We start from the raw sequence: 57,671 nt of genomic DNA on the forward strand, positions 1-57,671 counted from the left end.
ACAAGGCGAGCGCCTGGGAGAAATCCAGCCGCTGTGGGTGGCCGCCGAACACTTCAGCTGCCCACCGCAGGCGCCACTGCCGATTGCCGTGCAACTGACAGGTTGCCCTTATCGCGCTGCAGCGATTCGAGCGCTGAAGGAGCACGGCACTTACTATCGGGTGCTGCTGGAAAGCGCGAGTTCGCCCGCTGTTGAAGCGTGTATCCGCAGTGGCATGGCGGTGGGGTTGGTGGAAGAAAGCCGCATGGGTAAGGGATTGACGCGCCAGATTGCTGGAGCTGAACTGCCGCCGCTGCCGCTGCATCACCTGTACCTGCTTGGCGACAGCAGCAACCTGTTGGCACTGCATCTGTATGAGCAGGTCAAGGCCGGCTTCAGCGTCTAGGGTGGTCCGAAACGCAACAGCACCGCATCGACAAATCGCCGCAGCTTGGCGGTGCGCTGGCGATTCGCGGTGTAGAGCAAATGCATCTGCCGACTTGGCGCCTCATAGTCCGGCAGCACTCGCACCAACTCACCGCTCTTGAGCGCCGAGCGTAAGAAATCCTCAGGCCCCAGCACAACCCCGAAACCATCCCGCGCGGCCGACATCAAGGCCCGGCTTTCATTCACGTGCAGGCGGCTGGCGACCTGGGCCTTGTGCAGGACGGCGCCTTGGTAGAACGACCATTCGCGATCAGCCGGACGTGACCAGTAGGCGTATCCCAGGCACTCGTGGTGTTCAAGGTCAGCGGGCGTCAGCGGCGTGCCGCGCTCGGCCAGGTATTTGGGTGCCGCACAGACCACCAGGCGGTAGGGCTGCAGCGGCCGGGCGGTGAGGCTGCTGTTCGCCAGCGGGCCGATACGGAACGCCACTTCGTAGCCCTCCTCCACCAGGTCGACAAACCGGTCGGTCAGGTGCAGGTCGATTTCCACCTCGGGGTTGTCGCGTAAAAATTCGGTCACCAGTGGCATCAGGCTGTAGGAGCCAAAAGTCACCGGGGCGCTGATCTTGAGCTTGCCCCGTGGTGTGTCATTCATGATCTGGGCGAGGGAGTCTGCGGCCTCTGCCTCTGTCAGGATATGTTTGCAGCGCTCGTAGTACGCGCTTCCCAACTCCGTCAGGCTTTGCCGGCGTGTGGTGCGGTTGAGCAGGCGTGCGCCCAGCCGCCGCTCCAGCGCCGCCACATGCTTGGCTACCATCTGCGGCGACATTCCCAGGCGTTCGGCAGCACGGGCGTAGGACCCCAGTTCGGCAGCCATCACAAAGGCACTCATGCTTGAAAGGCGGTCCATCATTCACAACTCCGAGTAACAACACCAAGACCAGAACGGCCATTTATCCTCATCCAGTAGCCAATCATCATAACGTCTCTCTCAACTCAGGAGCACCGACATGAAAATTGGCATCATCGGAGCAGGCTTTATCGGACGCGCCGTTGCGCAGTTGGCGTTGGCGGCCGGCCATGAAGTGATGTTGAGCAACTCCCGCGGCCCGCAGTCGATGAGCAGCGTGCTGAGTGGCATTCGTGGGGTTCAAGTGGGTACTGCGCAAGACGCCGCGCAATTTGGCGAACTGGTCCTGCTGGCGATTCCGTTCGAACATTACCGCAGCGTGCCGGCGCAGTGGCTGGAAGGCAAAACCGTGATGGATGCCAACAACTACTACCCGAACCGCGACGGCCATATTCCCGTGCTCGACCGCTTTGAAACCACCACCAGCCGGTTGGTGGCCGAGCACCTGTCGCAATCAAATGTGGTGAAAGTGTTCAACGCTATCCTGGCGCCGGACCTGACCCAGGATGCTCGCAGCCGCGGCGCACCCGACCGGCGCGCGCTCCCGGTCGCGGCGGATGACCCGGCAGCCAAGGCGCAAGTCATCGCCCTGCTGGACGAGATCGGCTTCGACGCAGTAGATGCCGGTGGGCTGGATGAGAGCTGGCGGTTTGAACGCGCCAAGCCGGCGTACTGCATACCTCTGGATAAAGAGGGACTGAAGGCAGCGTTGGCAGCTGCAGAGCGGCAGGTCGAAGTACCCGCTCATTGGTGACACCTGCAAAAAAGCCCGCTGACCGTCACCGGTTCAGCGGGCTTTTTACGTTGCGCAGGCCCTGAATCAGGACCGCACCAACGTCTTACAGCGCGAGGTCAGAAGCTGGCTTGCTCGGCTCAGCCGCAGGCTTTGCAGCCTCGGTGGCTTTCGGAGCAGTCAGCTGCGGAATCGCAGGTGGAGGCGTCAGCTGCAGAATGTTGGCGGTGTAGGCCCATTCTTTAGCCACAGCTTCAGGGCTGTCGTTCAGCTTGGTGCCGTAGCTAGGCACGATCTGGTGCAGCTTTTCCTGCCAGGCCGGGGAAGCAACCTGTTCCTTGAACACTTTCTGCAGCACGGTCAGCATGATCGGAGCCGCGGTGGACGCGCCTGGCGATGCACCCAACAGGCCGGCGATGGTGTTGTCGGCGGAGCTGACCACTTCGGTACCGAGTTTCAGGACGCCGCCCTGCTCTTCGTCACGCTTGATGATCTGCACACGCTGACCGGCTTGCCACAGGCGCCAGTCTTCTTTCTTGGCGTTCGGGAAGTACTCTTGCAGCGCCTTGAAGCGGTCGTCATCCGACAGCATCAGTTGGCCGGCGAGGTACTCGACCAGTGGGTATTCGCGGATACCGACTTTGGTCATTGGCCAGATGTTGTGGGTGGTGGTGCTGGTCAGCAGGTCCAGGTACGAGCCTTCTTTCAGGAACTTGGTCGAGAAGGTAGCGAATGGGCCAAACAGAATCACGCGCTTGCCATCCAGCACGCGGGTGTCCAGGTGCGGAACCGACATCGGCGGTGCGCCAACGGAAGCTTTACCGTAGGCCTTGGCCAGGTGCTGCTCGGCAATCGTTGGGTTATCGGTGACCAGGAACGAACCGCCAACAGGGAAGCCCGCGTATTCCTTGGCTTCAGGAATGCCCGACTTCTGCAGCAGGTGCAGTGCACCGCCGCCCGCGCCGATGAACACGAACTTGGCGTCGGTTTCCGTCTTGGTGCCGTCTTTCAGGTTCTTGTAGCTGACACGCCAGGTGCCATCGGCGTTCTTGGTGATGTCCTGCACTTCGCTCGACAGTTTCAGGTCGAACTTCGGCGTAGTTTGCAGGTGAGCGACGAACTGGCGCGTGATCTCGCCGAAGTTCACGTCCGTACCGATCGGGGTCCAGGTGGCCGCGATTTTCTGGTTCGGGTCACGCCCTTCCATCATCAGCGGAACCCATTTGGCGATTTGCGCCGGGTCCTCGGAGTACTGCATGCCGGCGAACAGCGGGCTCGCCTGCAGCGCTTCGTAACGCTTCTTCAGGAACTTGATGTTGTCATCGCCCCACACGAAGCTCATGTGCGGAGTGGAGTTGATGAACGAACGCGGGTTCTTCAGGACGCCCTGCTGAACCTGCCAGGACCAGAACTGACGGGAGATCTGGAACGCTTCGTTGATCTCGACCGCTTTCGGGATCTCAACGTTGCCGTTCTTGTCTTCCGGGGTGTAGTTCAGCTCAGCCAAAGCCGAGTGACCGGTACCGGCGTTGTTCCAGCCGTTGGAGCTTTCTTCGGCCACGCCATCGAGGCGCTCGACCATCTCCATCGACCAGTCCGGTTGCAGCTCATTGAGCCACACACCCAGGGTTGCACTCATGATGCCGCCGCCGATCAGCAGCACATCGACTTTCTTTGCCTCTTCCGCGTGAACGGAAGTGATCCCCATCGACAAAGCCAGCCCCAGCAGGGCAGTGTTTACTTTTTTAAACATCAGTAGCACCTATGATAAAACGCCATCCGCCCCACTGCCCCTGATCATGGGCAACCCTCAATCACGCTGCGCCAGGCAACGCACCGCGGGGTGTGCACATTCATTCGGGGACCGCAGGGTGGGCACACAAGGCCGACGTATCGACCTCACTTTTATGTCCCTTCTGCGCTGACTTCTTATCATTATTGGCTTCAGCTACCTGGGCGACAGCTAACCACCGGGACGTATACGGGTGTACGTACTCGATAGAGGCTAGACCAAGATGGCGCGCAGAATATCACGCTCGGCGCCTTATATGGACTCAGCGGTCGGGCGGCCATCAGTTCGCCAGTTTTTAAGATCCGTCTCATGTGCCTCTAAAACACAGCATTGCACTATGGATTGGCTTACCTGACGGGTAGGCAGACAACCTTCCTTCTCTTAAAAGAGGCACTGCAATGCTGAACAAACTGAGCCAACTCACCCTCGCCTGCGGCGCTTGCTGGTTGCTGGCCGGCACCGCTCAGGCGGCGGACGGGCAGATCGAATTCACCGGTTCCGTCACCGATAACGCCTGCACCATCACCACCGGCGACGTGAACAAGTCGGTGACTCTGGACCCGGTGCGCATCGCTGACTTCGCGCCCACCGTGGGTTCGGTGCTCACCGATAAAGCCAAGCCGTTTTCCATCAGCCTGGACAACTGCAGCACCGCGACCCGTAAAAACGTCGCGATCACCTTCAGCGGCCAGCAAGACGCCAGCGACCCGACATTACTGGGCCTGACCGGTGAAAACCAGGTGCGCGGCATCGCGATCCAGATCACCGACTCCCGTAACGGCAACAAACTGCCACTGAACACGCCGACCGCCGATTACGACCTGCGTGCACAGTCCAATACCTTCGACTTTACCGCTGCCTACGTGCGCACAGTCGCCGACACCACCACCGGTGAAGGCGACGACGCGGTGACCACCTCCGGCATCAGCACCGGTCAGGTGCACGCGCTGGCCAGCTTCGACGTTACCTACAAGTAATTGCTCGTCAACACCGTGGGCCAGGCGTTCGCGCTCCGGCCCGCGGGCTTCCGGAGGTTCCCCTGTCATGCGTTTGAAAGTCTATCTTCTGCTCGCCCTGCTGCCGTTCTGGCACAGCGCCGCCAACGCCGCCGTCACCGTCGGCGCCACGCGACTGATCTACGACGGCGCTTCCAACGAAGCCAACCTGAGCGTCAGCAACCGCGACGACACCTCGCCTTACCTCGTGCAGTCCTGGGTCAGCCACTTCGGCAGTGGCAACGAGGAAAGCGTCGATAACTTTATCGTCACGCCGCCGCTGTTCCGGCTGGATGCCGACAAGGAAAACATCCTGCGCATCATTTTTACCGGTGGCCCAGAAGTGCCCCAGGACCGCGAAAGCCTGTTCCTGATGAACGTCAAGGCAATCCCGGCCATGAGCGACGATCAAAAAGGCAAGAACGTGCTGCAGATCGCGCTCAAGACCACGATCAAACTGTTCTACCGCCCGGCCGGCCTCAAAGGTTCGCTCAAGGACGCGGTGGCGCAAGTGAACTGGAAGGCCCAAGCGGGTGCATTGGCCGTCAATAACGCCTCCAAGCTGCACGTGGTGGTCAGCGAACTGAAGCTCAACGGCCTGCCGATCACCCAGGCGCCGGATGTGCTGCGCCCAGGCGAAGCGCGTGAGCTGCCGATCCAGGCAAAGGCCGGCGATGAAGTGCAACTGAGCTACATCGATGACTACGGCAGCATCGTGACCGCCCCCGTCATCCGCATTCACTGATACCCACGCGACAACCCCGGAACGCCTTTTCAGGAACGACCATGCTCCGTTCATTCCCAGTCATGCGCCGTTGCGCCGTGAAGGCTTTCGGCTGCCCGCTCGTGGCCGCCGCCGCCTTGCACCTGGCCCCCGCACACGCCGGCTACGAGTTCGATGCGTCGTTTCTCGAAATCGGCGGCGGGCAGAGTTCGGCCGCTGTGAAACAACAGGTCAGCGCCATGAGCGACGGCCAGTTACCGGGGATTTACCGGGTGGATATCCAGCTCAACCAGCGCTCGATCGAACAGCGTGATGTGCGTTTCATCCGCGCCACCGGCACCCAGGAACGCTCGAGCACCGGCCTGTTCCCCTGCCTGGATGTCGAGTTCTTCCGCGCCCAGGGCGTGGCCGACACGGCCCTGCAAAACCGCACCGACGCCGACCCCACCTGCATTGCGTTCGATCAGGGCCTGGCCGGCGTGAGCTACGACTACGACTTCAACCGCCAGATCCTGTCGATTGAAATCCCACAGGCCTACCTGGGCAGCATCCCTTTTGAAGTGCGCCGTCGGCAATGGAGTAACGGCGAACAGGTGGCCTTCACCAACTACAGCTTCACCGGCAGCACCGTGGAGTCCGATACCGGCCGCCGCCAGGACCAGTTCGGCAGCCTGAGGAGCGGCGTGAATGCCGGGGCCTGGCGCCTGCGCAATTTTTCGACCTGGCAAAAAGGCAGCACCACGCCCGGGCGCTGGGAGTCGCTGGAAACCTACGCCCAGCGCGACATGGGCAATATGATGGCGATCGCCACCCTGGGCGATTCCACCACCGAAGGCGACCTGTTTGACGCGATCCCCTATCGCGGGCTGGGCATCGCCTCTGATCTGGACATGCTGCCCGACCAGGCCCGCGAATTCGCCCCGGTGATTCGCGGCATTGCCAATGGCCGCTCGCGGGTGATCATCCGCCAGCGCGGCTATGTGATCCATGAGCAATGGGTGCCGTCGGGGCCGTTCGCCTTGACCGACCTGTACCCCACCGCCAGCAATGGCGACATCGAAGTCACCGTGGAAGGCCCGGACGGCCAGCGCCAGGTCTACACCCAGTCGTTCTCGTCGGTGCCCTACATGCTGCGCGAAGGCCAGCAAAGCTATTCGGTATTCGCCGGCCAATACCGCCCGGCGCAATCGTCCTTTGTGCAGCAAACCCCAACATTTATCCAGGCCTCCCTACGACGCGGTTTGAGCGGCAGCACCACGCTGTTTGGCAGCAGCCTGCTGAGTAATCAATACAACGCCGGCCTGCTGGGTTTTGCCCACGACTTTGCCGGCTTTGGCGCGATCTCGGTGGACGTGACCCACGCCCGCAGCGACGCCGTGGGCCGGGAGAAAACCACGTCCAGCGGCCAGTCGTTTCGCTTTCGCTATTCCAAGTCCCTGGCGGCCACCGACACCAACTTCAGCCTGATCGGCTACCGCTACTCCACCGGCGGCTACTACTCGTTCAACGAAGCGCTGAACAGCCGCAGCACCGAGCAAACCCTGGACACGTACCGCAGCGGCCACATGAAAAGCAACTTCACCGCCAACGTGTCGCAGCAATTGGGCGGCTACGGCGGGGTCTATGCCAACGTGTCGAAAACCGCCTACTGGGACAAGAGCAAGGCCGACACCTCGATCCAATTGGGATACAGCGCGAGCGTCGGGGACATTTCCTACTCCCTTGGGCTGGGCCTGAACAAAGGCGCCAACAGCGACGACCGCAGCCTGTCCCTGAGCATCAGCATGCCCCTGGGCGGCACGCGCAGCCAGCGCGTTACGGCCAACATGAACCAGAGCGCGCGGGGCTCGGCATCACGCACCGCGACCCTGAGCGGCAACGCGTTCGAGGACGATACGCTGGCCTACAGCGCGGGTGTGTCGCAGCAAGTCAGCGGCGCGCAACGCCAGACCGGCGGCACCTTCGCCGCGCAATACGACGCGCCCAACGCGATTGTGCGCGGTGCCTATAACGAGACCACCGGCAGCCGCCAACTGGACATGGGCGTCGAAGGTTCGGTGGTGGCGTATGGCAGCAACCTGATGTTCAGCCAGCCATTGGGCGAAACCAATGTGATCGTCGCCACACCGGGCGCCGCCGACGTGGGCATCAGCAACAAGCGCGGTGTGCGCACCAACAGCAATGGCTACACCGTGGTGCCGCAGGCCCTGCCCTATCGCAAAAACCGCGTGTCGCTGGACACCCAGTCGATGCCGTCTGACGTCGACATCGCCGAGCCGGTGCAGGAAGTCACGCCAAACCGCGGCGCGTTTGTACTGGCCGACTTCGACACCCGGCGCGGCCAACGCATCCTGTTTCGCATCAGCGACCCCCTTGGCGAAGCAGCGCCGTTTGCCGCCCGCGCCGAATTGTTTGCCCCGGATGGCCGCGCCCTCGGCAACACCCTGGTGGCCGACAAAGGCCGCGCGTTCCTGACCGGCGTGCCGCCCGAGGCGCGGTTGTTGGTCAGCGTCGACGGCCAGCCGTGGTGCAGCCGTGAATTGAAGCTGGACGAAACAGCGCCTGCCGACGGCGGCATCACCCAAATGAATATTCAATGTGAGCGCGCGGCCGGTGGGTCGGGTGCCAAGGATTCCTGACATGATCGTTAAAGCAACACATAAGGTGCGTGGACGGCTGATGCTTGCGCTGTTGTGCGCAGTATTGAGCTGCCTTTCACAACAGGCGCAAGCGTTGGTCGAAGGGAATCTCAACTGCACAGTGCCAGGCGTTCCGAGCGGCGGCTACACGTTTACACCGGGCCAGGCGATCAGGATCGTCTTCGAGGGCACGTGCACCGTTCGCCGCGCATTCCCCTATTCAGCCGGTTTAAATACGCGAATCAACTACATGAGCGGCCCGAATCAAGCCCCGTTGAGATGGTCCGACCCGTATAACAACATCTATTTATACGATCTGAATATCGGCCAATACAGCCGCAATTGCCTGGGCGGCTACTGCCGGCCTCTACCCCTTAATACTGTGGTGCCTTACCGCTACATTCTGGTGGGCACAGCACCCCAAACTGCAGGCACACGTTGGATAGGGGTGTTGCTGGGCGTTACCTCGGAAAACTGGCTGGGTTATGGCGAGTGGTTTCTTAACACAGGGTTTTCATACACCGTAGTCCCACCTGCCTGCAGCCTGAGTTCACCCGGCAGCGTCAACCTGCGCTTCGGCTCTATCAGCAACAGCGACCTCAATAACCAGATGCAGTCGACCACAGTGTCAATTAAATGCTCGGCGCAGATGCGAGCCAACGTCTACCTGCTTCCAAACCAGACGGTAGTCAGCCCTACTACCGGTGTGACGCGCACCTCGCTGGCAGGTTTGAACATGCAGGCGCTGTGGACCGACACCCTGAACCCGGTGAACTTCACTACCCCGCGCTTTATGCAGTTACGCGTGGGCAGCAATGACGTAAACCTGAGCTTCAAGCCACAACTGGCGGCCGGGCAATCACCGACGGGTGCGTTTCAGAGCCAATACACGCTGAACATCGACTATCAATGAGGGCCTTGCCATGAAAACTCCACTGCTCGCCCTGATGCTGCTCAGCAGCACCGCTCACGCTGCCGACGTGGTGAATATCACCGTCAGCGGCACCCTCACCCGCCCACCGTGCGTATTGAGTACCGGCACAACCCTGACCGCCGCATTTGGCGACGTGCGTACTGACCAGGTGGCGACCACCGGCACTGTGGAAGTGCCGGTGCGCTTGAAGTGCTCGTCGGGTTCTTCGCTAAATGTCAGCTTCACGTCCAATAACGGCACCTACACCTCCACCGTGGCCAAGACCACGGCGGATAACCTCGGTGTGTCGTTGCTGTGGGCGGACAACACGGCGGCAAACCTCAATGGCACCGTCAAGAAATACACCAACCTCAGCGGCGACGTGGATATCAGCCTCAAGGCGCAACTGGTCGAACGCGGCACGCTGGCGCCGGGCGCGTTCACCTCGTCGATGGTCATGACCCTCAATTACCTATGAAAGCGCTCGCCTGGATGCTGCTGGCCGTAGCCAGCACCGCCCTTGCGCAAGCGGCGGAAGAAGCGCAGATCGACGTCAGCGGCAAGCTGACCGCACCGCCGTGCACCGCAAGGTTTCCGAGTACGCAACAGGTGGACCTGGGCAAGGTCAACCTCAACCAGTTGGCCGACGGCAGCACCGTCGCCACCGATGTGCCGCTGGTCTTCGACTGTCAGGCGGGCGCTCAGGTCGAGCTGAGTTTGTCGGCGGGCATGGCCCGGGCCCTCACCGTCAGCCCGGTGCTGCTCACCAATCTCCCATCCCTGGGGTTGCAGGTGCAATTGCGTGACAAGACCGACAAGCCGGGGATCGGCCTGGGCCAAACCGGCACCTGGCCGGTAGAAGACGAACCGTTGGCGCTGACCCTGCGCGTCAAGCCCGTGTCCCTGGGCGAGCTGCCCGAGGCGGGTAGCTACAAAGCCACCCTGTTGATGCAGATGACGTACCGCTGATTACTGAAACTGCCGGGCTTCGATGCAATAGGTCAGCAGCGCCTGGTCACTGTCCACCTCCAGCTTGCGCATGGCCGAAATCTTCTGCGCGCTGACGGTCTTGTTGCTGCGGCTCAACTGCCGCGCGATATCGCTCACGCTCATGCCCGTCACGAATAAACGCAGCACTTCCATCTCCCGTGGCGACAGGCTCTGGAAGCGCGCCTGCACCTGGGTCACATTGGCCAAGACCGAAGTCGCGGCGGGCTCCGGTGCGCGGTAACTGCGCTGGGCACTGATCGCGCCGAGGGCCTTTTCGATCTCGCCGTGCAGGTGGTTCTTCTGGATCACCCCGGCCACACCCAATTCCTGCAAGCGGGTGAGAATCAGGCTGTTGGAAATCATGGTCAGCACCAGCACCTGGGTCGCGGGAAAGTGACGCAGGATGTACTCGATCAGCTTCAACCCATCGCCATAGGTGTCGTCACCCGGCATGTTGAAATCGGTGATCAGGACTTGCGGCCGGTGCTTGCGCAACTGCTCGATCAGTTGACTGGAACTGACCGCCTCGCCCACCAGGCTGTAGCGTGAATCACGCTGCACAATTTCGCGCACGCCCACCAGTACGATCGGGTGGTCATCGGCGATCACAACGTTCATTTCTCGCATTCTTTATCTTCCTTGTAATGGGCTTTCATCAAGTTTGCGACTCTGCCAGCAAGCACTGCGCAACCGCTGTAAGCCGTGCGCACACGCCTCGAATCTGCGTGGTGGCGTATGTATCCAGCGGTGCGTCGTACAGGGTGTTCTCCCATGCCTGACAAGCGCTGGACAGTTCCCCGGCACGCACACTGGCCAGCGCGCCGTTGAGGCTGTGCAAACGCTCACGTACGAGGGTGGCATCGCCGGCCGTCAGGCCTTGTTCGATCTGCTGCACATCCACCAGCAACGTGTCGGCCATCAGTTGGCGCATGGCCGGGGAAAGCTCGATCCAGCCTTCGCGGTCCCGGTCCACCTGCACCACCGGCAAGGCCGTGGCTCGCCGGCAGTGCGCCATTAACGCCTGGCGCAGCATGCTCAGGCTCAGCGGTTTGACCACCCACGCGTTCATGCCCACCGCCAGGCAACGCTCGCCCTCCTCGCGCAGGGCATTGGCGGTGACGCCGATGATCGGCACCTGGACGCCTTGTTCACGCAACGCGCGGGCCAGGTCGTAGCCGTTGAGGCGCGGCATATTGATGTCGGTGATCACCAGGTCGAACGGCTGCGAACCCCAGATTTGCAGCGCATGCTCGCCGTCACGCGCTACGGTGGGGTGGGCGCCAAGGGCCTCGAGCTGTTCTTGCAGCACGGCCTGGCTGACCGGGTTGTCTTCGGCGACCAGCACGCGCACGTTCAGGCACGGTGCGTCCAGGCACGGCGGCATCGGCGGTTGTTCCGCAGAGGGCAGGGTTTCCTGAAGCACCGGCAAGGTGATGAACAGCGAAAAACTGCTGCCCAACCCTGGCTCGCTGACCACGCGCATGCTGCCGCCCATCAACTCACTCAAGCGCGAGCAGATAGACAGGCCCAGGCCGGCGCCATTGCCGTCCTGGTCGCCCGCTACCTGATAAAACGGCTTGAACAACTGGTCCAGCGCCTTTTCCGGAATGCCCACGCCGGTGTCAGTGACCTGCCATTGCAGGGTCACTTTATCGTCAAGTAGTTGCTGCACCATCAGGCGCAAACGCACGCGCCCGGAGTCGGTGAACTTGATCGCGTTGCCCAGCAGGTTATGCAGGACCTGCCGGATGCGGCCAGCATCGCCAAGCAGTTGCGGCGGTAGCAGCGGGTCGATCTCGGCATCGATCTGCAAGCCTTTATTGCGCGCGGTCGCGCTGAACGCCAACACCGATTCCGCCACCAACTGGCCCGGGCTGAACGGCGCCGCTTCCACGGCCATTTGCCCGGATTCGATTTTCGATACATCCAGTACGTTGCTGATCAACTGGAACAGCACAGTGGACGAACCCTGGATAATTTCCAGGTAGTGGCGCTGGCGCTCGCTCATGTCGGTCAGGGCCATCAGTTCCAGATTGCCGAGCACGCCGTACAGCGGGGTGCGGATTTCATGGCTCATGGTTGCCAGGAACACGGTTTTGGCCTCGTTGGCTTCGGTGGCTTCCTGGCGCGCCTGGGTCAGCAACTGGGCTTCGTCCACGTGTCGGGTGATGTCGTTGCAGCCGCAGAGGAACACGTCCTCACCTTCGTACCGCGCCGCCACCACCACGACCTGCAAGTACCGCCCCTCCACCGCCAGGCACATCTCGCCGGGGGTGTCCGGGCCATCGTTGGCCTTGAGCACGTCGAGCAGCGGTGCGGTGCCCTGCAATTGCAGCGCGCGCTGGTTTTCCAGGAGTAACTGGTGATCGCTGCGGCGCACTACGCACAATCCCACCGGGGCGTTGTGCAGCATGATGCGGTTGAATGCCTCGCTCTCGAACAGACGCTCCTGCGCGCGTTGCGCCGGGCTGACGATGCGGGTCTTGTACCAATGGTTGATCCACCAGCCCAGCAGCACGGCCGCCAGAAACGTCAGGCCAAGGCCCAGCAGCGGCCATTTGGCGTAGCGCAGGAAATCCTGATAGCTGATGGCGTACAGGCCGGTCCAGTGCTCGCCACCCTCGCTGAGCATCTTGAAGCGCAAACCCTGGCTGTTGAAGCTCAGGCCCAGGGGCGCCATGTGTTCATCGCCGAGGCTGCCGAGCAACACGTCGCCCTGGGGCGAGATCAGGGTGAACTGGTTGTAGACCGACAGTTGCAGTACTCGCTCGATTTCGTCGACCTGCGAGGTGTCCACCACCGCCGCCAGCGTGAGCAGGCCCTGAGGCTGATTGGCCGGCAATACGGCGGCAGGCGCGTCGAGGCCGATCATCGCGACCACGCTGCGGCTGTTCTGGTACAACTGCGGCGGCGCACGCATCCAGCGCACCCGGCTGTCGGTCAGCAGGAGGCTTTGGCTCTGTTGCAGTTGCTGCAAGCGGCTCACCACGTCGCGGTACTGCTCGCGCAACAATGGCTGGTGCTGGCGCAAGCCGCCCACGCCGGGCACGGCCAGGCTGGCGACGGCATTGGGGGTGAACACGAACAGCTGCGGCGAGGCGTAAAACGAGCTGGCCCAGTAGCCGCCGTAGTAGTCAGTCAGTTGCACGCCAAACGCCAGTGCCCGGCGCGTGTCATCCGCCGAGAACGTCTCGGCGTGGGACAAGGTGAAGGGTAGCGACATCGCAAACCCCTTGGCCTGCAACACCACCTGCCCGCCTTCGTGCTGCAACTCCACCACCGAGGTCGACTGCACGGCCGGCAGCGGCGGCGCGTTGCTGCGGCTGTAGCCACCGGCCACGTTGCGCAGGAACGCCTCGTGCTCATGGATGATCTCCACCACGCGGGCGAAGTGGAACTCGACCTTTTCCTGTTCAGCGTCGAGCAACCGCGACACCGCCCAATAGCAACTGCTGGACAGCAACAAGGCGAGCCCCGTGAGCAATAACAGGGCTTTGTTCAAGCGTTGAGAGCTTTGCGCCAGCTTGTCCAGGCGCAGACTTGCATGTTTCATCGTCAGTACCGCAGAAGCCTGAATCAGGATATGGGGCCTATGCTTGATCCCGGCATTGGCCAATAACGCCCGGCTGACCGGGCGACCCTTCCTTCGGGCTTCTTGACTGTGTGACCCTGGCCACTCACATAAGTGCTGGCGCAGGGCCATCCTCGATTAACAGGGCGCTGAATTTTTCCGCCGCCACGGCATGGGAGATCAGGAAACCCTGCACCTGATCGCAGCGGATACGCCGCAACACCGCCAGCTCCGCCTGGGTCTCGGCGCCCTCGGCGATGGTGGTCAGCCCGAGTTTGCGGCCCAGCTCGACAATGCTTTGCAAGGCCGACGCCAGGCTTTCGTTCTCGGCACAGCCATGCACCAGTGACCGGTCGATCTTGACCTCGTTGAACGGCGTCGACACCAGGTTGAAGTAGGAACTGAACCCCTTGCCGAAGTCATCCTGCGCCAACCCAAAGCCCATCATGCGCAAGCGACATGCTCCAGCGTAGTAGTTACTGGGCAGCCGTGTGGTGGAGCTTTCCATCAATTCGAAGGTAATTTGCCGGGGTTCGGCGTCGCGGCTTTGCACCTGGGCAAGCAGGCGGTCGACCAGGTCGCTCTGGTCGAGCAAATGCGTGGGCAGGTTGATCGACACCGGCAGCCGGTAACCGAGTTGCGCCCACTGGGCCTGGGCGATGAGGGTTTGGCCGAGAATGCAGGTGAGCAAGCGGGTTTCCAGGTCAAGGCGCTCGATGTCGTCAAGAAACGCGCCGGGCATCAATAACCCTTCCACCGGGTGCACCCAGCGTGCCAGGGCTTCGGCGCCCACGATGCGCCCGTCATGCAGGGATTTTTTCGGCTGGAACCACGCCTGGATTTCACCATTGGCCAAGGCGCGCTCAAGGTTCTCCCGGGCATGGCTGACACCCCGGTGGCAACACGGCGTGCGCGCCTGCTCGGCGAGTTTGTCGAGGCAATCGCGCAGGGTGCGCACCTCGCGTTCGCGCACCGGCTTGGAGATTAGCCCGGCGACGGTCAGGCCGAGGTTCCCGGCCACCTGCCCGGCGCCCACCAGCATGCGCCGCGACGCCACGCTCATCAGCGCCAGCGCAGGCGGCGCGTGCATGCGGGCCAAGTGCTGGATCAGTTGCACACCGTCCATCCCCGGCATCATCAAGTCGCTGAGCAGCAGATCGTAGCGCTGTCGGGCCAGGCGTTGCAGCGCGGTGGCGCCATCCCAGACCACATCGACGTCAAACCCGCCGATGGCCTGGAAGACGTTGATCAAGTACTCATGCTGGAAAGGATGGTCTTCCACGATGAGTACGCGATAGGCGCTCAAAGCACCCTCCTCTGATAGCGATGCAGGCACTGGTAGAGGGCGCGCAGGGTGAACGGCTTGACCAGGCAATGATCCATGCCAGCGTTCAGGCAGCGCTCGGCTTCGTCGAGCATCGCGTTGGCGGTGGCCCCGATGATCGGCAGTGAGCAACCCAGGCGACGCAGTTGTTCGGTGAGTTCATAGCCGTTCATGCGTGGCATGTTGACGTCGGTGAGAATCATGTCGAACGCGGTATCACCCCACAATGACAGCGCTTCAATGCCGTCGCCGGCCAGCACCACGCTGCAGCCGAGCTCTTCCAACTGGTCGCGCAGGATCAACTGGTTGATCAGGTTGTCTTCGGCCACCAGCAGGCGCAGGTTGAGGCTGAACTCGGTGGGCTTCTCGCTGATCCTCGGCGACAACAACTCTTCGCTGCCCTGGGCGCGGCTGACCGCGCGGTTGAGCGCCTGCAGGTTGTTCAGGCCGATCTGCCAGGGATAAGCGCCATGCTCGTCGACCGCGGCCATCACCCGCGGCCCGGACCAATGCAGCAACTGGTCGGGCTCGGTCGGGCCGGGATACAGCTCGACCAATACCGCGCCGGGGTCGGCCTCGGCGGACTCCGGCGCACCGAGTTGCGCGCGCGCGCCCCAGCGACGCAACCAGCCGCCAACACTTTCCGCCAGCTCACGCACCGGCGACACCACATACACCCGCTCGCCGAGCAGCGGCTGCGCCCAGGGAGCCTGGTCGTCGTCGTTGACTTGCTCCAGCGGCAAGGTGAAGGAAAAGCTGCTGCCCAGGCCCGGTTCGCTGACCACCCGCAAGGTGCCGTTCATCAAGTGCATCAGGCGCTTGCAGATCGACAAGCCCAGGCCGCTGCCGGCGACCACATTCGCATTGCCGCTGACCTGGAAGAACGGCTCGAACAGGTACCGCTGGTCCTCCTCGGCGATGCCCTTGCCGGTGTCGACTACCTGCCACTGCAACATCGTGCGCTCGCCTTCACGGCTTTCCAGGCGCAGACGCAAGACAATCCGGCCGCTTTCGGTGAATTTCAGCGCGTTGTTCAGCAGGTTATTCAGGATCTGGCGGATGCGTGTGACATCCCCGCTCACGTGGTCGGGCAACTGCGGGTCGAGGCAGGCGAACAACTGCAGGCCCTTGCTTTGGGCGGCGCCTGCGTAGCCCTGGATCACTTCCTGCACCAACTCGATCGGTGAGAACGTGCTGAACTCTAGGGACAGTTGTCCCGCTTCGATTTTCGACACGTCCAGCACATCGCAGATCATTTGCAGCAAGTTCGCCGACGAGCCCTCGATGGCATTCAGGTAGCCACGCTGCTGGCTGTTAAGGTCGGTGCGCGCAAGCAATTCCAGGGTGCCCAGCACGCCATACAATGGCGTGCGGATTTCATGGCTCATGGTTGCCAGGAACAGGGTCTTGGCCTCATTCGCCGCGTCCGCCAGCGTGCGCGCCTGCTGCAGGGCCAACTCCACCTGCTTGCGTTCGGTGATGTCGCTGAAGGCGCAGATCAGCACCTCCTCACGCTGGTAACGGGTTGGCGCGAAACTCAGGTACAGGTGACGACCGTCGGCCATTTGCAGCTCGTCGGTGCTGCTTTGTTCCGACTCATCGAACGCGCGGCGAATCCAGCCGTGACACAGTTGCTGGCGCTCGTGGCCGTTGCCCAGCCATTGCCGGGACAGGGGGTTTTCCAGCACTACCTCGCCGTCGCTGCGGCGCAGCACGCACAAGGCCACTGGCGCGATGCGAATCACCGCACTGCTGAATGCCTCACTCTCCACCAGCGCTTCGATGCGATTGGCTGCCGGGATAATCAAACGCTGATCGATGCGCCGCACCAACCGCACCATCAACAAGCTGGCCGCTGCGCACAACAGCAGGCACAGCAGCAACGGCATGGCCAGGCTGGGCAACAGTGAACTCAGCTCCAGGCTGTAGACGATCTGCCACTGGGAGTAACCCAGGTGCTTGCGAATGGCCAAGCGATCCGGCAGCCAGCGGCTGCCTTCCCAACCAAAGCTGGCCGTGGCGTGATACTGGCGCAGCACCTGCGCAGCCGACGGTTGATGAGGCGTGCTGCTGAAAATCAGCTGCCCGGCGCCGTCAAGCAACATGAAGTCCCCGGCTTTTTCATGCTGCAGGGCGTTGATCAGGTCCGGGCCGTCCACCTCCAGCCCGAGCCAACCCGACGTGGGGCTACGGTCGTCGAGGCGGGTGAAGATGTATAGCGGTGAATCCAGGCGGCTCTGCTCAGTCAGCCACAACTCATCGCTGACCGAGACCTTGCCGGTGTCCACCGCCATCAACCGCTGCAATACCGGCTGCGGCACATTCTCCGGGGCCGCCCCAACGGTAAACAGGCGCTCCACCACCGGCTCGGCGCGCTGCGCGACGTAGATCAGGTTGACCTGGTTGACCTGCAGGTAATCAAGCAGGCGCCTAGTCAGCCAAAGGCTCCAGATATTGCCCGCCTCGCCCAAGGTGATGTGCAACTCTTCGGCCGGCACATTATTGAGGTTGCCCACGGGTGGCGTGACATGACGAACCGTCGACAGGCCGAGGCTTTTGAGCAGCGTCTGGCGGCTGACAAAAAAACTCTGCGCATCGGAAATCGCCTCATTCATATAACTGCGCCGTAGCGAAATTTCCTCATTCAACGCCGCACGCAAGTAGCTGTAGGCACCCACATACACGCCGAGCACCAATGCCAGGGCAAACAGCCGCAACAACTTGCGCGCGGCCTTGGGCGTCGAAAAAGAAGAGTCGAGTGGTTGCAGGAAATGTTTGAGCTTCATCGCCAAAAGAGTAAGCGTGGCGAGAGGGTAGTTGAATAAGACGGATCTCAAAGCCCCGCACTGCTTGCGCCGATGGAACTCTCGCGCAACACGCTGTTCTAGACACCTTCGTCGCTGCTTGCGTAGCATCGGCGGCTGTCCTTCGTGCACTTCATCAAACAGAGTTACCCATGACTATCCAGCAAACACCCGGGCACGTGCTGCCCGCGCGCAGCGCCGCCAAAATGGAAGCGGCCATGGCCGTGGGCGCCTTTGCGATCGGCACCGGCGAATTCGCCATCATGGGGCTGATGCCCGACATCGCCCACAACCTCAATCTCAGCGAACCGCAAGTGGGCCACGCCATCAGCGCCTATGCGCTGGGCGTGATGGTCGGCGCCCCGCTGCTGGCCATCCTCGGCGCCAAGTTGCTGCGTAAACACATGCTGCTATTGCTGATGGGCCTTTATGCCCTGGGCAACCTCGCCACGGCGTTTACCCCAACCTTCGGTTCGCTGGTGGCCTTCCGCTTTATCAGCGGCCTGCCCCACGGCGCCTACTTCGGCATCGCCGCCGTGGTCGCCTCCAGCATGGTGCCCAACGACAAACGCGCTGGCGCCGTCGCCCGCGTGATGATGGGCCTGACCCTGGCCATGCTGCTCGGCAACCCCATCGCGACCTTCCTCGGTCAACACTTTGGCTGGCGCTCGGCGTTCGCGCTGGTCAGTGCTATCGCCCTGTGCACCATCGCGCTGGTCTGGCAATTCGTGCCGGATCGCCACGACGAACCCCGCAGCGACCCGCGCAAAGAACTGCGCGCCTTCACCAAACCGCAGGTGTGGATGGCGCTGTCCATTGGCGCTATTGGTTTTGCCGGGATGTTTTGCGTGTTCAGCTACCTGGCGCCGACCATGCTCGAAGTGACCAAAGTCTCGCCGCAGTGGATCCCCTTCGGTCTGGCCGCGTTTGGCGTAGGCGGCATCATCGGCAACATCGCCGGCGGCAAGCTGTTTGATCGCCTGCAATTTCGCGCAGTGGGCTGGATTATGGTGTGGTCGATGGCCGTGCTGATCTTCTTCACCTTCGCCGCGAGTTCGCTGTGGAGCGTACTGCTGGGCATCGGCCTGGTCGGCACCATGATCGCCATGGCCGCGCCGCTGCAAATCCGCTTGATGGACATTGCGCATGAAGCACCGAGCCTGGCGGCGGCGTCCAACCACGCGGCGTTCAACCTGGCGAATGCGCTGGGGCCGTGGTTCGGTGGGATGGCGATTACGGCGGGGTATGGGTGGACCAGCACGGGCTACATTGGCGCGGCTACGGCGCTGGTAGGCTTGGGCATCTACCTGATCGCCCGCCGTATGAAAGGCGGTCACTAAAGCCCTCCCACGATCCAATGTGGGAGCGGGCTTGCTCGCGAAAGCGGTGGGTCAGTCACTGAGTAAATGACTGCCCCACCCGCTCAGTCAGTCATCATGCATCAACCCCGAACCATACTCCCCGTAACTGCTCCCCAGCGCGTTGCCGCCAAAATTCATCTTGGCGGCCTTGCTGGGGCTGTGGTCGCCAAAGGCTTGGCATCCCCCTGAATAACAAGGGTCGCTACTCAGGTCGCTACTCATGCCAGATGAACCCGACGAACAAGCGGCCAAGAGCAACGTGCCTGCGACCATCACGACTTTGACGAGATTGGAGATCATTTTTCAGTTCCCTTTGGACTGGAGGCGTATGGGTCCTCTCTTAAGGAGGATCCTAGACCTCAAAAGCGCAGGGAATTATGAAACTTTGCTGGATGACAGTATGCGTTCAGGTTGCCGCCTTGGGGTAAGGCGGCAGGGTTCGGCATCAGGCGGTGGCCGTGCTGCCTACAGGCGCGACTTGCTCCAGGGCTCGGTCAACGAGTAGAGCACTCAGGTCGATTAGCTGCTGGATGCCCAGGACGATGGCGCGATAGGGTTCATCGAGGTCGAAAGCCAGGGTTGCAGCCATTTGGTTGGCGGATTCCAGGTTTTCGGCTGCGTTGGCTAGAAGGGTTTCAGTATCTATGTCGGGGCTGACGCGGAATAGGCTGCTGCTCGGTTGCTCGGCGGAAACGTCGTTATCGGATGACGGCAAGTAATGATGGATAGCACGCTGAACCGCAGCTTGAAGCTTGGCATCAGTGGGGGCAGCGTTTGAAGCATGAGGCGGATTCGGTGTGACTTTGTACATGGCGAAGCTCCTTAACTATTCAGGAACTGCCAATCTCACTTCCACATGAGGGTGGCAGCTGTACGCAGGTGTGGAAGACCAGGGCTAAGGACCCGGCGCACCGAAGTGCCCCGCGCACAGCCGCCATGACACATGATACAGGCGTAAAAAAACGCCGGCTGGTGTTTATAGGCGATTGCGTCTTAGCTGGTACGGACTTCCACATCCGGCCACTGGTTTTCCAGCGGTTTGAGGAGGTTAGCGATGCGAGGTCTGAGGGACAAGCTGAGAAAAGCGTGGGATATTTCTCAAGGAAAATTGGAGAGCTCCATGGTCTGCCCCTGCATGACCACCATGAAAGACGTCGCACAGATCCTCCAGTTCGGTCCGCTGATTGCGAAAAACTGCAGCAAAACCGAGCGAGTGATCCCCCGTGACATAAATGTCGCTGCTAGCGGACAAAGAGCAGCTTGCATACTGCACCGTCTCTGAGTGCATCGATTGGTCGATCCCCTGCGCGAGCATTTTCCCACCAAGGAAGAAATTAATTCGACGGGTTTATTTGACTCTAATCATTTCCACTCAAGGTCTGAGCTATCGAATTCGAAGACCCTGCTGCCTTCTTGGTAAAAATCGGCCTCGATGTAGATTTTTTCGGACTTCCGAGCTTGGGCAACGAACGACGACGCACTGCTGATGAAAAGTAAATTGGAGCTGTGGTCATCAGGCTCGCTGGCTGACATGCGCAGAGCATTGCCCTTAGAAAATCTGACGCGTACATCGCAGTCATCGTATCCACAAACAAACTGACCTTTCTCGATAGCTACATACACCGACGTGCCCCACCGTGGATGCTTACGGATAGTGAGTGTGGCTCTTTGCACGCCGCTGTACGGAAATTTGAAATCCACGGTATTCAACGACGAAATGTACGCCCGCCGCACTGGTTTTCCGGACATGTTGTCCTCGCCATCAGAGTAGTTCCAGGTTAACCCCATGCTTCGCCGAAGAGCCTTTTCTGCTGCAGCTTTTTCTCGAGCTTCCGCTTCTCTGCTCTGCTGAGTAGCGAGCCTCGAGAATTTATCAGCATTGGCCTGGTAGGTCTGGTCGATAGCGGCTAGTTGGGCGTAGGTGCCTGCAAGACTTTTGTAATCGCCCTGCTGGATGCTCGCAATGGACGTGAGGAGAGTCGATTTCTTTTGCTGCTTTTCAACCTCAGCCTTTTGCTCCGCGACCTTCGATAGCGCTTGGTCAATCTCAAAGCTGCCAGCATCACTGTACTTAGAGCCCAAGGCGGTGGCCCCGGCGTAATCCTGCTTGTCGGTCAACACATTCATCTCCGCTAGGATTGCATCTTTGTTAGCGGAAACGTAATCGCGCTTTTCCTTCAAGGCCTGCTCCGCCTTTTGCTGGCTCACTAACGCTTGCTGAGCAGATCGCTCGGCGCGATCAGCATCCAAAGCCTTGTTGCTCGTGTAGAAGAAAAGACCAAAGCAAACCAAGGCAACGACAGCACGGCCACCTGGTGTGATGGTGATATTGGTTTTATCTTTGATCAGTCTGTTGATCTTTGGTATGAACATGCCGGCTGCGAGAAGCAGGATCAAACCAGACAGGAAGCTGGTGAACATAGCGCCCAGGGCAAAAATCAAGAAAACCGCAAACAGCAGCCACATCGCAAACGATGTGAAAAATCCGACAATCCTTGAGTCTGCCATTGCTATCGCTCCCTGATAAAATATCAAGGAACGCATGTAATAGCACTGTGCCATTCAATGCAATACCGACAATTCACCTACCGGCTAATTACTGGAACTATAAGGATCAACACCCCCCCTTCCTTACCCATTGCTGATAAACCGATCTCCCTTGGCATTCTCCATGCCAAGCACCAATACCTAAGACACAGCACCACCGCAAGACCTGTACCGCGGCTTCTCCGTGGCCCTAATGATGGATTGGAACGCCTAAGCCTGCAGGCCTCACACCATGGACACCACAACACCACGGCCACCAATCCGTACCACTTTCGTACCAGCACTACTCCCACGCACTGATGCCCTTCCCTTTTTTCGCAGGCTTAAGCAATCCCGAAAATTTCCACTGCTAAGCTTGATTTCTTTCGAAACGAGTTGCCAGCCGTGACAGGTGAGGGGTCACTGACGTGCGTAAAGACGTCCTAAACAGGCGAATAGAAACTCTGTTGCTCAATGAACCGACACCTCTCGGATCTTGTCATCAGGGAAATCGGTAACACCCTGAATCGCCTGCCGGACCTGTCGCATGGTGAGTGTATAGCCGCAATAGGATGACCTTAGGTTTAGCTCTCACGAAATCCTTGTTGAGCTAGATGCCTCCAATACCAAAATGATGGTGGTCTCAAAAAAAAAGCGTCCGGGCCCGAGTAGGATGAAGCCATTCGGTATTGAGATGCAGGATGATTTGACGCTCCATCACGTCGTTGGAGCGTGCCTTCAGCTGTGGGAATGATCAATGGGTCTAAGCATTTTAGCTGGGAGTTTAAAGCACCCCTTTCTGTTGGCCAGTAACTCAAATCCTTAACCCACTGGTCACATCATCAAGGCCACCTTACGAATGCCACCGAGTACCGCCCTTTGCCAGATCTGCGCGGGCAAGCACACGGACCCAGACTACCATCTCGTCGAGGAGACCATGGAGAACAGAAACAGGGAGCAAACCTCAGACTCCCCAGGATTGAGCCAATACCTTCAGTGCGTTGAGGATCTGGTGCGAGTAGTCGGCAACCGCGGGAAAATTCCACCCATTTAGCCAGCGGAAGACTTAATGAACGGCGTCCCTGCAGTATTAGAGTTGGCACAAGTTATTTTTTTTGTGGCAGGATGCCATTACACAGAAGGAATTTTTTATAAATAAAAGGAAGTACGTGATGACCGAGCCGTACGAGAACCCAGCAGAGCGCCTCGCAGGAATGGACCTCATAGATGGTTGGGTCGTTGGGGAGAAGCTGCCAACGGGCAGGCGGGGAGCCGGAACAGGGGGGTTTTTTTCGGTTTCCTACTCGGTAGCGAACGGAAAACAACAAGCCTTTCTGAAAGCCTTCGATATTTTTAAGCCTATTGCGAAAGCGGTAGAACAGGGCCAGCCGTTCACAACTGCACTATTAGCACAGCTACAGGCGTACGAGTTTGAAGCCCAGCTTCATACCATTTGCGCCAACTCCAACATGCGGAGAATTGTAAAAATATTAACTCACGGACAGGTTGATGTAGCCCTAGTTCCTGGTGAACAGTTTGGAACGGTTCCATACATGATCATGGAGCTCGCCGACGGCGGGGACGTAAGAAGCTACATTCATAACTCTCCAGATTTTGATACCTCACTACAACTCTATTATCTCCGCGACGTAGTCAGCGGTATAAATCAACTGCATAAAGCTCAGATAGCACACCAAGATTTAAAGCCATCCAATGTGATGATATTTTCGGAAACTGGAGCAAAAATTGGTGATCTCGGTAGAGCGAGCAAACAAAACTCACATGGTATCTTCGACACTTTAAATATTGCTGGTGACAGAGCTTACGCGCCGCCCGAGCAAATTTATAAGTTGCCACTGGAAAACTGGCTCGATAAACGACAGAGATGCGACCTATATCAATTTGGCTCGTTAGTGAGCTTCCTCTTTTTCGGAACGTCTTTTAACACAGTGCTAAGGGATAATCTCCCAACAGAACTTGTACCTATTGAGTGGGGAGGAAATAACAGCTCTTACGACCAAGCTCTTCCTTTCTTGCTAGAACTATTCAACGAAACCTTAACACAATGGAAAAAGAGCCTACCAGATTGGCTTGCTGATGACTTGATAGCCATCATAAATCAGTGTGGAAATCCTGATTACAGAGTCAGAGGAGTACAAAAAAAACCTGACACAGTACAGAATACGTTGGGATTGGACCGCCTAGTGAGCAAACTTGATAATTTAGGATTTAAGGCTACAATTGAGACTCGGAAAAACTCTGCACGCAGTACAAAACAGGATTTAAACGTGTGAGCATACTTGAAATCAATAGAGATGTTTTGCCAATTTGGGGATCATCCAAATCAGCTGCCAACTCATCTGAGTTAATGGTAGTAAATTCAAAAAATAGCAGCATTGAATTTACCGACATTACTCCAGCACTGCTATCTGAATTTAGGTATAACCAAACGGTTGGTGTTGCTGTAGAGCTACTCAATTGTTCAATAATAGAAAGGTATTCAGATGCTGCTCTTGAAGCTGCCAATTTTTTAGTTCAATACAAAAACTTGCCGACAAGCATCACCCAACTAATTCTTAAGACTCTCGGAAAACACGCTCAAGTAGCAGCGACGTCTTATGTTGAAAATAAGATTCAATTTCTTAGGCAAAAAATCCGACAACACCAGAGAGATCCGATAACGTGGGTGGAGCTGTCTAGGGAATACGCAATTGCAGGTGAAAAGAAAAAATCAACGCAAGCAATGCTGACGGCAGTGCAACTATCATATGATCATCGATGGATCACTCGGTCCGCAGCAAGGGTATTCGTCCATTTTGATGAGCCAGATACTGCTCACGATATTTTAGTGAGAAACCCAAATATACGAACAGACCCTTGGCTCATTGCAACGGAAATGGCAGTAGCTCGGAAAGCTGGAAAAAAAACTAAGCTATGGAACATCGGAAAATCGTTACTAGACTCTAAAATAAAACCCGTACATCTTTCCGAGCTGGCCAGTTCTGTTGCAACATACGAACTTATTAGCGGCGCAGAAAAAAGAGCTAAACCATTCTTTAAACAATCGTTAATAGAACCAAACCAAAACTCTTTAGCTCAAGCCAAATGGGCGGAACGGACATCGGGCTTAAAAAAACTTGTAAAGGTTCCGCTAAACTCTAATCTGATCGCTTACGAGGCGCAGTATTGGGAGGCGTATAATAGTGGAGATATGACTCTGGCATTGAGCTATGCTTTAGCTTGGTTTGATAACGAGCCCTACTCAAATGCTCCCCCTGAAGCCGTATGCTTCATCGCAGGACTTTTGGAGGACTACAAGCTAATAGCCGCTGTAAGTAGTAAGGCATTGAAGGCAAATCCTAAAAATACGACCCTGCAAATCAACCTCATGTTTTCTTGGCTTACGTGCAAAAACCTCAAGGCGTTGAATGCAAAAGAGGCAATAGTCTTTGAAAATTATAAAAGAAACTTGTTATCAACCTCACTTTCTACAAGTAAATTCGAAGCTTCCCACGCTCTCGCAAACTTAGGAATGATCAACTATCGACAAGGCTTTATAGAACAAGGAAAAATTTACTATGAGCAATCTGAAGAGATCATGCCTCACAACAAGCTTTACGTGACGATCAACCATCTTCGCGAGTCTCTTATCGCGGAAGCTTATTGGTCCGAAGAGATTCTGCGGAAAGCCTATACCCTACTGTCTGGACCAGCCTCATCAGCAACACCGGCGGCTAAGTTTTATCTGGAAAAGATAGCTTTTTTAAATAAAACAAACGGAACATGGGAGCATAAATTTTCCGATAAACATCTTTTAGATGATTTCACCAAGAGACTTTCGATTCAAGCCACTCCTCCACAAAAAAGTATTGAGTCTACTTTTTGGCTGCCTCAAGAGTTCAGCTCAATCCCATCGTTATCCACATTCACTGAGCGAAAAAAATAGCTCATAATGAATCTAATTGTGGGAAAAGCAAGACCTGACCCCAGCAAAACAAGGTCCCTTCAAGAGGCATCTCTTTTAACACGTAAACAACTAACCGTTCTTATCTAAATAGCAGCCATAACGCACAGGGCTTCTAGTTCATGATCACCGGACCTACACTAATTTCCGAAAAAAGGACTAATTATTTACATTGGGTCTCGCCTCGCAGGATGAACACCCAACCCCTTTGATCCATTCCTGATAAATTGCTCACCCTTCGCATTCTCCATCCCGATCCCAGCGCCCTCAGAAATGGCTCCGCCACAAGACCTGTATCAATGTACGAATAGTCACCTGATTCAGCCAGCTAATTCATTACCAGATTCACATCTTCGTGTAGGACATTCACGCTTTTCCTCTCATCATCGCTCGTCAATTGTTCATATCGAACAGACGAGTATGATATCTTTACGCCATCATTACATTTTTTAGCGTTTTGATCAGAGGGAATTGACAATGCAAGGCAAGGATTTATCCATTACACCCTCCAAGCCAAAATCTGTGTTTGCTCGACCATTAAATTTGAATTTTGCAGACTTAGCAAAGGCTCTTGTAAAAGGCGTAGGACATGCCTTAACGGGACGCTTTGAGGAACTCCCGGACGATGGGATTGACGCACTTAGTGCAATCGGCATCGATGAAAACGGTTCGGAGGCCTTAACGTATAAGTTGCTAGAGCGCTCTCTACAATCTGCAATATTTTCACTAATTATCGACAGCAAAGAACAGATAAGTGGAAACTTAGATATTACCCAATTTACAAAAATTCTTGAACACCATATCGAGACAATCGATGTTAACGTCGACTTTTTTGAAACACCAAATAAATTCCCAGTCATAACTGCTACCGCCATAGCATTAGCCGAATGGCTGATGCTAAACGGAATTGAAAATCACAAAGCCAAGACTATTTCTGCTCGCCTACCAGGGTATTTCCCTTTTGCACTACACAAAGAGTGGCAATCATCAGCATCAGCGTATGAAATCATTAGAACAGATCTAATGTCACCCTTTCTTAACTCAGTTAAAAGAGAAGCCGCATGGGACATATATCATGCTTCTCTTAATCAGCGTTTGGATGAAAGTTTATTCGGAGAGCCTTTTGGACTCCGCCAAATATATATACCTCTTAACTGCTACTACGACGCCAAGCTTTCAAAATCGGAAATACAAAAAAATGTGAAATATAAAAAGCGCGTGGTTGTAAAGTTAATTGAGGAACTAGACCAATGGCTCGACTCTGCAAAAAAAGATGATTCAGTTCGAGCAATCAGCGGTGGACCTGGCAGTGGCAAGTCGTCATTTGCAAAAATATACGCAGCGCACATTGCATCTCAGAATAAAACAAAAGTTCTTTTTATCCCTCTACACTATATTGATCCAACCCGAGACTTCATAGAGGAAGTCGGCCGTTTTGTACGTGACGAGGGGATTCTCCAAACAAACCCGTTATCTAAAGAAGGTCGTGACTCTGAACTGCTAATCATACTAGACGGACTTGATGAACTATCGAGTCAAGGGAGGGCCGCGGCGTCTACCGCTAGAAACTTTGTCCGTTCGGTGCAACAGACTGTTGACCGATTAAATATGCACTCCCTAAACTTGAGAGTTATATTCAGCGGCCGAGAAGTCGTTATGCAGGATAGTGAGTCCGAGTTCCGTCAACCTCGACAAATATTAACGATTCTACCTTACTTTTCGGGTACAAAAGATGATCGAGCATTTGATCACAATGAGTATGAAGACCCATTATCGCTATTAGATATCGACTACAGACCTATATGGTGGAACAACTATAGAAACCTTACGGGCCTATCATATAAAGGAATACCGCAAGAGCTTGATCGTCCAGATTTAGTTGAAATCACATCTCAACCCCTTTTAAATTATCTTCTAGCTCTAAGCTTTTGCAGAGGAAAGCTAAACTTCTCTTCAGGTGTTAACCTAAATCAAATTTATGATGATCTTGTTCAAGCAGTATATGAGCGAGGCTACGAAAATGGAAGGAAACCGGAATCTATCCGAAGATTAGACTCAGAAGATTTCGTGTTAATCCTTGAGGAAATAGGCTTAGCCGCCTGGCACGGTGATGGACGTACAACCACTGTAAGTGAAATTGAAAGCTATTGCCGAGCAGGCGGATTCGGTGAACAATTAGACGCATTCCAAGAGGGAGCAAAAGTTGGAATTGCTTCATTACTTGCCGCGTTTTTCTTCAGGCAACACGGAAGCAGGCCTCAAGGTGATCCCACTTTTGTATTTACACACAAGAGCTTTGGCGAATACCTAGCTGCCCGACGCATAGTTCGCTCGATTCTGGTGATCATCGATGAGATGGATCGTAGAGAAAATATTGGTCGTGGGAGGGGGTGGGACAGCATGACCGCACTTGTTCACTGGGCTGAAATAAGCGGGCCAACCGCACTCTCTGAAAACATTCATAACTTTTTACGTTCAGAAATACTGCTGCTGTCGCCCGCTCAAACTGTACGCGTGCAATATTTCTTTACGGTCCTTTTCAATCATGTTTTAAAATCCGGCATGCCTATAGAAAAGATTACAAAAATAGAAACATTCCACGACGCACTTCACAACTCCCGAAACTCAGAAGAAGCTTTGTTAGCGGCATTAAACTCTGCTGCTATTGCAAACCAGACGATTACTAAATTAGATCATCCTGATGCAATGGCCTTCGGCTCATGGTTCAAACGGATTCAAAAACAAAGATTCGGACCTGAATCATGCTTAGCTGCATCCTGCCTTTCTTGGCTAGATTTATCTCATACGAGTTTGGATTTTGCTGACTTTTATGGCGCGGACATATCTCACTCTGACTTCTCTCACTGTCAAGCCTTTAGAGTCATCTTCGGCGAGGTGACAGCGAACAATGCTAACTTCCAAGATGGTATCTTTACAGAGGGTTACTTCTCATACTCTTCATTTATAAATGCAGATTTCCGAAAGAGCCTTTTAGCCAAAGTTGACTTCGAGGGATCTAATTGCACAAAAGCAAATTTTTCCAACGCAGACGTAAGCTTGGCATTTTTTCAAGATACAAGTCTAAAAGGGTCGCTGTTCAGAGGCTCTCTCAGAAGAGAAACTAAATTCCCAACTGAAAAACGAAGACTAATGTACAAAGAATAAATTTCATCACACCCTGTAACATTTCTCCCCATACCTTCGACATGATCGTTATCAGCTTCCAAAGCTGATAACGAGGGTTTGGTTCCCTTCACCTGATCCACGTATTTCAACGCCTCCAGCAGTGCATGTACATCAATCCCATTTCGAATAGACATCTCCTCGGCCTCGTAGATGAGTGTAACGCCGCATTGAGCTCCAATCTCGATGGCCCGATACACTCGCTACACGTGGGATGTCCCAGCCCATTTCGAAAAGCCGACTAAAGCCATCATGCCGCAACTCATGAAAATGCAGGTCCTCGATGCAAAGCATCTGGCAAGCCCTGGTCCACGAAGTCGAAACGGACTCTGCGCTATATGGAATATCTGCTAAAACCTTCGGCATCGTCTGAAGGAGCGCCCAAGCTTCCTGCAGCAAATGACACCACACATCATTACCCATCTTCTGCCCAGGTTTTTTCATATCACGCACCAGCACCCGCTGGCCGGGTTCGTCGACGTCCGCCCACTGGATACGGGTTATTTCATCCAACCGGCGCGTGGAGAACAGAGCAAAGCCCGCAACTTTGAGCATATTGATGACGGTCGGGCGCCGACGCTGCATGGTCTGGAAGTGCGTCAGCACCTTTCCAAACTCGTCCAAAGTCGGCCGGCGGTCACGCTCACGGCTTTTGAGGTTATAGCCCAACTTGCGTAGCACCCGGCGGGCGCCACCCATGGCTAGCGGATCGACTTGGTAGCCCCAGGCATCTTTGGCGATCGCCAGAACAGCGCCGAGGTGCGCCAGGTCGTTGCCAGCGGTTTGTGGCTGAACCCCGCCACCCTCTCCGCTCATTCGCCAGAGGGCGAAGTCGACGAGGCATTGGGTTGTGATGTCGGTATCGTTGAGCTTGCCGATATCCATCTTGCCAATGGCCTCAAGCGTGGCCTTCTTGGTTTTGCCCAACGGCCGGGCCTTTTCCACTTCCAGCAGGTACTGGTCGATCATATCTTTGACGGTGACGCCCTTCCGGCTGGCCCGCTCGATCGCACCAGGCTGGTCCAGCTCCGATTCGCGCTTGCGCGTCCACGCCTGGGCGGCCTGTTTCCGGGCGAAGGTCTGGCTCTCTTGGTAGACTTGCACTCCGTCGCGTTTGATGCGGATTTGAGCCGTATAGCTCACAGTCCCATCCGCCAGTTTTCGTGCCCTGATAGTCGCCATATCGAAAGTGGTACGCGTCAGTTTTGACGTGGTACATCGTACCACCGAGCGTTCAAAAACGCCTGAAAACGCCCTAAAACTCGCCAAGAACACGTTGAGTAAAATGCTAGATAAACAGAGCTTTAGCCCAGCAGAATCAAGCCCCGCACTGTCTCGGCGCTTTAGCGTTGCACCCATGATGGATTGGACAGACAGACACTGCCGCTTCTTCCTGCGCCTGCTGTCCAAAAACGCCCTCCTCTACACCGAGATGGTCACCACCGGCGCAATCCTCCACGGCGACCATGAACGCTTCCTGCGCCACAACGAGGCCGAGCATCCACTCGCCCTGCAGTTGGGCGGTAGCGTCCCCGCCGACCTGGCCGCCTGCGCCCGCATGGCCCAGGACGCCGGCTACGACGAGGTGAACCTCAACGTCGGCTGCCCCAGCGACCGGGTGCAAAACAACATGATTGGCGCAATCCTGATGGCCCACCCGGCCTTGGTGGCGGATTGCGTTAAGGCGATGCAGGACGCGGTCTCGATCCCGGTGACGGTGAAGCACCGCATAGGCATCAACGGCCGGGACAGTTACGCCGAGCTGTGCGATTTCGTTGGCCAAGTGAAGGACGCGGGCTGCACCAGTTTTACCGTGCATGCGCGAATCGCCATTCTGGAAGGGCTGTCACCGAAGGAAAATCGGGACATCCCGCCCTTGCGCTACGACGTTGCCGCCCAGTTGAAGCAGGATTTCCCTGAACTGGAGATCATCCTCAACGGCGGCATCAAGACCCTCGAACAGTGCCAGGAGCATCTGCAGACCTTCGATGGCGTGATGCTGGGCCGCGAGGCTTATCACAATCCGTATTTGCTGGCCGAGGTGGATCAGCAGCTGTTTGGCAGCACGACACCTGTGATCACCCGCGCCGAGGCGTTGGCGCAGTTGCGTCCTTATATTGCCGAACACCTGGCGACAGGTGGCTCGATGCATCACATCACGCGCCACGCGCTGGGGCTGGGGACGGGTTTCCCGGGGGCGCGGAAGTTTCGGCAGTTGTTGTCGGTGGATATTCATAAGGCCAGTGATCCGCTGGCGTTGCTGGATATGGCCGGGGAGTTGTTGGAGGGGCGGTGATTTGGGTGTCAGTGGGTTTATTGGGTGGCTGACACGACGCCTTCGCGAGCAAGCCCGCTCCCACATTTGGATGGGGGGGGGATGTCAGGAAGATGGGGCAAGGCTGCTCCCACCGTTTGATCGGGTGGTCATCGGGCAGTTGGGTTGAACCTGCTGGCTGTTTTGGCCTCCTATTGAGCATTGGCCGGTGATTCAAACGGCTGTTTTCAGGTTGTTGCCCTCGCAAACGATCGAATGCATTTGCGCCCTTGAGCGGCTGTCAGCGCTCGGGTAATGTCATCAGACCCACAGGACAGAGCACGCCCATGACTTCCAAGCTGGAACAACTCAAGCAATTCACCACTGTAGTAGCCGATACCGGCGATTTTTCTACCCTCGCCAAGCTCAAGCCGCAAGACGCCACTACCAACCCTTCCCTGCTGCTCAAGGCCGCGTCGATCCCAGGCTATGCCAAGCTGCTGGATGAGGCTGTTGCCGACTGCAACGGCGATGTAGGCCTGGCCAGCGACCGTTTTGCGGTAGCCGTCGGCCAGGAAATCCTGAAAGTGGTGCCCGGCCGCATTTCCACCGAGGTGGATGCCCGTCTGTCGTTCGACACTGACGCCGTCCTCAAGCGCGCCCATCGCCTGATCGACCTGTACGACAAGGCCGGCATTGGCCGTGACCGCGTGCTGATCAAGATCGCTTCCACCTGGGAAGGCATCCGCGCCGCCGAGCAGCTGGAAAAGGAAGGCATCCAGACCAACCTGACGCTGCTGTTCTCCTTCGCCCAGGCCGTGGCTTGCGCCGAAGCCGGCGTGTTCCTGATTTCGCCGTTCGTGGGCCGTATCTACGACTGGTACAAGAAGGCCAACGGTAACGATTACACCGGCTCCGAGGATCCGGGCGTGCAGTCGGTGACGCGCATCTACAACTACTACAAGGCCAATGGCTACAAGACCGTAGTAATGGGTGCAAGCTTCCGTAACCTGAGCCAGATCGAAGAGCTGGCTGGTTGCGACCGTCTGACCATCAGCCCGGACCTGCTGGAAAAACTCGCAGCCGACAACGGCAAGCTGGAACGCAAATTGTCGCCAGGCCATGCGGGCGAAGCTCGTGTGCACTTGACCGAAGCGCAGTTCCGTTGNNCCACCGAGAAACTGGCCGAGGGCATTCGTCAGTTCGCCCGCGACCAGGAAAAACTCGAAGCGCTGTTGACCGCCAAGCTCTAAAAACGGCGGCGACAAAAAGGGCGGCACCTGTGAGGGTGCCGCCCTTTTTTTGTATTAGCCGATTTCGAGCCGAACTCAGTTAAAAATGTGGGAGGGGGCTTGCTCCCGAATACAGGCGTCAGTCGCTACATTCACTACTGACCCGCCGCTTTCGGGAGCAAGCCCCCTCCCACACTTTGACAGTGTTTCAGCTGGAAATTAGTGCCGCTCCAGCGCATTCACCAGGTCGTGGAACGCCTCGCGGTTGGAGTCGTTCAAGCCCATCAGGATCTTGTGGGCTTCCAGTACCTTGACCCGTACCACTTCCTCGGACTGGTCCTGGGACGGCAGGTCGGTCAGGCATTCCGGGCACGGGATCGGGCGGTCAACGATGTTGAACACTTGATCGAAGCCCATGGACTGCAACAGACGGGTGATGTCTTCGTGGGTGGTGACGACGGTCGGCAGCAGTCCGACCTTCTGCCGAGACAGAATGGACAACTTGGCCAACAGCCCAAGGGTGGTGCTATCGATGCTGCGGGTTTCGGTCAGATCGATCACGATCGCCGAAAAATTCAAGGCTGTGAAGATCCGCTCAATCGTCGCATCCAGCGCCGAACACAAGGTCAGGCGCACTTCACCGACAAACTTCAGGACAAAAGTCCCGTCTTGCTCGGCGAATTGGATTCTTCCGGTACTCATCAAAGATTCCTGCTCAACACCAATAGGGCGATATCATCCGGCATCTCCCCTAGCGTGGCCAATCCAAAAACCTGCCGCAGGCCATCCAGGCTGCCGCCCGCCGACCTGACCCGTTGGGGCAAGGCGGCTTCTTTCTCTTTGAGTGTAGGCTCTGGCAAAAGGTCCAGGATACCGTCGGACATCAGCGTCAGGCTGAACGTCGGCGGCAATTCCAGGATGTGGTCTTCGTAGGTGGCTTCATTGAACAAGCCAACCGGCAAACCACGCCCTTCCAGGTAGCGCACACTGTCTGGAGTGTATAAAACCGGCAATGGCAGGTGACCGCCAATGCTGTAGGTCAAAAGACCTGTTTCTTCGTCAATCACGCCGCCGACCATCGTCACGTGCTTGCCCAGCTTGCAGCTGATCAGGCCCCGGTTGATGTGGCCCAGCACTTGCGAAGGGGTGAACTCCGGCAAGGTGCCATTGCGCTTGGACTCGAACAACAGCCGCGTAGTCATGAACTTCAACAACACGGTCACGAATGCAGAGGAGGCGCCGTGGCCGGAAACGTCGGCCAGGTAGAACGCGACACGCCGCTCATCAACGCGGAAGTAGTCGACGAAATCACCCGACAGGTACAGCGACGGGATGATCTGGTGGGCAAACTTGAACTCGTCGATGCTCCACGGGCTCACCGGCAGCATGTTCATCTGCACCTGGCGACCGGCGTTCTGGTCTTCCTGGAGCAGGTTCAGGCTGGCTTCGAGTTCGCGGTTGGCGGTTTCGAGCTTTTCACGGTAACGCTGGTTTTCCAGCAGCAGCCGTGCACGATCCAGGGCACGACGCACCGAGTGCTCCAGCACAGCCAGGTCTTCCAGAGGCTTGATCAGGTAGTCGGCGGCGCCGAGGCGCAAGGCCTCGACGGCATCGTTCATCACGCCGGCACCGGACACGACAATCACCGGCGTCTGCGGGGCGATGTCGGTCACCTGGCGGATCAGCTCAAGGCCGCCCACCTGGGGCATGCGCAGGTCGCAGATCACAAGGTCGGGCTTGTCGCGCTCGAATACCTGGAGACCCTGGAGGCCGTTGCTGGCCTGCAGGACGCTGAAGCCACTGTCTTCCAAATAGGCCGCAAGACTCGCGCGCACTACTTCGTCGTCATCGATTATCAGCAGCGTGGCACTGGTTTTCTGCATGTGGGCAAACGGCGCCAGAATTAGGTTGGCGTAGGCAGCTCGACAATGGCCGGGCTTACTACTGGATTCGCTTTCTAGCCTCTCTGTCCTACAAAACGCCGAGTTATTGCCGACGCACAAAGGTAAAGCAGAGGTGCCCTTCTAAGGCGCAGACGGTACTCCCATCCGCCAGGGGTTTCAAGCTCACGGCGATGGTCGCCGGGCGTCTTTACATCGCAAATCACCAGTAGTTATAAGAACGCATAAAACCGCGACTTAAAGTAAGCACGTAACCCACGGATAAACCTCGAATGCCGCCCACAAAAAAGGCGACCCGAGGGCCGCCTTCTTCTTTCAAGCCTGGGGCTTAAAAGTCGTCTACAACCTTGCCATCCTTGACCTTGAACTCGCGGTTCTGCAAGTAGGCGTTACGGATGAAGGTGTATTTGTCGCCGCTGATCAGCTTCTCGGAGGACAGCAGGCTGGCACGCGTGTCGACGATATTCAGGCCGAAGGTGCTGTTGCGCCAGCCGATATCGTTCATGTAGCGGTATGGCTGGGTGTAGCTGTCCACGTATTTGGACGGCGCGTCACGCAGGGTGCTTGGGCCCAGCAGTGGCAGCATCACGTAAGGACCGCTGTCGACGCCCCAGTAGCCGAGAGTCTGGCCGAAGTCTTCGTCGTTGCGTTGCAGCCCCATTTTGGTGCCGACATCAACAAAACCCAGCACGCCGAACGTGGTGTTCATCAGCAAGCGAGCAGTGTCGACGCCTGCAGCGTGGGGCTTGAGTTGCAGCACGTCGTTGGCAAAGTTGCCGACGTCGCCGATGTTGCGGAAGAAGTTGTGGATCCCGTCCTGCACGAACTGCGGGGTCACGAACTGATAGCCTTGAGCCAATGGCTTGAGGGCATAGGTATCAACGGTATCGTTGAAGGTGAAGATCGGGCGGTTGACGCTTTCCCATGGATCATCTTCCGAGGCCGCCTGGGCTACGAAAGGAACCAGCAAAATACTCGCACATACGGACAGCTGAGCTAGACATTGGCTCCAGCGCATAGCTTGAACTCCTTGAATGGTCTGTCATGGGCGCTATGCCCTGAATGAGGCCGTCAGTATATGACGGAAGTGTCAGATTAGGCAGCCTTGCAGAAATGTCATTCAGCAAATGCACAAAATTCCTACAATTGCTGCGGGTGTAACTTGCTTGTCACCCAAGTCCGGTAGCGTCACTGCTATTTCAGGGACGTCGAAATGCCACACGCCGAGATTGTTAGTGCCAGCACCCCGTCCTTGACGGCCGTACTGTTCGGGCTTAGTGGCTGCCTGGTGGACTTTGGTTCCCAGGCCCGCGCCGATTCCGCGCCTTCCAGCGATACCCATGCCACTGTCGGCGCTCTGAAGATCCTGCGCAGCCTCGAAGAACAGCGCGTCCCTTGTGCATGGCTGGACGAGTTGCCGGCGTCGGTTTCCACACCGCTGGCCGCCGGGCTACCCCGCTGGATCAAGGCTGCCAAGCCCTCCTCCACCCGCTGGCCGGCGCCTCACGCCTGCTGGCAGGCCCTGATGGAACTGAATATCGAACGCCTGGAAGGCTGCGTCCTGGTCAGCGGCGAGCCACGCCTGCTGCAATCGGGGCTCAATGCCGGGCTGTGGACCATCGGCCTGGCGTCCTGTGGCTCACTGTGCGGGCTTTCGCCGCAGCAATGGCAAGCACTCACCGAGAAGGAACGCGAGCATAAGCGCGCCAAAGCCACTGTCGCGCTCTATGGCCTGGGCGTGCATTCGGTGATTGACCACCTGGGCGAACTGCAGACCTGCCTGGCCGACATCAGTCTGCGCCAGCTTAAGGGCGAGAAGCCCTGATCGAGATCATGCACAGTCGGCGCCAGTGGATTAATCTACAGGTCAGCCCATAGACCTTTCCCGGCGTGCCGCGGTCTATGCCAGTGCCTATCGATAAAAGGAAGAACGCCATGCCTGCCCGCGAACAACTGCAAGAACAGGTCAAAATTTTGCGCGAGCAATTGGATCAGAATCCAGAAATGCCCCTCGAACAGCGCGAAGAGCTGCGAGATTTGATTGCTGAACTGGAAGTTCAGGAGCCACTGGAAGGTGCCATTCAGGATCCAAGCATCGCCGACGGTGTGAACCTGGCCGTAGAACGCTTCGAACTGGAGCACCCGGGCATTGCCGGGACCTTGCGCAATATTGTGGTGACCCTGGGTAACATCGGGATCTAATAGTCGGACACCTATCAAATGTGGGAGCGGGCTTGCTCGCGAATGCGGTCCGTCAGCTGATACATATGCTGGCTGATACACCGCTTTCGCGAGCAAGCCCGCTCCCACATTTATTTTGGGTGAAGGCTACTGTCGAGCCAGGCGCAGGTTCTGGAACTGCTGCTCTTCAGTACTGCGGTACGGGTTGATATCCAGCCCGCCACGCCGCACATAGCGCGCATACACCGTCAGTTTCTCCGGCTTGAGCAAGCGCTGCAGGTCGAGAAAGATCCGCTCCACGCACTGTTCATGGAAGTCCGAGTGCTGGCGGAAGCTCACCAGGTATTCCAGCAGGCTGGCATGATCCAGCGCCGCGCCGCGGTACTCCACCGCCACACTGCCCCAGTCAGGCTGGCTGGTCACCGGGCAGTTGGACTTGAGCAGATGACTGTGGACGCTCTCCTCCACCACGCGCGAATCGTCGCAACGCAACAGTTCCGGGCGCGGGTGCTCGTAGTTGCTGACGGTAATGTCCAGGTCATCAATGCACACACCCGGCAACGCGACCACGCCTTCGGCTTCAACCTCGCCCAGGCTGCGGATGCGCACGCCAACCGGCTTGCCGGCCGCGGCACTCAGGTCGGTGCGCAAAGTCGCTTCAAGGCTTTGCACATCGGCAAACGCGGTTTGGTTCAGCGAGTTGAGGTACAACTTGAACGACTTCGACTCGATGATGTTCGGCGAGTCGGCCGGGATACTGAATTCACCGATGGCCACCACGGGTTTGCCGGATGGCAGCAGCCAGGACAGTTCGAAGCAGTTCCAGAAATCCACGCCTTTATACGGCAGGGTCTCGGCACTCAGGCCCAGCTCGGCCCACTTGGCGGCGCGAGGAATCGGGAACAGCAACGACGGGGTGTAGGTGGAGATGTATTCACTGGACTTGCCCAGCGGCGAATGTTCGGCTGCGGGATGCATGGCGGAAACCTGGCTAAATAAACGCCGCCATTCTACCCGCCTTTGCCCGTCAATGGCTTACTGGCTGACGGTCAGCTTGCCGACCATGCCCGCCTGGTAATGCCCCGGAATGTTGCAGGCAAACTCCAAGCCGGTGGCCTTGGTGAAGGTCCAGGTCAGCTCGGCGGTCTTGCCTGGCTCTACCAACACGCTGTTGGGGTCGTCGTGTTTCATGCCTGCCATATCACCATGCCCCATCGCACCGTGGTCCATTTTGCCCATGCCGGTCGCCGTCAGCATGCCGCTGGCCTGCATCTGCAGCATCTCTTTCTGATGCGCTGCGTGCATGGCGGCATCGCCAAGATTGAATTCATGAAGCAACTGGCCTTTGTTGATCAGCACAAAGCGCACCGTCTCACCGGCTTTTACATCAATAGCCTTGGGCGAAAAGGAAATATCCTGCAGTACCACTTCCACGGTGCGCGTGGCCTTGGCGGCGGGCGCGGCCTCACCGAAGGCGAAGGTTTCAGCCGGGGATGCCAGCACCGGAAGACTCATCGCCATCAGGCAGCCCGCCAACAACCAGGATTTACGTAAAAACATGCTCACACTCCAAAGGTTCGGAATCAGTCTGTGGGACACTTTACGAACGCGCCGCTGCCAGCCAGCTGACGGCCAGATTACAACTTTGTCAGCTTGAGCCGGCTGCCGGATGTGCGCGGTATAACGTCTGTGTTCCCGTAAAACCATGAGCCGCCCATGAAACTGCTGATCGTCGAAGACCAACCGAAAACCGGCCACTACCTGCGCCAGGGCCTGGCCGAGGCCGGGTTCAACACCGAACTGGTGGCCGACGGCACCAGCGGCCAGCACCTGGCGCTGACCGGTGACTACGACCTGTTGATCCTCGATGTGATGCTGCCGGGCCGCGATGGCTGGCAGATTCTCCAGGCCGTACGCAACGCCGGGCTCGACATGCCGGTGCTGTTCCTCACCGCGCGGGACGCCGTGGAAGACCGGGTGCATGGCCTGGAACTGGGCGCCGACGATTACCTGGTCAAGCCCTTCGCCTTCTCCGAACTGCTGGCCCGGGTGCGCAGCCTGTTACGCCGTGGCAGCAGCCCCCCCCAGGAAACCAGCCTGCAACTGGCCGACCTGCGCATGGACCTGATCCGCCGCCGGGTAGAGCGCGACGGCCAGCGCATCGACCTGACGGCCAAGGAGTTTTCCCTGCTGGAACTGCTGCTGCGGCGTCAGGGCGAAGTCTTGCCCAAGTCGCTGATTGCCTCCCAGGTGTGGGACATGAACTTCGACAGCGATACCAACATCATCGAAGTCGCGATCCGCCGCCTGCGCCTGAAGGTCGACGACAACTTTCCCAACAAGCTGATCCATACGGTACGCGGCATGGGCTACGTGCTTGAGGAGCGGTTCAGTTGATGAAACGGATTTCCCTGGCCAGCCGCCTGGCGCTGTTGTTTGCCGGCTGCACAGCCGTGGTTTCGCTGCTGGCCGGCGTGCTGTTCAACCATGCCAGCGAGGCGCACTTTATCGAGCTGGACCAGCAGTTGCTCGACGGCAAGCTGATAGCGCTGCGCAGCACATTGCAAGGTGCCGACACGCCAGAACGATTTGCCTTACGAGAAACAACGCTGCGAGAAGAACTCAATCGCCAGCCCGACCTGGCCCTGCGCATCACCGCCGGCGATCAGCGCTGGTTCGACGGCGCTCCCGGCATCACCCTGCCCCAGGCGCCTGGCCTGCAAAGCGTACAGAACGCCGGCACCGATTACCGCGTGTACAACGCGCCGCTGATTCCTGGAAACGCTGACTCGCCACGCCTGACGCTGATGCTCGACATCACCCATCACCAACACTTCCTGCAACGCATGCAGCATCTGATCTGGCTGACCGTCGGCCTTTCCGCTCTGGCCACCGCCCTGCTCGGCGCCTGGGCCGCCCGCAGCGGGTTGCGACCACTGCGGCGCATGAGCGAAGTCGCCAGCGGCGTGTCTGCCCACTCCCTGACCCAACGCCTGCCCCAGGAGCAAATGCCCGCCGAACTGGCGGAACTCGCCCAGTCCTTCAACGCGATGCTTGGGCGCCTGGACGATGCCTTCCAGCGCCTTTCGGCATTTTCTGCCGACATCGCCCATGAACTGCGCACGCCACTGTCGAATTTGCTGACACAGACCCAAGTCATCCTCACGCATCCACGGGCGCTGGAGGACTACCGCGAAGCCCTGCACAGCAACCTGGAAGAACTGCAATGGATGGCGCAGTTGGTCAACGACATGCTGTACCTGGCCAAGGCGGACCATGGGCTGCTGGTGCCCAAGCGCGAAACCCTGGTGCTGGCGGACGAGGTGGAGGCATTGCTGGAGTTTTTCGCACCGCTGGCGGAGGACGTCCAGGTGCGGCTGGTTCGGGAAGGCAACGCCAGCACTTCAGGTGACCGCAGCATGTTGCGCCGGGCGATTTCCAACCTGCTGGATAACGCGTTGCGGTTCACCCCGCCGGGTGGCGAAGTCAGCGTGCGGATTGTCGAGGGGATGCAAGGCGTGACGCTGAGTGTGGAAAACACCGGGGAAGGCATTCCCGAGGCATTGTTGCCACGGTTGTTTGACCGGTTTTACCGGGCAGATCCGGCGCGTCATGAAGGGAGCAGCGAGCATGCGGGGCTGGGTTTGGCGATTACCCAGTCGATTGTGCGGGCCCATGGGGGGCGGATTTTCTGTGAGTCGGGGGCGGGATGGGCGAGGTTTGTGATGGAGTTGCCGCAGGGGTATTGATGCAAGCTGTAGCGGCCCTTTCGCGAGCAAGCCCGCTCCCACATTTTGACCGAGTGCATTCAGGAAGAACGCGGTCAAAATGTGGGAGCGGGCTTGCTCGCGAAGGCGGTCTTAAGAATTACGAATACCTGAGGGCATGCGCCGGCTCAATCTTCGCCGCCCGATACGCCGGATAGATGGTCGCCAAAAAGCTCAACACAAACCCCGCCGAGCAAATCAGCAACACATCCCCACCCTGCAACTGCGAAGGCAGGTTGCTGACGAAATACACGTCCGAACTGAAGATATGCTGCCCGGTCACCCGTTCCAGCCAACCCACCAGTTCACTGACGTTCAGCGCCGCAATCACGCCGAGGATGCCACCGATCAAGGTACCGACGATCCCGATCACCGTCCCCTGCACCATGAAGATCGCCATGATCTGCCGTGGCGTGGCGCCGATGGTGCGCAGGATCGCAATGTCGGCGCCCTTGTCGTTCACCACCATGATCAAGGTCGCGATGATGTTGAACGCCGCCACCGCGACGATCATCAGCAACAGCAGGCCGATCATGGTTTTTTCCATCTTCATCGCGCTGAACAGGCTGCCCTGGGTGTGGGTCCAGTCGTCGGCCTTGTAGTCGGCGCCGAGGCTGGCGGCGATATCCGCCGAGACCTTGGGTGCGGCATACAAGTCTTTCACCGCCAGGCGCACGCTTTGCACCTGGTTCGGCTCCCAATGCTGTATCTCGGCGGCGTCGGCCATGTGGATCAGGGCCATGGAGCCATCCAGCTCCGCGCCCACCTTGAACACACCCACCACGTTCAAACGCTGCATACGCGGGGTGATGCCACCGGGCGCACTGCTGATTTCCGGCACGATCAGGGTCAGCTTGTCGCCGACGTTCAGGCGGAAACGCCGGGCGGTGATCTCACCGATGACCACACCGAACTCGCCCGGTTTAAGGTCTTCAAGATGACCCTGGACGATATGCTGGGCCACAATCGACACCTTGCCTTCCTGGGCCGGATCAACACCACTGATCTCGATCGGCTGCATCGCACCTTTGTAGGAAAGCATGCCGTCCATCTGCGTGAACGGTACCGCAGCCGTGACTTCCGGATTCTTCATCGCGGCATCCGCCACCGGCTTCCAGTCGCTGATCGGCTTCACGCCAACGATGGTCGCGTGGGGCACCATGCCAAGGATGCGTGAACTCATTTCCCGCTGGAAACCGTTCATTACCGACAACACCACGATCATCGCCAGCACGCCCAGGGCGAGGCCGATCATCGAGGTCATCGAGATAAACGAAACAAAACGGTTGCGGCGCTTGGCACGGGTATAGCGCGTGCCGATGAAAATCGATAACGGTCTGAACATTCGCGGGCACCGTTGAAAAAATAGAAAACCCGGCGCCGGGCGCCGGGCTTGAAACAGGTCAGATGGCGACCAGATGACCTTCCTGCAGGTGCAGCACACGGTCCATCTGGCGGGCCATGCTCATGTCATGGGTCACCACCAGGAACGCGGTGCGCATCTGGGTGCTCAACTCCAGCATCAAGTCCTTGATGCCCTGGGCGGTGTGGGAGTCGAGGTTGCCGGTCGGCTCGTCGAGCATCACCAGGCCCGGGTTGTTGACCAGGGCACGGGCAATCGCCACACGCTGGCGCTCGCCGCCGGACAATTCAGCCGGCTTGTGCTCCAGGCGATGGCCCAGGCCGACGCGCTCCAGCAACGCCTGGGCACGCTGGCGTGCTTCCGGGATCGCGGTCTTGCCGATCAACAGCGGCATGCAGACGTTTTCCAGGGCGGTGAACTCGGGCAGCAAGTGGTGGAACTGGTACACAAAACCCAGCGAACGGTTGCGCAACTGGCCACGGGCCTTCTCGCCCAGGGCCGACAACTCTTCGCCGGCCAGCCAGACGCTGCCCTGGGACGGCGTATCAAGGCCGCCCAACAGGTTGAGCAAGGTACTTTTACCGGAACCGGAACTGCCGACGATCGCCACGCGTTCGCCCGGGTGCAGTTCCAGCTGCAGGTTGGACAGCACCACCACGGACTCCGGGCCTTCCTCGTAGGATTTGCCCAGGTTGCGGCAGCTCAGGATTGCTTTTTCACTCATGCCCGATTCACTCATAACGTAAAGCCTGCGCCGGCTGGGTACGTGCCGCGCGCCAGGCTGGATACAGGGTGGCAAGGAAACTCAGGACCAACGCGGCGCCGCCGACCATCAACACGTCCTGGCTCTGCACCTGGGACGGCAAGTAGTCGATGAAGTAGACGTCGGAGTTCAAGAATTTGTGGCCGATCAACACTTCCAGTCCGGCGATGGCGGCACTGACGTTCAGCGCGGCGAGAATCCCCACCGCGGTGCCGATCAAGGTGCCGACCACGCCGATCACCGTGCCCTGGACCATGAAGATCGCCATGATCTGCCCCGGCGTGGCGCCAAGGGTGCGCAGGATGGCGATATCGCCCTTCTTGTCATTCACCACCATTACCAGGGTGGAAATGATGTTGAAGGCGGCGACGGCGACGATCAGCAGCAACAGCAGGCCGATCATGGCTTTTTCCATGCGGATGGCCTGGTACAGGTTGCCGTGGGTGCGTGTCCAGTCGCGGGCGTAGTACTGGTTTTCACCCAGGTGCTGGGCGATTTCCCACGAGGTGCGCGGCGCGTCGAACAGGTCGTTGAACTTGAGGCGCAGGCCCTGCACTTGATCCGGCTTCCAGCGATGCAGGCGGGCCAGGTCGGTCAGGTTGGTGAGGCCCAGGTAGCCGTCGATCTCACCGGCGCCGACATGGAAGATGCCGACCACGGTAAAGCGCTTCATACGCGGAAACATGCCGGCCGGGGTCACGGTGACTTCCGGCGCGACGAAGGTCAGCTTGTCGCCGATGCCCACGCCGAGCTTGGCCGCAGCCTTGTCACCGATAGCGATGCCAAAGCTGCCGGGCGACAAGTCGTCCAGTTTGCCCTGCTGCATGAAGTTATCGATGATCGAGACATTGCGTTCCTGCGCCGGGTCGATGGCATTGAGCAGGACTTTCTGCACCTTGCCGTCGTTGGTCAACAGGCCCTGCATCTGGGTGAAGGGCGCAACCGCCAGCACTTTGGGGTTCTGCTTGACCTTCGCGGCCAGGCTTTGCCAGTCGCTGATGGGCTCACCCGACTCGATGGTCGCGTGGGGCACCATGCCCAGCACGCGGGTGCGCATCTCATGATCGAAGCCGTTCATCACCGACAGCACCACAATCATCACGACAACGCCAAGGGCGAGCCCGATCATCGAGGTCAGGGAAATGAACGACACAAAATGATTGCGACGTTTTGCACGGGTATAACGCGTGCCAATAAATACGAAGAGAGGTCTGAACATGTCGGGGCTTGTTCGGAGGAAAAGAAGACGTCCTTGTGGCGGGGTCAGGTAAGCAGCTTTACACTCAGACCATCACCGCTGCCTTGGGTTCGCCATGTCGACATTAGATGAAGAAGATCGCCGCGAATACTACCGTATCGAGGACATGATCGCACTGGAAATTACCCCACTGTCGGGCCCGGAAGCGCTGAGCAAGGAAGTGTTGCTGGATGATTCGCCGCTGTTCAATCTCCTCAGCGAGTTGCACCTGAGTGAATTTGAATCCCAGCACTTGCTGCGCCAGATCGGCGAGCGGGACCGCACCCTGGCCGCCTTCCTCAAAGTGCAGAACAAACGCATGGATTTGCTCAGCCAGATCATGGCGCAAAGCCTGCTGGGCGAGATCGGTACGCCGCAGCCCGTGGTCATCTCCGAAGGCGGCATCGAGTTCCTGAACCCCACGGCGATCCAACCCGACAGCCACCTGGCGGTCAAGCTGGTGCTGATGCCGCAAGCCCTCGGGCTGTTGCTGCGAGCCAAGGTTACCCATTGCGATGCCAAGACCGGTGGCTTTGAAATCGGCACGGAATTCGAAGCCATGACCGATGCCCAACGCCAGTTGCTGGCACGCTATATCCTGCAGAAACAGGCCCAGGAACGGCGCCTGGCGCGGGAAAAAAGCGACGAATCCGACACCTGAATACGATCATTGAATGGCGCGTCGCGTCATCCATCCAGCCAGGAACCCTGGCGTAAAGGAGCAACTGTGACCCTGATTTATGGCCACCGCGGTGCCAAAGGCGAAGCACCGGAAAACACCCTGACCAGCTTCCAGGAATGCCTCAAGCACGGCGTGCGCCGCTGCGAACTGGATTTGCACCTGTCCATGGACGGCGAGCTGATGGTCATCCACGACCCGACGCTCAAGCGCACCACCGACCGGCGCGGCAAGGTCGTCGAGTACTCAGCCGCCGACCTGGTCAAGATGGACGCGCGCAAAGGCGGCCCGGGCTGGGTCAACCCTTGCCCGATCCCGCGCCTGGAAGAGCTGTTCGAACAGTGCGACTTTGACCACTGGCAACTGGAAGTCAAAAGCGCATCGCGCACCCGCGCGGCAACCACCGTGCTGGCGATCCGTGAAATGGCTCAGCGTTTCGGGCTGATGGACAAGGTCACCGTGACCTCAAGCTCGCGGGAAGTGTTGAAAGCGGCGCTGGACCTCACCCCGGACCTGTCCCGCGGGCTGGTAGCCGAATACGCCTGGCTCGACCCGTTGAAGGTCGCGGCCAACTATGGCTGTGAGATTCTGGCGTTGAACTGGACGTTGTGCACCCCTGAGCGTCTGGAAAAAGCCCAGCGCCAGGGTTTGCACGTGTCCGTGTGGACCGTCAACGAACCCGCGCTGATGCGCAGGCTCGCCGACTTCGGCGTAGATAGCCTGATTACAGACTTTCCCGGTTTGGCCACTGCCACCCTCGGGAATTACTGAAATCGGTCTCCCCGGCCGGCTCAGGCCACCGGCCGGAGCCACTCAAAAAAGCCGGTTGAGGCCGTCGTAGGCCGCTACCCGATAGGCTTCAGCCATGGTCGGGTAGTTGAACGTGGTGTTGACGAAATACTTGAGGGTATTCAGCTCACCCGGCTGGTTCATGATCGCCTGGCCGATGTGCACGATCTCCGACGCCTGATAGCCGAAGCAATGCACGCCCAGCACTTCCAGAGTCTCGCGGTGGAACAGGATCTTCAGCATGCCCTGGGGCTCACCGGCGATCTGCGCACGCGCCATGCTCTTGAAGAACGCCTTGCCGACTTCATAAGGCACCTTGGCCTTGGTCAGTTCGTGCTCGTTCTTGCCGATCGAGCTGATCTCGGGAATCGTGTAGATCCCGGTCGGCACGTCGTTGACGTAGCGCCAGCTGCCGTTGTCGACAATGCTGCCAGCGGCCGAGCGGCCCTGGTCATGGGCGGCACTGGCCAGGCTTGGCCAGCCGATCACGTCACCGGCACCGTAGATGTTCGGTACGCAGGTGCGGTAGTTCTCGTCGACTTCGATCTGGCCACGGCTGTTGACCTTGACCCCGATGTTTTCCATGCCCAGCTTGTCGGTGTTGCCGGTACGGCCGTTGCACCACAGCAAGGCGTCGGCCTTGATCTTCTTGCCGGATTTCAGGTGCAGGATCACACCGTTGTCCAGGCCTTCGACCCGCTCGTACTCTTCGTTGTGGCGCACGGTGATGTTGTTGTTGCTGAAGTGGTAACTCAACGCCTGGGAAATTTCCGAGTCGAGGAAGCTCAGCAACTGGTCGCGGTTATCCACCAGCTCGACCAATACACCCAGGCCGCTGAAGATCGAGGCGTATTCACAGCCGATCACGCCGGCGCCGTAGATGATCAGTTTGCGCGGGGTGTGGCCCAGGCTGAGGATGGTGTCGCTATCGTAGATACGCGGGTGGTGGAAATCGATATCCGCCGGGCGATACGGACGCGAGCCGGTGGCGATGATGATGTGCTTGGCTACCAGCTTCTCGACCACGCCGTTGGCGCAGACCACTTCGACGGTTTGCTCGTCGGCGAAGCTGCCGGTGCCGAAGAACAGGTCGACGCGGTTACGGGCATAGAAGCCGGTACGCGAGGCAACCTGTTTGGAAATGACTTTTTCAGCGCTCTTGAGCACGTCCGGGAACGAAAACCAGCGCGGCTCACCAATGGCCCGGAACATCGGGTTGGTGTTGAACTGCATGATCTGGCGCACCGAGTGACGCAAGGCCTTGGACGGGATGGTACCCAGGTGGGTGCAGTTACCGCCGACCTGGCGACGGCTATCGACCATCGCCACCTTGCGCCCTGCTTTGGCGGCGTTCATCGCCGCACCTTCTCCAGCTGGGCCGGAACCCAGTACCACCACGTCGTAGTTGTAGACAGCCATGCGTACTCCTCAGAACAGGCCAGGGCGCACGGTTGGACGCCTGGCTAAATCATGCCGCGGCCAGCGGTCATGAAGGATCAATGTGGCTCAAGTGTGTGAGCCGGGGCACAGTCTATAGAACGCTCAACGTCGCGCACATTAACCCTTGGTCGCGTCGTAGGCCAGTTTTGCCTTTACTACACGGCGCTCGTTATTGAATTAACCTGTAGGCAAGCACCTTTTCAGGACTGGCCATTATGAAGCATGTCGTCATTTGTTTATTGCTGATGTTTTCGGTCCCGGTTCTGGCGAATGAGGCTGATCGCCTCAAACAAGCTGATTTTCCGGCGCAATCTCATCAACTGGTGCTGAAAAACCAGGCCGTCCTGACCTACCTGTGGGCAGACGTCTATGCGGCGGCATTGTTCGCCCCGGCTGACCTGAGCGCCAAACAAGCCCTGGATCAGCAAAAAGACCTGCGCCTGGAGCTGTATTACTTTCGCGATATCGACCGCAACGATGTGATCAAGGCCGCCACTGCCACCCTCGAACGTCAGCAAACACCCGCCACCCTCGCCCGCCTGAAGCCTGAACTGGATCAATTGCACAAAAGCTTCCGCAACATCCGCAGCGGCGACCGTTATGCGCTGGACTTCCAGCCTCAGCGCGGCCTGAACCTGGAAATCAACGGCACGGTGGTGTTCAGCAGTCGCAATGACGAACTGGCCAAGGCTTATCTCGGCATCTGGCTGGCACCAAAAGGCTTGTCCGACAGCCTGCGTAGCACCCTCCTCAACTGATCGCAAAAACCCTGTGGGAGCGGGCTTGCTCGCGAATGCGGTGTGTCAGTGGCTCATAAGCTGACTGACACACCGTTTTCGCGAACAAGCCCGCTCCCACATTGGATTTTCATCACCCGGAGGCCTGCGGCAATTTGCCAGCTTGCTATCGGTTTTTTGTTGCCTGTGGTGGCTTATACACATATCGTTACAAAACTGTTCAGCGCCAGCCTCGTGCCAGAGCTTCAACAGCAAGGACGGTTGCGACCAGGGATTACTAATAAGATAGCCAAAATGAGTGCATGACATGTCCACTACAACGGGCAAGGGCAAGGCGATCTTTCGCGTTGTCAGCGGTAACTTCCTTGAGATGTTCGACTTCATGGTCTACGGCTTCTACGCCACGGCCATTGCCAAGACATTTTTCCCCACCGACAGCGCGTTCGCGTCCCTGATGCTGTCCCTGGCGACCTTTGGTGCCGGGTTCCTGATGCGTCCTCTGGGCGCGATTTTCCTCGGTGCCTACATCGACCGTCACGGCCGTAAAAAAGGCCTGGTGATCACCCTGGCGATGATGGCCGCCGGTACCATCCTGATTGCCTGCGTTCCCGGGTATGCCACCCTGGGCGTCGCGGCGCCGTTGCTGGTGCTGTTCGGCCGCCTGCTGCAAGGCTTCTCCGCCGGTGTCGAACTGGGCGGCGTGTCGGTGTACCTGGCGGAAATCGCCACTCCAGGCCGTAAAGGCTTCTTCGTCAGTTGGCAGTCCGCCAGCCAGCAAGCTGCGGTGGTATTCGCCGGCCTGCTGGGCGTAGGCCTCAACCACTGGCTCAGCCCGGAAGAAATGGGTGACTGGGGCTGGCGCGTGCCGTTCCTGATCGGCTGCCTGATCGTGCCGGTGATCTTCGTGATTCGTCGCTCCCTGGAAGAAACCCCGGAATTCCAGGCGCGCAAACACCGCCCTACCCTGCAGGAAATCGTCCGCTCGATCGGCCAGAACTTCGGCATCGTCATCGCCGGCATGGCGCTGGTGGTGATGACCACCGTGTCGTTCTACCTGATCACCGCCTACACCCCGACCTTCGGCAAGGCCGAACTGCACCTGTCGGACTTCGACGCGCTGCTGGTCACTGTGTGCGTGGGCATCTCGAACTTCATCTGGCTGCCGGTGATGGGCGCGGTGTCCGACAAGATCGGGCGTAAACCCCTGCTGCTGGGGGCGACTATTCTGGCGATCCTCACCGCTTATCCAGCGCTGTCCTGGCTGGTGGCCAATCCGAGCTTCAGCCATCTGCTGATCGTGCTGCTCTGGCTGTCGTTCCTGTATGGCTCGTACAACGGCGCGATGGTTGTAGCGCTGACCGAAATCATGCCGGTAGAAGTGCGCACCACCGGTTTCTCCCTGGCCTACAGCCTGGCGACGGCAACCTTTGGTGGCTTTACTCCGGCGGCGTGTACCTACCTGATCCATGTGCTGGACAACAAGGCCGCACCGGGCATCTGGCTCAGCGGCGCGGCGGTGCTGGGCTTGATCGCCACATTGATCCTGTTCAAGGGCAACCGGCATGAACTGCGTACCGCGCAGGCTTCGATAGTCGGCGGCGCTTGATAGGTCGCTTTCGCGAGCAAGCCCGCTCCCACATTTGAAATGTATTCACACATCAAAATGTGGGAGCTGGCTTGCCTGCGATGAGGCCGGTACAAGCAACACAAAAACAACAGACATAAAAAAGCCCCGAACCAGTCGGGGCTTTTTCATTTACCGCTGATGCTTAGCGCGGGAATGCTGGCGGGTTAACCCCGGCCATGTCTTCCATCACACGAACCACCTGGCAGCTGTAACCGAATTCGTTGTCGTACCAGACGTACAGAACAACGCGGTTGTCTTGAGTGATGGTCGCTTCAGCGTCCACCACACCGGCGTGGCGCGAGCCCACGAAGTCGGTGGAAACCACTTCCTGCGAATTGACGAAGTCGATTTGCTTGTGCAGATCGGAGTGCAGCGCCATGTAGCGCAGGTACTCGTTCATCTCTTCACGGGTGGCGGCTTTCTCAAGGTTCAGGTTGAGAATGGCCATCGACACGTTCGGCGTCGGAACACGGATCGCGTTACCGGTCAGCTTGCCGGCCAGCTCAGGCAGGGCCTTGGCAGCAGCGGTGGCAGCACCGGTCTCGGTGATCACCATGTTCAGCGCGGCGCTACGGCCACGGCGATCGCCCTTGTGGAAGTTGTCGATCAGGTTCTGGTCGTTGGTGTACGAGTGAACCGTTTCAACGTGACCGTTAACGATGCCGAACTTGTCATTCACAGCCTTCAGCACCGGCACGATGGCGTTGGTGGTGCAGGAAGCGGCGGACACGATCTTGTCGTCAGCGGTGATTTCACCGTGGTTGATGCCGTGCACGATGTTCTTCAGCTTGCCCTTGCCAGGCGCAGTCAGGACAACGCGGTCGATACCCGGGCACGCCAGGTGCTGGCCCAGGCCCTCGGCGTCACGCCACACACCGGTGTTGTCCACCAGCAGTGCGTCCTTGATGCCGTACTGGGTGTAATCCACCTCAGACGGGTTCTTCGCGTAGATCACCTGGATCAGGTTACCGTTGGCGGTGATGGTGTTGTTTTCTTCGTCGATGACGATGGTGCCGTTGAACGGACCGTGGACCGAGTCACGACGCAGCAGGCTCGCGCGCTTGGTCAGGTCGTTTTCAGCACCTTTACGCACCACGATGGCACGCAGGCGCAGGCCGTCGCCGCCACCGGTTTTTTCGATCAGGATGCGCGCCAGCAGGCGGCCGATACGACCGAAACCGTACAGCACAACGTCGGTGCCTTTGCGGGCTGCGGCGTTTTGCTGGCCAACCACGTCGGCCATTTCTTCACGTACGAACTGCTCGGCGGTGCGGCCAGCGCCTTCCTTGCGGAATTTATAGGCCAGCTTGCCCAGGTCTACCGAAGCCGCGCCGAGCTTGAGCTCGCTCATGGCTTTAAGCAGAGGGAATGTTTCGTGGACGGAGAGTTCGCTATCGTCGGCAGAACGATGGCGAGCAAAGCGATGAGCCTTGAGAATCGCGATGACTGATTGGTTGATCAGGCTGCGGCCATAGATCGAGCTCACCACGTTGTTATTGCGGTATAGCTGACCGATAAGCGGAATCATCGCTTCAGCGAGTGCTTCACGGTCGATCCATTCACCAAGACACTGGTCGGGCTTCTGAGTCACGGGAACCTTCCACATGTAGGGGCAGAAAAAAGGGGCTACATTATGCCGCCCGACCGCCCTCGGAGCAATGCGCGGCCCGCAACAAAACCCCTTGCAAAAAAATATCGCCCCTCTGCAGCCCAGTAAATACGCGGCTTCCAGCGCACCCCCTGTTGGACCAATGTGACAAAGTGTCCGTAACCCTCCGAAACATACACCGATTTCGGCACTACATAATGAGTCAAAAGGCACCTTTGTTTGTCTTAGCCACTACATTTCCTACAAACCGTAATAGGCTCAGTCAGCAACTGACAGGCGGCACTCCGGGCCGTTACAATTACCGACTTTGTCGCAACGCTTGGAGCTCAACCTTCCGTGCCCGTTCTGCGTCTACCGCTTCTCCCTGCCGCGGCAGGTAAACAGCACTGGGGCAATCTGCCCGGTGCCGCCCTGAGCCTGGCCATCGCCGAGGCTGCCAGCGCTGCCAAGCGCTTTACCCTGCTGCTCACCGCCGACAGCCAAAGTGCCGAGCGGCTGGAACAGGAGCTGAGTTTCTTCGCCCCCGATTTGCCGGTACTGCATTTCCCGGACTGGGAAACCCTGCCCTACGATCTGTTCTCGCCGCACCAGGACATCATTTCCCAGCGCATCGCCAGCCTGTACCGCTTGCCGGAACTGGCCCACGGCGTGCTGGTGGTGCCGATCACCACGGCCCTGCACCGCTTGGCACCGACCAAGTTCCTGCTGGGCAGCAGCCTGGTGCTGGATATCGGCCAGAAGCTCGATGTGGAGCAAATGCGCACCCGGCTTGAGGCCAGCGGCTATCGCTGCGTCGACACGGTGTACGAGCACGGTGAGTTCGCCGTGCGTGGCGCGTTGATCGACCTGTTCCCGATGGGCAGCAAACTGCCCTACCGGATCGACCTGTTCGACGACGAAATCGAAACCCTGCGCACCTTCGATCCGGAAAACCAGCGCTCCATCGACAAGGTGCAGTCGATCAAGCTGCTGCCGGCCCGGGAGTTCCCGCTGCAAAAAGACGCGGTCACGCGCTTCAAGGCACGTTTCCGCGAGCGCTTCGACGTGGATTTCCGTCGCTGCCCGATCTTCCAGGACTTGAGCAGCGGGATTACCCCCGCCGGTATCGAGTACTACCTGCCGCTGTTCTTCGACGAAACCTCCACGCTCTTCGATTACCTGCCCCAGGATACCCAGGTGTTCTCGCTGCCAGGCATCGAACAGGCAGCGGAGAATTTCTGGAATGACGTGCGCAACCGTTATGAAGAACGCCGCGTCGACCCGTCCCGTCCTTTATTGCCACCGGCCGAGCTGTTCCTGCCGGTGGAAGACTGCTTCGCCCGCCTGAAAAACTGGCCGCGGGTAGTCGCCAGCCAGCAGGACGTGGATGCAGGCGCCGGCCGCGAGCGCTTCCCGGCGCAAGCGCTGCCGAACCTGGCGATTGAAGCCAAGGCCAACCAGCCGCTGGAAGCACTGTCGAATTTCCTCGGTGACTTCCCCGGCCGCGTGCTGTTTACCGCCGAGTCCGCCGGGCGCCGCGAGGTGCTGCTGGAGCTGTTGGAACGCCTGAAGCTGCGGCCGAAAACCGTCGACAGCTGGCCGGACTTTGTCGCGAGCAAGGATCGCCTGGCGATCACCATCGCACCGCTGGACGAAGGGCTGCTGCTGGACGACCCGGCCCTGGCACTGATTGCCGAGAGCCCGCTGTTCGGTCAGCGGGTGATGCAGCGCCGCCGCCGGGAAAAGCGCGCCGATGCCAACAACGATGCGGTGATCAAGAACCTCACCGAGCTGCGCGAAGGCGCGCCGGTGGTGCATATCGACCACGGCGTGGGCCGTTACCTGGGCCTGCAGACCCTGGAGATCGACAACCAGGTGGCCGAATTCCTCACCATGGAATACGCCGAGGGCGCCAAGCTTTATGTGCCCGTGGCCAACCTGCACCTGATCGCCCGCTACACCGGCAGCGACGACGCCCTCGCGCCGTTGCACCGCCTGGGCTCCGAGACCTGGCAGAAAGCCAAGCGCAAGGCCGCCGAACAGGTACGCGATGTGGCCGCCGAGTTGCTCGACATCTATGCCCGCCGCGCCGCCCGCGAAGGTTATGCGTTTGCCGACCCAAAAGCCGACTACGCCACCTTCAGCGCCGGCTTCGCCTTCGAAGAAACCCCGGACCAGCAAACCACCATCGACGCCGTGCGCGCCGACATGCTGGCGCCCAAGCCGATGGACCGCCTGGTGTGCGGCGACGTGGGCTTCGGCAAGACCGAAGTGGCAATGCGCGCAGCGTTTATTGCGGTGCACGGTGGCCGCCAAGTGGCGATCCTCGTCCCCACCACCCTGCTCGCCCAGCAGCACTACAACAGCTTTCGCGACCGCTTTGCCGACTGGCCGGTGACTGTGGAGGTGATGAGCCGCTTCAAATCGGCCAAGGAAGTGAATGCGGCCATCGCCGACCTGGCGGAAGGCAAGATCGACATTGTCATCGGCACTCACAAGCTGCTGTCGGATGACGTGAAGATCAAGAACCTCGGGCTGGTGATCATCGACGAAGAGCACCGCTTCGGGGTTCGCCAGAAAGAACAGCTCAAGGCCCTGCGCAGTGAAGTCGACATCCTGACGCTCACCGCCACGCCGATTCCGCGCACGCTGAACATGGCGGTGTCGGGCATGCGCGACCTGTCGATCATCGCCACGCCGCCGGCGCGCCGGTTGTCGGTGCGCACCTTCGTCATGGAGCAGAACAAAAGCACGGTCAAGGAGGCCCTGCTGCGCGAGTTGCTGCGCGGCGGCCAGGTGTACTACCTGCACAACGATGTAAAAACCATCGAGAAATGCGCCGCCGACCTCGCCGAACTGGTGCCGGAAGCACGGATCGCCATCGGCCACGGGCAGATGCGCGAGCGCGAACTCGAACAGGTGATGAGCGACTTCTATCACAAGCGCTTCAACGTGCTGATCGCCTCGACCATCATCGAGACCGGCATCGACGTGCCGAGCGCCAACACCATCATCATCGAGCGCGCCGACAAGTTCGGCCTGGCGCAGCTGCATCAGTTGCGCGGCCGGGTCGGGCGCAGCCACCACCAGGCGTATGCCTATCTGCTGACGCCGCCGCGCCAGCAGATCACTTCCGACGCCGAGAAGCGCCTGGAAGCGATCGCCAACACCCAGGACCTCGGCGCCGGCTTTGTGCTGGCCACCAACGACCTGGAAATCCGCGGCGCCGGCGAACTGCTGGGCGACGGCCAGAGCGGGCAGATCCAGGCCGTCGGCTTCACCCTGTATATGGAAATGCTCGAGCGCGCGGTGAAGTCCATCCGCAAGGGCGAACAACCGAACCTCGACCAACCGCTGGGTGGCGGCCCGGAGATCAACCTGCGCCTGCCGGCGCTGATCCCCGAAGACTACCTGCCGGATGTGCACGCGCGACTGATCCTGTACAAGCGCATCGCCTCGGCCACCGACGAAGAAGGTCTCAAGGACCTTCAAGTGGAGATGATCGATCGCTTCGGCCTGTTGCCGGAGCCGACCAAGAACCTGGTGCGCCTGACCCTGCTCAAACTGCAGGCCGAGCAACTGGGCATCAAGAAGGTCGACGCCGGGCCGCAAGGTGGGCGTATCGAATTCGAAGCGCAGACGCCGGTGGACCCACTGGTGCTGATCAAGCTGATTCAGGGCCAGCCCAATCGCTACAAGTTCGAAGGGGCTACGCTGTTCAAATTCATGGTGCCGATGGAACGCGCCGAAGAACGCTTTAATACACTGGAGGCGCTGTTTGAGCGCCTCATCCCGAAATCTGCTTGAAGGACGCCCCAATGCGCCTGTTCCGCATTTTGAGCTTGTTGTTGGTGGTCGTTGCCCCTTCGGCGTTCGCCGACAGCCCGTACCTGGTGGAGATGATCCTGGTGCGCCAGAACGCCGAGCCGGTGATCAACAGCCGTGCGGCGCCGGAAAACTGGGACGCCGGCGCACCACGCCTGGGGACTGACAAAATGAGCCCGCCACGATTGGGCAATATTGTCGAGAAGCTGCAAGCCAGCAGCGACTACACCGTATTGCTGCACAAGTCCTGGGAACAGAATCTCGGGGAGCAACCGGTGAAGCTGGCCATCAGCGATGGCCAGGAACAGTTCGGCCAGTTCCCCATCGAAGGTACCCTGAACCTGCAGCTTGGGCGCTTTACCGATATCGACGCAGACTTCTGGGTCAACCAGTTCGACGCCAACGGCAGCGTCATCGCCAGCGAACACCTCAGCCAGCAAGACGTGCGCACCAAGAACAACCAGCTCAACTACCTGGACGGCGGCCACCTCGCCCTGCTGATCAAGATCACTTCGCTGACCGCCAAGCCGCCCAGCGCTCCACCGCCCGATGTCCAGGACTGATCCAGCACCATGCCCCTGACGTCGTCGTTGACCAAACCCCTGGCCCCTTCGTGGGCCAATCGCTTTAAAGAGCAAAGCCTTGAGCGTGGCCGACGCTACGCCCTGGAAAACCGCGTGCGTATCGTCGAGTCCGGCGACAGCACCATCATTGCCAGCTGCGAAGGCTCGGGTGGCAATGTCTACCGCCAGACCATCTCCCTGCGCGAATCCGCCAAGGGCACGCTGATCCTGGTGGACAGCCGCTGCACCTGCCCCGTACACACCAACTGCAAACACATCGCCGCCGTGTTGCTCAAGGTCCAGGAAACCCTGGCCTACCCGGCGGCGGCCCAGGATGCCGAGTTGCTGGAGAAGCTCCAGGCGGTGCTGGATAACCGCGTGGTGTTGCCGCAAGTGGTGATGGAAGACGTGCAACCGGTGCCGCGCCTGTGGCTGGCGAGTATCGAGTTCAGTGCCTTCGAACCGCGCAACGGCAAGATGCAGCGTTATATCCAGCATCGCGCGGCGTTGTCCTTCAACTATCTGGGCAACTACGTCAGCGGCCAGAAGAACGCCGACATTATCGTGCGCCAGGAACAACAGAGCCTGCGGATCAAGCGCCACCCCGAGGTGGAGCAGCAGTTTCGCGAACAGCTGCGCCTGCTGGGCTTCAAGATCGCCACCCGCCAGAGCAAGGCCCTGCCGGAAAGCGCCGGCGAGCTGTTCGAGATGGTCAATGACAGCGCGTGGCTGAACTTCACCCTGAATGCCTCGCCGAACCTGCGCGCCCAGGGTTGGGAACTACAGATCGACGAAGATTTCGGTTTTGACCTGAGCGCCGTCGACGACTGGTACGCCAGCGTCGACGAGATGCCGGAGCGCGACTGGTTCGACTTGGAGCTGGGGATCATCGTCAACGGCGAACGCCTGAGTCTTCTGCCGATCCTGTTGAACCTGATGCGCTCTCACACCGAGATCCTCAACCCGGAAAAACTCGCCCGGCGCCGTGATGACGAACTGATCCTGGTGAACATTCCCGGCCTGCCCAACGGCCACGGCCCGCTGCAAGTGGCGCTGCCTTATGGCCGGCTGAAACCGGTGCTGGCAACCCTGGGCGAGTTCTACCTGCAAGAGCCCGGCACCACCGCGCTGCGCCTGGCCAAGGCCGACGCGATTCGCCTGAACCCGCTGGAAGACCTGCCGCTGCAATGGGAAGGCGGCGAAAAGATCCGCAACTTCGCCCAGCGCCTGCGGGACATCAAGGATTTCAGCTGCGAAGCGCCGGAAGGCTTGAACGCAACGTTGCGCCCTTATCAACTGGAAGGCCTGAGCTGGATGCAGTCGCTGCGCCAACTCGACGTCGGCGGGATTCTCGCGGATGACATGGGCCTGGGCAAAACCCTGCAAACCCTGGCGCATATTCTCAGCGAGAAAATCGCCGGACGCCTGGACCGCCCGTGCATGGTGGTGATGCCCACCAGCCTGATCCCGAACTGGCTCGACGAAGCGGCGCACTTCACGCCGCAGCTCAAAGTCATGGCGTTGTACGGCGCGGGGCGCAAGAAACATTTCCCTCAGTTGCAGGACTACGACCTGCTGCTGACCACCTACGCCCTGCTGCCCAAGGACATCGAGCAACTGGCCGCCCTGCCCTTGCACGTGCTGATCCTTGACGAAGCGCAGTACATCAAGAACCCCAACAGCAAGGCCGCCCAGGCGGCCCGCGAGCTGAACGCCCGCCAGCGCCTGTGCCTCAGCGGTACACCGCTGGAAAACCACTTGGGCGAGCTGTGGTCGCTGTTCCACTTCCTGCTGCCGGGTTGGCTGGGGGACGTGAAGAGCTTCAACCGCGATTACCGCGTACCGATCGAAAAGCGCGGCAGCGATGTGCGATTGCAGCACCTTAATGGTCGGGTCAAGCCGTTCCTGCTGCGTCGCACCAAGGAGCAGGTGGCGACCGAGCTGCCGCCCAAGACCGAGATCATCCACTGGGTCGACCTCAACGAAGCCCAACGCGACGTGTACGAAACCATGCGCCTGGCGATGGACAAGAAAGTCCGCGACGAGATTACCCGCAAGGGTGTGGCGCGCAGCCAGATCATCATCCTGGAGGCGCTGCTCAAGTTGCGCCAGGTGTGCTGTGATTTACGCCTGGTCAATGATGCAACCCTGCCGGCAAAGGGCAGTAGCTCGGGCAAACTCGACAGCTTGATGGAGATGCTCGAAGAGCTGTTTGCCGAAGGCCGCAGGATTCTGCTGTTTTCCCAGTTCACTTCGATGCTGAGCCTGATCGAGGCCGAGTTGAAGAAGCGCGGCGTGGCTTATGCGCTTCTTACCGGTCAGACGCGGGATCGGCGCACGCCGGTGAAAGACTTCCAGAGCGGCAAGCTGCAGATCTTCCTGATCAGCCTGAAGGCAGGCGGCGTCGGACTTAACCTGACGGAAGCCGACACGGTGATTCACTACGACCCGTGGTGGAACCCGGCCACGGAAAACCAGGCCACCGACCGTGCGTACCGCATCGGCCAGGAGAAGCCGGTATTCGTCTACAAGATGATTGCCCGGGGCACCGTGGAAGAGAAAATCCAGCATTTGCAGAAGGAAAAGTCTGACCTGGCGGCGGGCGTTCTGGATGGGCGGACGACGCGAGATTGGAAGTTGGGGAATGAGGATATCGAGGCGTTGTTTGCGCCGTTGCCTCATAAGCAGGAAAAGCGCTGACTGTTAGATCGCCTTCGCGAGCAAGCCCGCTCCCACATTTGACCGCATATACCCTGGAGGAATGCGGTCGGATGTGGGAGCGGGCTTGCTCGCGAAGGGCGCACCGCAGTTGTCAGTCGATCAACTGAGCATCCCGCAGCGCACCCAACGCCGCCAACCAACGCGGATCCTGCTTGTACTCGGTCGACGCCACCGCCTGGCCACGCATCCGCGCGATACGCGCCGACGGCG

Annotated in this window: 46 protein-coding genes (2 of these 46 cut by a window edge); 25 read left to right on the forward strand and 21 right to left on the reverse strand. The window is 58.7% G+C overall.

Going from position 1 to position 57,671, the window contains the following annotated elements; translation table 11 throughout:
* On the forward strand, positions 1-385 hold the final stretch of the coding sequence (locus tag HX801_RS24130) for a LysR substrate-binding domain-containing protein (protein ID WP_177022879.1). Its footprint begins 464 nt before the window's first position; 385 of the gene's 849 nt are visible here — the last part of the coding sequence; its start codon lies off the left edge, out of view; it ends in the stop codon at positions 383-385.
* Here the strand turns inward: HX801_RS24130 and HX801_RS24135 are convergent.
* Positions 382-1,278, reverse strand: a complete 897-nt coding sequence (locus HX801_RS24135) for a LysR family transcriptional regulator (RefSeq protein ID WP_173406091.1) — start codon at positions 1,276-1,278, stop codon at positions 382-384. The genes HX801_RS24130 and HX801_RS24135 overlap by 4 nt on opposite strands.
* Positions 1,279-1,375: 97 nt before the next feature.
* On the opposite strand from HX801_RS24135, the gene HX801_RS24140 reads away from it, so the two are divergent.
* Positions 1,376-2,029: an NADPH-dependent F420 reductase gene (locus HX801_RS24140; RefSeq protein WP_008437644.1), complete on the forward strand. Its 654-nt coding sequence runs from the start codon at positions 1,376-1,378 to the stop codon at positions 2,027-2,029.
* A gap of 85 nt (positions 2,030-2,114) precedes the next feature.
* On the opposite strand, the gene mqo is transcribed toward HX801_RS24140, so the two are convergent.
* Positions 2,115-3,761 (reverse strand): malate dehydrogenase (quinone), encoded by a 1,647-nt coding sequence (gene mqo / locus HX801_RS24145; RefSeq protein ID WP_003218888.1) that lies wholly within the window; start codon positions 3,759-3,761, stop codon positions 2,115-2,117.
* Between the two features lie 437 nt (positions 3,762-4,198).
* On the opposite strand from mqo, the gene HX801_RS24150 reads away from it, so the two are divergent.
* From HX801_RS24150 to HX801_RS24175, 6 genes are all read left to right on the forward strand, one after another.
* Positions 4,199-4,777: a fimbrial protein gene (locus HX801_RS24150; protein WP_003218890.1), complete on the forward strand. Its 579-nt coding sequence runs from the start codon at positions 4,199-4,201 to the stop codon at positions 4,775-4,777.
* Between the two features lie 67 nt (positions 4,778-4,844).
* Complete coding sequence (locus HX801_RS24155) at positions 4,845-5,540, forward strand: molecular chaperone (RefSeq protein ID WP_177019508.1); 696 nt, start codon at positions 4,845-4,847, stop codon at positions 5,538-5,540.
* A gap of 41 nt (positions 5,541-5,581) precedes the next feature.
* Positions 5,582-8,158 carry a fimbria/pilus outer membrane usher protein gene (locus HX801_RS24160; RefSeq protein ID WP_177022880.1) on the forward strand — a complete coding sequence of 859 codons (2,577 nt, stop codon included), beginning with the start codon at positions 5,582-5,584 and terminating at the stop codon, positions 8,156-8,158.
* Position 8,159: 1 nt separating this feature from the next.
* A complete protein-coding gene (locus HX801_RS24165) occupies positions 8,160-9,071 on the forward strand; it encodes a fimbrial protein (protein ID WP_236260813.1) in 912 nt (303 codons plus the stop codon).
* A 10-nt stretch (positions 9,072-9,081) separates the two neighbouring features.
* Positions 9,082-9,549 carry a fimbrial protein gene (locus HX801_RS24170; protein WP_003218898.1) on the forward strand — a complete coding sequence of 156 codons (468 nt, stop codon included), beginning with the start codon at positions 9,082-9,084 and terminating at the stop codon, positions 9,547-9,549.
* Positions 9,546-10,040 carry a fimbrial protein gene (locus HX801_RS24175; RefSeq protein ID WP_003218900.1) on the forward strand — a complete coding sequence of 165 codons (495 nt, stop codon included), beginning with the start codon at positions 9,546-9,548 and terminating at the stop codon, positions 10,038-10,040. The genes HX801_RS24170 and HX801_RS24175 overlap by 4 nt, the downstream gene beginning before the upstream one ends.
* On the opposite strand, the gene HX801_RS24180 is transcribed toward HX801_RS24175, so the two are convergent.
* The 4 genes from HX801_RS24180 to HX801_RS24195 form a co-directional block, all read right to left on the reverse strand.
* Positions 10,041-10,688 (reverse strand): response regulator, encoded by a 648-nt coding sequence (locus HX801_RS24180; RefSeq protein ID WP_017477281.1) that lies wholly within the window; start codon positions 10,686-10,688, stop codon positions 10,041-10,043. It abuts the gene before it with no gap.
* A gap of 28 nt (positions 10,689-10,716) precedes the next feature.
* Positions 10,717-13,614 (reverse strand): ATP-binding protein, encoded by a 2,898-nt coding sequence (locus HX801_RS24185; protein ID WP_177022881.1) that lies wholly within the window; start codon positions 13,612-13,614, stop codon positions 10,717-10,719.
* Positions 13,615-13,738: 124 nt separating this feature from the next.
* The gene (locus HX801_RS24190) at positions 13,739-14,938 is read right to left on the reverse strand and encodes an EAL domain-containing protein (protein ID WP_003218906.1); all 1,200 of its coding nucleotides are present in this window, start codon (positions 14,936-14,938) and stop codon (positions 13,739-13,741) included.
* On the reverse strand, positions 14,935-17,742 hold the full coding sequence (locus HX801_RS24195; RefSeq protein ID WP_134325968.1) for an ATP-binding protein: 2,808 nt from the start codon (positions 17,740-17,742) through the stop codon (positions 14,935-14,937). Before HX801_RS24195 ends, HX801_RS24190 begins: the two co-directional genes overlap by 4 nt.
* Before the next feature lie 170 nt (positions 17,743-17,912).
* Here HX801_RS24195 and HX801_RS24200 point away from each other — a divergent pair, with 170 nt between their 5' ends.
* On the forward strand, positions 17,913-19,100 hold the full coding sequence (locus tag HX801_RS24200; protein WP_102368406.1) for an MFS transporter: 1,188 nt from the start codon (positions 17,913-17,915) through the stop codon (positions 19,098-19,100).
* An 87-nt stretch (positions 19,101-19,187) separates the two neighbouring features.
* Here HX801_RS24200 and HX801_RS24205 read toward each other — a convergent pair whose 3' ends face one another.
* The 3 genes from HX801_RS24205 to HX801_RS24215 form a co-directional block, all read right to left on the reverse strand.
* Complete coding sequence (locus tag HX801_RS24205) at positions 19,188-19,421, reverse strand: hypothetical protein (RefSeq protein WP_003218911.1); 234 nt, start codon at positions 19,419-19,421, stop codon at positions 19,188-19,190.
* Positions 19,422-19,566: 145 nt separating this feature from the next.
* Complete coding sequence (locus HX801_RS24210) at positions 19,567-19,932, reverse strand: DUF6124 family protein (RefSeq protein ID WP_177022882.1); 366 nt, start codon at positions 19,930-19,932, stop codon at positions 19,567-19,569.
* A 551-nt stretch (positions 19,933-20,483) separates the two neighbouring features.
* Complete coding sequence (locus HX801_RS24215; RefSeq protein WP_177022883.1) at positions 20,484-21,665, reverse strand: hypothetical protein; 1,182 nt, start codon at positions 21,663-21,665, stop codon at positions 20,484-20,486.
* 1,154 nt (positions 21,666-22,819) lie between these two features.
* Between HX801_RS24215 and HX801_RS24220 the strand changes: the two genes are divergently transcribed.
* The 3 genes from HX801_RS24220 to HX801_RS24230 all read left to right on the forward strand — a co-directional run bounded on the left by HX801_RS24220 (position 22,820) and on the right by HX801_RS24230 (position 28,776).
* Positions 22,820-23,941, forward strand: a complete 1,122-nt coding sequence (locus HX801_RS24220; protein ID WP_177022884.1) for a protein kinase — start codon at positions 22,820-22,822, stop codon at positions 23,939-23,941.
* A complete protein-coding gene (locus tag HX801_RS24225) occupies positions 23,938-25,593 on the forward strand; it encodes a hypothetical protein (protein WP_177022885.1) in 1,656 nt (551 codons plus the stop codon). Before HX801_RS24220 ends, HX801_RS24225 begins: the two co-directional genes overlap by 4 nt.
* A 495-nt stretch (positions 25,594-26,088) precedes the next feature.
* Positions 26,089-28,776: a pentapeptide repeat-containing protein gene (locus HX801_RS24230; protein ID WP_177022886.1), complete on the forward strand. Its 2,688-nt coding sequence runs from the start codon at positions 26,089-26,091 to the stop codon at positions 28,774-28,776.
* Positions 28,777-28,908: 132 nt separating this feature from the next.
* On the opposite strand, the gene HX801_RS24235 is transcribed toward HX801_RS24230, so the two are convergent.
* Positions 28,909-29,976, reverse strand: coding sequence for a tyrosine-type recombinase/integrase (locus HX801_RS24235; protein ID WP_177022887.1), 1,068 nt, complete (start codon positions 29,974-29,976; stop codon positions 28,909-28,911).
* Between the two features lie 103 nt (positions 29,977-30,079).
* On the opposite strand from HX801_RS24235, the gene dusA reads away from it, so the two are divergent.
* Together dusA and tal are read left to right on the forward strand one after the other, a co-directional pair.
* The gene (gene dusA / locus HX801_RS24240) at positions 30,080-31,090 is read left to right on the forward strand and encodes a tRNA dihydrouridine(20/20a) synthase DusA (RefSeq protein ID WP_177022888.1); all 1,011 of its coding nucleotides are present in this window, start codon (positions 30,080-30,082) and stop codon (positions 31,088-31,090) included.
* A 305-nt stretch (positions 31,091-31,395) separates the two neighbouring features.
* On the forward strand, positions 31,396-32,301 hold the full coding sequence (gene tal, locus HX801_RS24245; RefSeq protein ID WP_177022889.1) for a transaldolase: 906 nt from the start codon (positions 31,396-31,398) through the stop codon (positions 32,299-32,301).
* 198 nt (positions 32,302-32,499) lie between these two features.
* On the opposite strand, the gene rssC is transcribed toward tal, so the two are convergent.
* The 3 genes from rssC to HX801_RS24260 form a co-directional block, all read right to left on the reverse strand.
* A complete protein-coding gene (gene rssC, locus HX801_RS24250) occupies positions 32,500-32,982 on the reverse strand; it encodes an anti-sigma factor antagonist RssC (protein ID WP_003218919.1) in 483 nt (160 codons plus the stop codon).
* Entirely contained in the window at positions 32,982-34,163 is a 1,182-nt protein-coding gene (gene rssB / locus HX801_RS24255) for a two-component system response regulator RssB (protein ID WP_003218921.1), read from the reverse strand. The genes rssC and rssB overlap by 1 nt, the downstream gene beginning before the upstream one ends.
* Positions 34,164-34,509: 346 nt before the next feature.
* Complete coding sequence (locus HX801_RS24260; protein ID WP_008437615.1) at positions 34,510-35,199, reverse strand: VacJ family lipoprotein; 690 nt, start codon at positions 35,197-35,199, stop codon at positions 34,510-34,512.
* 195 nt (positions 35,200-35,394) lie between these two features.
* Here HX801_RS24260 and HX801_RS24265 point away from each other — a divergent pair, with 195 nt between their 5' ends.
* Together HX801_RS24265 and HX801_RS24270 are read left to right on the forward strand one after the other, a co-directional pair.
* Positions 35,395-36,006: a hypothetical protein gene (locus HX801_RS24265; protein ID WP_008437613.1), complete on the forward strand. Its 612-nt coding sequence runs from the start codon at positions 35,395-35,397 to the stop codon at positions 36,004-36,006.
* A gap of 110 nt (positions 36,007-36,116) precedes the next feature.
* Entirely contained in the window at positions 36,117-36,383 is a 267-nt protein-coding gene (locus HX801_RS24270) for a DUF4404 family protein (RefSeq protein WP_008437612.1), read from the forward strand.
* 126 nt (positions 36,384-36,509) lie between these two features.
* Here HX801_RS24270 and queF read toward each other — a convergent pair whose 3' ends face one another.
* Positions 36,510-37,340 carry an NADPH-dependent 7-cyano-7-deazaguanine reductase QueF gene (gene queF / locus HX801_RS24275; protein WP_177022890.1) on the reverse strand — a complete coding sequence of 277 codons (831 nt, stop codon included), beginning with the start codon at positions 37,338-37,340 and terminating at the stop codon, positions 36,510-36,512.
* Positions 37,341-37,397: 57 nt separating this feature from the next.
* Positions 37,398-37,922 (reverse strand): plastocyanin/azurin family copper-binding protein, encoded by a 525-nt coding sequence (locus HX801_RS24280; RefSeq protein WP_177022891.1) that lies wholly within the window; start codon positions 37,920-37,922, stop codon positions 37,398-37,400.
* A 156-nt stretch (positions 37,923-38,078) separates the two neighbouring features.
* On the opposite strand from HX801_RS24280, the gene HX801_RS24285 reads away from it, so the two are divergent.
* Positions 38,079-38,759 carry a heavy metal response regulator transcription factor gene (locus HX801_RS24285; RefSeq protein WP_003218936.1) on the forward strand — a complete coding sequence of 227 codons (681 nt, stop codon included), beginning with the start codon at positions 38,079-38,081 and terminating at the stop codon, positions 38,757-38,759.
* Positions 38,759-40,111 carry a heavy metal sensor histidine kinase gene (locus HX801_RS24290; protein ID WP_177022892.1) on the forward strand — a complete coding sequence of 451 codons (1,353 nt, stop codon included), beginning with the start codon at positions 38,759-38,761 and terminating at the stop codon, positions 40,109-40,111. The genes HX801_RS24285 and HX801_RS24290 overlap by 1 nt, the downstream gene beginning before the upstream one ends.
* Before the next feature lie 118 nt (positions 40,112-40,229).
* Here the strand turns inward: HX801_RS24290 and HX801_RS24295 are convergent, their stop codons facing one another.
* From HX801_RS24295 to HX801_RS24305, 3 genes are read right to left on the reverse strand one after another with little or no spacing between them, the layout of a single operon-like run.
* Positions 40,230-41,474, reverse strand: coding sequence for a lipoprotein-releasing ABC transporter permease subunit (locus HX801_RS24295; protein WP_177022893.1), 1,245 nt, complete (start codon positions 41,472-41,474; stop codon positions 40,230-40,232).
* A 58-nt stretch (positions 41,475-41,532) separates the two neighbouring features.
* Positions 41,533-42,216 carry a lipoprotein-releasing ABC transporter ATP-binding protein LolD gene (gene lolD / locus HX801_RS24300; RefSeq protein ID WP_003218941.1) on the reverse strand — a complete coding sequence of 228 codons (684 nt, stop codon included), beginning with the start codon at positions 42,214-42,216 and terminating at the stop codon, positions 41,533-41,535.
* Positions 42,217-42,223: 7 nt separating this feature from the next.
* The gene (locus HX801_RS24305; RefSeq protein ID WP_177022894.1) at positions 42,224-43,474 is read right to left on the reverse strand and encodes a lipoprotein-releasing ABC transporter permease subunit; all 1,251 of its coding nucleotides are present in this window, start codon (positions 43,472-43,474) and stop codon (positions 42,224-42,226) included.
* A gap of 94 nt (positions 43,475-43,568) precedes the next feature.
* Here HX801_RS24305 and HX801_RS24310 point away from each other — a divergent pair, with 94 nt between their 5' ends.
* Together HX801_RS24310 and HX801_RS24315 are read left to right on the forward strand one after the other, a co-directional pair.
* Positions 43,569-44,153 (forward strand): PilZ domain-containing protein, encoded by a 585-nt coding sequence (locus HX801_RS24310; RefSeq protein ID WP_003218944.1) that lies wholly within the window; start codon positions 43,569-43,571, stop codon positions 44,151-44,153.
* A gap of 66 nt (positions 44,154-44,219) precedes the next feature.
* A complete protein-coding gene (locus HX801_RS24315; protein ID WP_003218946.1) occupies positions 44,220-44,942 on the forward strand; it encodes a glycerophosphodiester phosphodiesterase family protein in 723 nt (240 codons plus the stop codon).
* Positions 44,943-44,984: 42 nt separating this feature from the next.
* On the opposite strand, the gene sthA is transcribed toward HX801_RS24315, so the two are convergent.
* A complete protein-coding gene (sthA, locus tag HX801_RS24320) occupies positions 44,985-46,379 on the reverse strand; it encodes a Si-specific NAD(P)(+) transhydrogenase (RefSeq protein ID WP_003218947.1) in 1,395 nt (464 codons plus the stop codon).
* A gap of 236 nt (positions 46,380-46,615) precedes the next feature.
* Here sthA and HX801_RS24325 point away from each other — a divergent pair, with 236 nt between their 5' ends.
* Together HX801_RS24325 and HX801_RS24330 are read left to right on the forward strand one after the other, a co-directional pair.
* On the forward strand, positions 46,616-47,158 hold the full coding sequence (locus HX801_RS24325; protein ID WP_177022895.1) for a chalcone isomerase family protein: 543 nt from the start codon (positions 46,616-46,618) through the stop codon (positions 47,156-47,158).
* Positions 47,159-47,444: 286 nt separating this feature from the next.
* A complete protein-coding gene (locus tag HX801_RS24330; protein ID WP_177022896.1) occupies positions 47,445-48,743 on the forward strand; it encodes an MFS transporter in 1,299 nt (432 codons plus the stop codon).
* 163 nt (positions 48,744-48,906) lie between these two features.
* Here the strand turns inward: HX801_RS24330 and HX801_RS24335 are convergent, their stop codons facing one another.
* Entirely contained in the window at positions 48,907-50,370 is a 1,464-nt protein-coding gene (locus tag HX801_RS24335) for a glyceraldehyde-3-phosphate dehydrogenase (protein WP_023659083.1), read from the reverse strand.
* A gap of 339 nt (positions 50,371-50,709) precedes the next feature.
* Between HX801_RS24335 and mfd the strand changes: the two genes are divergently transcribed.
* The 3 genes from mfd to HX801_RS24350 are packed head-to-tail and all read left to right on the forward strand — an operon-like array spanning position 50,710 to position 57,440.
* Complete coding sequence (mfd, locus tag HX801_RS24340) at positions 50,710-54,159, forward strand: transcription-repair coupling factor (protein ID WP_003218956.1); 3,450 nt, start codon at positions 50,710-50,712, stop codon at positions 54,157-54,159.
* Between the two features lie 11 nt (positions 54,160-54,170).
* Positions 54,171-54,740 carry a CsiV family protein gene (locus tag HX801_RS24345; protein WP_003218957.1) on the forward strand — a complete coding sequence of 190 codons (570 nt, stop codon included), beginning with the start codon at positions 54,171-54,173 and terminating at the stop codon, positions 54,738-54,740.
* A gap of 9 nt (positions 54,741-54,749) precedes the next feature.
* Positions 54,750-57,440, forward strand: a complete 2,691-nt coding sequence (locus HX801_RS24350) for a DEAD/DEAH box helicase (RefSeq protein WP_177022897.1) — start codon at positions 54,750-54,752, stop codon at positions 57,438-57,440.
* A 112-nt stretch (positions 57,441-57,552) separates the two neighbouring features.
* Here the strand turns inward: HX801_RS24350 and nagZ are convergent, their stop codons facing one another.
* Positions 57,553-57,671 carry the 3' portion of a beta-N-acetylhexosaminidase gene (gene nagZ / locus HX801_RS24355; RefSeq protein WP_003218962.1) on the reverse strand. Its footprint extends 892 nt past the window's final position, so the window shows 119 of its 1,011 coding nt (coding positions 893-1,011); its start codon lies off the right edge, out of view — the gene reads right to left on this strand; it ends in the stop codon at positions 57,553-57,555.

This window comes from Pseudomonas sp. G1002, from assembly GCF_013385455.1.
In the GTDB taxonomy this organism is placed as follows: domain Bacteria; phylum Pseudomonadota; class Gammaproteobacteria; order Pseudomonadales; family Pseudomonadaceae; genus Aquipseudomonas.

What these genes read in the sequence shown, in the direction of transcription:
- HX801_RS24265 (WP_008437613.1), top strand. Translation starts at nt 35,395, where the DNA reads ATGCCACACGCCGAGATTGTTAGTGCCAGCACCCCGTCCTTGACGGCC.
- HX801_RS24285 (WP_003218936.1), top strand. Translation starts at nt 38,079, where the DNA reads ATGAAACTGCTGATCGTCGAAGACCAACCGAAAACCGGCCACTACCTG.
- HX801_RS24135 (WP_173406091.1), bottom strand. Translation starts at nt 1,278, where the DNA reads ATGATGGACCGCCTTTCAAGCATGAGTGCCTTTGTGATGGCTGCCGAA.
- HX801_RS24150 (WP_003218890.1), top strand. Translation starts at nt 4,199, where the DNA reads ATGCTGAACAAACTGAGCCAACTCACCCTCGCCTGCGGCGCTTGCTGG.
- sthA (WP_003218947.1), bottom strand. Translation starts at nt 46,379, where the DNA reads ATGGCTGTCTACAACTACGACGTGGTGGTACTGGGTTCCGGCCCAGCT.
- HX801_RS24175 (WP_003218900.1), top strand. Translation starts at nt 9,546, where the DNA reads ATGAAAGCGCTCGCCTGGATGCTGCTGGCCGTAGCCAGCACCGCCCTT.
- HX801_RS24295 (WP_177022893.1), bottom strand. Translation starts at nt 41,474, where the DNA reads ATGTTCAGACCGTTATCGATTTTCATCGGCACGCGCTATACCCGTGCC.
- dusA (WP_177022888.1), top strand. Translation starts at nt 30,080, where the DNA reads ATGCTAGATAAACAGAGCTTTAGCCCAGCAGAATCAAGCCCCGCACTG.
- HX801_RS24350 (WP_177022897.1), top strand. Translation starts at nt 54,750, where the DNA reads ATGCCCCTGACGTCGTCGTTGACCAAACCCCTGGCCCCTTCGTGGGCC.
- HX801_RS24305 (WP_177022894.1), bottom strand. Translation starts at nt 43,474, where the DNA reads ATGTTCAGACCTCTCTTCGTATTTATTGGCACGCGTTATACCCGTGCA.
- HX801_RS24330 (WP_177022896.1), top strand. Translation starts at nt 47,445, where the DNA reads ATGTCCACTACAACGGGCAAGGGCAAGGCGATCTTTCGCGTTGTCAGC.
- HX801_RS24185 (WP_177022881.1), bottom strand. Translation starts at nt 13,614, where the DNA reads ATGAAACATGCAAGTCTGCGCCTGGACAAGCTGGCGCAAAGCTCTCAA.
- HX801_RS24280 (WP_177022891.1), bottom strand. Translation starts at nt 37,922, where the DNA reads ATGTTTTTACGTAAATCCTGGTTGTTGGCGGGCTGCCTGATGGCGATG.
- lolD (WP_003218941.1), bottom strand. Translation starts at nt 42,216, where the DNA reads ATGAGTGAAAAAGCAATCCTGAGCTGCCGCAACCTGGGCAAATCCTAC.
- HX801_RS24210 (WP_177022882.1), bottom strand. Translation starts at nt 19,932, where the DNA reads ATGTACAAAGTCACACCGAATCCGCCTCATGCTTCAAACGCTGCCCCC.
- HX801_RS24230 (WP_177022886.1), top strand. Translation starts at nt 26,089, where the DNA reads ATGCAAGGCAAGGATTTATCCATTACACCCTCCAAGCCAAAATCTGTG.
- HX801_RS24170 (WP_003218898.1), top strand. Translation starts at nt 9,082, where the DNA reads ATGAAAACTCCACTGCTCGCCCTGATGCTGCTCAGCAGCACCGCTCAC.
- HX801_RS24325 (WP_177022895.1), top strand. Translation starts at nt 46,616, where the DNA reads ATGAAGCATGTCGTCATTTGTTTATTGCTGATGTTTTCGGTCCCGGTT.
- HX801_RS24235 (WP_177022887.1), bottom strand. Translation starts at nt 29,976, where the DNA reads ATGGCGACTATCAGGGCACGAAAACTGGCGGATGGGACTGTGAGCTAT.
- HX801_RS24140 (WP_008437644.1), top strand. Translation starts at nt 1,376, where the DNA reads ATGAAAATTGGCATCATCGGAGCAGGCTTTATCGGACGCGCCGTTGCG.
- HX801_RS24155 (WP_177019508.1), top strand. Translation starts at nt 4,845, where the DNA reads ATGCGTTTGAAAGTCTATCTTCTGCTCGCCCTGCTGCCGTTCTGGCAC.
- HX801_RS24200 (WP_102368406.1), top strand. Translation starts at nt 17,913, where the DNA reads ATGACTATCCAGCAAACACCCGGGCACGTGCTGCCCGCGCGCAGCGCC.
- HX801_RS24310 (WP_003218944.1), top strand. Translation starts at nt 43,569, where the DNA reads ATGTCGACATTAGATGAAGAAGATCGCCGCGAATACTACCGTATCGAG.
- HX801_RS24215 (WP_177022883.1), bottom strand. Translation starts at nt 21,665, where the DNA reads ATGCGTTCCTTGATATTTTATCAGGGAGCGATAGCAATGGCAGACTCA.
- HX801_RS24160 (WP_177022880.1), top strand. Translation starts at nt 5,582, where the DNA reads ATGCTCCGTTCATTCCCAGTCATGCGCCGTTGCGCCGTGAAGGCTTTC.
- HX801_RS24220 (WP_177022884.1), top strand. Translation starts at nt 22,820, where the DNA reads ATGACCGAGCCGTACGAGAACCCAGCAGAGCGCCTCGCAGGAATGGAC.
- HX801_RS24180 (WP_017477281.1), bottom strand. Translation starts at nt 10,688, where the DNA reads ATGCGAGAAATGAACGTTGTGATCGCCGATGACCACCCGATCGTACTG.
- HX801_RS24165 (WP_236260813.1), top strand. Translation starts at nt 8,160, where the DNA reads ATGATCGTTAAAGCAACACATAAGGTGCGTGGACGGCTGATGCTTGCG.
- rssB (WP_003218921.1), bottom strand. Translation starts at nt 34,163, where the DNA reads ATGCAGAAAACCAGTGCCACGCTGCTGATAATCGATGACGACGAAGTA.
- HX801_RS24290 (WP_177022892.1), top strand. Translation starts at nt 38,759, where the DNA reads ATGAAACGGATTTCCCTGGCCAGCCGCCTGGCGCTGTTGTTTGCCGGC.
- HX801_RS24270 (WP_008437612.1), top strand. Translation starts at nt 36,117, where the DNA reads ATGCCTGCCCGCGAACAACTGCAAGAACAGGTCAAAATTTTGCGCGAG.
- mqo (WP_003218888.1), bottom strand. Translation starts at nt 3,761, where the DNA reads ATGTTTAAAAAAGTAAACACTGCCCTGCTGGGGCTGGCTTTGTCGATG.
- HX801_RS24345 (WP_003218957.1), top strand. Translation starts at nt 54,171, where the DNA reads ATGCGCCTGTTCCGCATTTTGAGCTTGTTGTTGGTGGTCGTTGCCCCT.
- HX801_RS24195 (WP_134325968.1), bottom strand. Translation starts at nt 17,742, where the DNA reads ATGAAGCTCAAACATTTCCTGCAACCACTCGACTCTTCTTTTTCGACG.
- HX801_RS24205 (WP_003218911.1), bottom strand. Translation starts at nt 19,421, where the DNA reads ATGATCTCCAATCTCGTCAAAGTCGTGATGGTCGCAGGCACGTTGCTC.
- HX801_RS24335 (WP_023659083.1), bottom strand. Translation starts at nt 50,370, where the DNA reads ATGTGGAAGGTTCCCGTGACTCAGAAGCCCGACCAGTGTCTTGGTGAA.
- rssC (WP_003218919.1), bottom strand. Translation starts at nt 32,982, where the DNA reads ATGAGTACCGGAAGAATCCAATTCGCCGAGCAAGACGGGACTTTTGTC.
- HX801_RS24260 (WP_008437615.1), bottom strand. Translation starts at nt 35,199, where the DNA reads ATGCGCTGGAGCCAATGTCTAGCTCAGCTGTCCGTATGTGCGAGTATT.
- queF (WP_177022890.1), bottom strand. Translation starts at nt 37,340, where the DNA reads ATGCATCCCGCAGCCGAACATTCGCCGCTGGGCAAGTCCAGTGAATAC.